Raw genomic sequence first — 56,861 nt, 5'->3', positions numbered from 1 at the left:
GAGTTCCTCCCCGACCACACCAAGAAAGTCCAAAGAAAAGAATCTACGTAGCCGATTAACCTATTTGACCGTTATGTGATTAGCGTATTTTCGGTCAACCTTGGGCCATCCGGCGCGCATAATAGGGAAATGCGCCACCCTGGACCTACGATCGGCTCCATGACCTGCGTTTTGCTGGCCGAAGACGATGTCTCGATCTCCGAGCCTCTCGCGCGTGCGCTACGCCGCGAGGGCTACACGGTGGACGTGACCGTCAACGGCGTTGAGACACTCGACCGCGCCCGCGCCGGAGACATCGACCTCATGGTCCTGGACCTCGGCCTGCCCGAGATGGACGGTCTGGAGGTGGCACGTCGTCTCCGCGCCGAAGGACACGGAACGCCGATCCTCATCCTCACCGCCCGCGCCGACGAGGTCGACACCGTCGTCGGCCTGGACGCCGGCGCCGACGACTACGTCACCAAGCCCTTCCGGCTCGCCGAGCTCCTCGCCCGCGTCCGCGCCCTGCTGCGTCGCGGAGGAGCCGAGGTCCCCGTCGTCCACGGGGTCCGCATCGACAACGACTCTCGTAGAGCCTGGCTCGGCGACCGTGAACTCCAGCTCACCACCAAGGAGTTCGACCTGCTCCGCGTCCTCGTACGCGACGCGGGCAAGGTGGTCACCAGGGAACAGATCATGCGCGAGGTGTGGGACACCAACTGGTGGGGGTCGACCAAGACCCTCGACATGCACATCTCGTGGCTGCGCCGCAAACTCGGCGACGACGCCAACCAGCCGTCCTACATCACGACCGTCAGGGGCGTCGGCTTCCGGTTCGAACGAGACTGACACGACCTTGGGTTCGACGCGTTCCCCGGTCGACCTCGCCCGGGTCGGACGGACGTGAGGTGACATGCGCAGGCGGATGGTTTTCTCCACCCTGGTGGTGACCGTCATCGCCGTCATGCTGCTCGGACTGCCGCTGGGTGCGCTCACCTACAAACTGGTGCACGACGAGAACAGCCGCCAGATCGAGGGCGAGGCGGAGCTGATCGGCTTCGAGATCGACAACATGCTCGAGCGGGACGACGAGGTCGACCTGACCTCGATCGACCGGGAGTACAAGGACCGTTACGTGCGGATCACCACCGCCGACGGTTCCACCGTGCTCACGGCCGGAGACCCGAGGCTCAATCCTCGCGCCGCGGACTCCCCCGGGCTGATCCGGGGCTCGGCGACCACCGAGGCGGGCACCACCGTCGAAGTGTGGACCGACTCCGAATCACTTCGGGAGAGCGTCATCCGGGCCTGGCTCGGCATCGCCTCACTGTCCCTGCTGGCCATCGGCGTCGCCGTCGGTCTGTCCATGGTCCAGGCCCGCAGGCTCACCCTGCCCCTGGTCGACCTGGCGGCCACCGCCGAACGTCTCGGCTCCGGCGTCACCACGCCCTGGGGCCACCGCTACGGCATACCGGAGGCCGACCGCGTCGCCGAGGTCCTGGACCGCAGCGCCGAACGCATCGCAGGCCTCATCGCCACCGAACGCCACTTCGCCACCGACGCCTCCCACCAACTGCGCACCCCGCTGACCGCGCTCACCATGCGGTTGGAGGAGATCATCGCCGAGGCCCGCAACCCCGAGGTCGTACGCGAAGAGGGAGAAGCGGCCCTCGCCCAGGCCGAACGCCTCACCGAGACCGTCGAAAGCCTGCTCGGCCGCGCCCGCAAGAGCCAGAACCCCGAGGTCGAGGCCGTCGCCCTCGACCCCGTCCTCAACCATCTCCAGGCCGAATGGTCCCCCGTCTTCCAGCAGGAACAACGCAGGCTCCTGGTGACCGGCGACCCCGGCCTGACCGCCATGACCGTCCCCGCCGACCTCGCCCAGATCCTGGCGACCCTCGTCGAGAACGCCTACAAACACGGCGCCGGGACCGTCACCATCCGCCGCCTCGACACCGGACAGTCCGTCCGCATAGAGGTCAGCGACGAAGGTGAGGGCGTACCCGAACACCTCTCCGGACGCATCTTCGAACGCGAGGTCAGCGGCGGCGGCGGCACCGGCCTCGGCCTGGCGCTCGCCCGCCACATCGCCGAATCCGAAGGCGCCCGCATCGAACTCGTCCAGACCAGGCCCACCACCTTCGCGCTCTTCCTGCCCGCCGGAGCCGGCGGCCTGTCGAAGATGACGGGGCCTGTCTAGGGGTGTGCCTCCGCCGACCCCAGGTGGTCGAGGTAGGAGGGCGGGTACCGGTCCCACCCCCAGGGGGTGAAGGTGGGAGTCCGCACCCTCCGGTACCCCAGGGGGTCGCTGTACGCGGTCTCCTACCTCGCCACGGGGGGGTGTGGTTCGGGCGCCGGCGGGGTTCTGGAGGTGCCGTAGGTGGGGTCGCGAGGTACGAGTGGCCACACCGTAGGTGCCGAAGGTTCCCGCCTCCCTTGGCGCCCGAACACGGCCCGAAGCGCCAGCGGAGGCGCAAAGCAAACACTTTCGGGCATTAACCCAGGCAGGGTGTAACCCGCACCCGATCTCCCACCCCGACCACAGCAGGGTGTGACCGCCGCACGACCTCCCACCCCGACTCCAGGGGTGGGGGTAGGAGGACGAGGGCGAGGGTCAGCCTCCGGTGGTGGCGTGGGCGGTGGAGGGGGCCTGTTCGGGAAGCCGGCCCTGGACGACCAGGTCGCTCCAGAGGGAACGCACCCGCTCCAGGCCGTAGACCGAGGTCACCTCGGCGCGGGCGCGTTCGCTCTCCTCGGCGAACCGGCCTTCGGAGACCGTCGCGTGGATCGCCTCGGCCATCGCCACCGGATCGTCGTGGATCCAGTGCGGGTCGTAGATGGTGTCCGAACCGGGCCACGGCAGCAGGGCCGGCACTCCCCCGGAGGCCGCGCACTCGGCGGGCGCCAGGTGGAAGGACTCGTCGTCGCTGGTGGAGAGCATGAAACCGACCCGGCGCAGCCAGGTGGCCACGTCGGGGCCGAAGGGGTCGAAGATCACCCCTGAGGCGAGCGACTCGTCGCGCTGGATCCTCCGGTAGACCCGTTCGAAGTAGGTCCGCTCCTCAGGACGGTTCCAGATCCACCAGTACTCCCACGGCTGCTTGGTCTTGACCGACATCGTGTAGCGCGGGTCCAGACGTCGCAGCTCGGCGAGCACGTCCAGGCCTCGGTCCAGGCGTTTGCGGGAGGGCGCGATACCGATCATGCCCAGCGAGTACTCGGCCCCCGCCAGCTTGGGACGGTCCAGTTGGCGATCGTCCACCCAGTTGGGCAGGACCACCACCTTCTCGGCGGGCCAGCCGGTGATCTCGCGGGTCAGGTCCGCGTAGTGGGGGCTCACGCACACCACGGCGTCGACCTTGGACACGTCCAGGCGGCGCGGCCACTCCGCGTACAGCTCGAAACGGTGCAGGCGGACGATCAGGCGCTGCTCGGGCCGCTTCCACTTGGCGTAGAAGAGGGCGTTGGGGCCGCACCACTCACAGATGACCACGTCCGCCCAGGCGGCGAGTTCGCGGGAACGGTACTGGTCGTGGGTGCTCAGTCCCTCCCACTCGTCGATGCGCACGTCCAGGCCGGGCAGCGAGTCGAGGTACTCGGCGAGGCGGGTGAAGAACTTCAGGTCGTGGCCGGCGATGACCACCTTCAACGGCAGCTCGGGGTCGGTGCCCTCGGGGGCGGCCGGCAGGGCCTCGGCCAGGTGGCCGCGCAGTCGTTCGGCGGCCCGCTCCAGGGCGTGGTCGGCGGCGGCCGTCCGGCAGCGTTCCGCCGCGTCGGCGTACACGGCGCGGTCGTTGTAGGCGCGGGCGATCACGGCGGCCACCGAGGCGGTGTCCTCCCCCGCGAAGAGCGGGTAGTCCTCACCGAGCATGGCCTCGTGCATGGGGGTCCGGTTGAGCACCACCGGTAGGCCGAGCGCGCCCAGCTCCAGGACCTTGGTGGACAGCTCCAGGCTCGCGTCCATGTCCGGGTCGCGCCAGGAGAGCCCGAAGTCGCACTCGGCCGACTGGCGCAGCGCCTCGGCGCGGGCCATACCGCCGCGCCAGTCCACGTTGGGCGTGCCCTCCAGGGCCTTGCGCATCCGTTTGGCCCAGTCGGCGGGTTCGGCGTGGATCTTGTCGCCGATCATCACCAGTTCCGAGTCGACTCCCAGACGGGAGAGCTCCTCGGGCAGCCCGGTCATCTCCAGGGTGTTCCAGCGCGGGGCGAACTTGCCCGTGTAGGTCAGGCGGGTGCGGGCGTGCACCTGTCCGTCGGCGGAGACGCCCGGGGGCACCACCACGACCGGGGGGAAGAGCACCGAACGTCCGCACGCGGCGGGGACCGTGGTCTCCAGGAACGCCCGCAGTTCCTCGGTCTGGCAGAGCAGGAAGCGGGAGGCCAGGGCGATCTCGGTGAGTTCGGCGGTGGCCGTGGCGGTCAGTTCGTCGACGCTGTGCGGGAAGTCGGTGAGGTAGGTCCACAGACGTCCGGACAGGGCCTCCTCCTGGGCGGCCAGACCGGCGACCCGACGGCCCCGGACGACCACCAGGTCGAAGGGCTTACGGGCGTGCAGTCGTCCCGCCAGCTCCACGGCCTGCTCGGGGGTGATCCCCCGGGGACCGAGGTCGGAGAGCATACGGTCCTCGTAGGGACGGACCAGTCGGACCCCGGGGACCTCCTCCAAGGGCGCCGTGAGCCGGTCGGTGCGCACCGGCGCCTTCAACAGCAAGGTGACCTCGCAACCTGCCGCGGCCAGGGCCTGGGCCATCGACTGCGCCCAGATCGCCGAACCGTCGATGATGTTGAGGTCCACGTCGCCGTACAAGAGTGCGCGCGGAGGAACTGTGCTCACGTTCTTCCCTTCGGATGCTGGTGGGTGGCCCATGCGGGAGAGTTCGCCGCGCCGGAGCCGTCGCCGCCGGGCGACGGACGGGAGTCACCGCGCCGCGGGCGTCCGTCGAGGGTGGCGGCGGGTGACGAACGGACGGGGGTCAACCCACGGCCCCCGTGGAGGCGTCGACGTGGGTGGAACCCTCGTCGTCGCCGTCGGGCCCCGTCCCGTGGTCCGGTCCCAGGGCCAGGAGCCGGGTGCCGCGCCGGTTCCATTCTCGTGGGTGCCAGGACTTCCGGAGCAGGTCGGTGCGGGCCAGCTCGGGCTCGATCCCGGTGACGAACACGTACTGTCGGACCCCGGTGTTCCGGTCGAAGAAGCCGCGTTCCCCGCCCTCGTCCGGTTCGGTTCCGTGTTCGGCGGTGTCGGGGATCCCGACGGCGTCGGCGCCGGAGCACTCGGCCGCGCAGACGAGGTCGACCAGACGGTGTCCGCCGATCGTTCCGGTCCACAGGTAGGCCCAAGGTCTGGTGGCGCGTTCGGCCAGGGCGGCCCACTGCCCGGGGGCCAGGCCGCCCGGTCCGGTGGTGCCGGCCTCCCGTTCCAGCTCCTCCGGGGTGTCGGGCGCCGAGAGGTGGACCGTGAGGACGGTGACGCCCTCCGCCCGCAGCCGTTGAAGGCCGGGTAGCCGGCCCGCGGTGTCGGGGACGACGACCTCGGCCGGTCGCAGGCGCGAGGAGAGCAGGTCCTCGGCGAGTCGATCGGCCTCCTCCGCGGAGCCCGGGTCGGCCAGGACCGCGACGCCACGCCCGCTGAGCGGGAGTTCGGTGCCGGGGGTCCCCTCGGAGAAGTCGAGGCCCTCCAGGAGCGTGGCCAGGCGGATCGGGGTGGCCTCCTCCAGGAAGACCTGGCGGAGCATGGTCCGTACCTCGCGCGGCGTGGGGCCGAGCGAACGCAGTCGGGGAACGCTGACGGTCAGGTCCTCGCTCTCGGGGGCGGGGACGGCCGGGTGGGAGACCACCCGGGTGCCGCAGGCCCAGGCCCGGCGCCGCAGGGCGGCCTCGCCGGGGGTGGATTCGGGGATCACCGCGACGTTCGCGGCGCGCAGGGCGTCGGCCAGTCCGGGCGAGTCCACGTCGATCACGCCCACGCCGAGTTCGAGGAGCACGTCGGGGACGACGGTGTCCGGGCCGGTGCGGACGTAGACCGCCTCGGGGCCGAGGGCGAGCTCGGCCGCGACCGGGTTGAACAGGTGCAGGGGCACCCCGGCGTCGCCCTTGTACACGCGGTCGAAGCCGAGCCTGCGCAGTGCGGGCGGGGCGGTCCCGTCGTCGAGGAGGACGGTGGGGATGCCTCGGGAGCCGGCGGACTCCAGGACCCAGTGCAGGGCCCGGGTGCGGTCGACGGCGGCCGGGTCGCCCATGTGCGCCCACGAGGAACCGGGGGCGGCGGCCGAGGACGAGACCAGGAGAAGGTCGACGTCGACGGCGTCCATGACGATCTGCGCGTCGTGCGGGCGCAGCACCACCGAGCTCAGATAGGGGTCGATGGCCTTCTGGACCTCGGGTCCCACGACGGTAGCGGCGACCAGACGGTCGGTGCCGCCTCCTCCGAGGCCGGTGAGGAGGCGGGCCTCCTGGCGTTCGGCGTCGAAGGAGCGGACCGGTTCGACCCGGCGGCGTTCGGCGTGGTTGGTGGTACCGCTGCGGCGCCATAGGCGGTAGAGGTCGCGCGGCAGGCGGACCAGGGAGCGGCCCGGTCGTTTGGCCGCCGCGGTGAGAGCCCGCCCCACTTGGAGGGAGGTGGACCCTTCCAGCGCCGCCAGGCGGGCCTGGGCCTCCTGAAGCTGGGCCTCGCGTTCGGCCAGGGCTTGCCGAAGCTGTTCGGTCTGGCTCTGTTCACGCCGTTTCACGGTCTGCCACCTTGTGCTCGGGTCGGACGGCCCTGTCGCCCCTCGGGTGCGCGGCACCCTGGTTCGGCGGGAACGCCGTCCGACGTGTGCCGGGACGGGTGCGAAGGCCCGGGGTCGACCGGACGGCGGACCGTTCGGGACCCCCGGGGTGCGCGTGGGAGGGCTGCATGGCTTCTCTCACCTGGACCACTGCGTGAGGACCGAGGCGATGCGCTCACCGGACCGTCCGTCCCACAGCGGCGGGGTGTCTCCGAGGCGTTCGCCGACGTGGCCGTCGAGGACCTTGTCGAGCGTGGCGAGCAGGTCGGCCTCGGTGACGAGCCGGTTGGTGCCGTGGGTGATGGTGATCGGCCGTTCGGTGTTGGGGCGCAGGGTCAGGCAGGGGACGCCGAGGATCGTGGTCTCCTCCTGGACGCCGCCGGAGTCGGTGACCACGGCCTCGGCGCCCCGGGTGAGGGCGACGAAGTCGAGGTAGCCGAGCGGTTCGAGGAGGCGTACACGCGGGTGGTCGCCGAGACCGGCCCGGTCGAAGGAGGCCTTGCCGCGCGGGTGCACGGGCATGACGACGTCGACGATGTCGGCGATCTCGTGCAGGCGTCCGGTCAGGCGGGCGACGCTGTCGGGGTCGTCGACGTTGGCCGGCCGGTGCAGGGTGGCCGCCACGTAGCGTTCGGGCAGATCGAGTCGTGCGCGCAGCGCGTCGGCGTCGAAGCGGTCGAGGTTGCCCAGAAGGGTGTCGATCATCGGGTTGCCGACGAGGTGCACGCGGCTCGGGTCGATGCCCTCGCCGGCGAGGTGGCCGACGGCCTCCGGGCTGGTCGCGAAGCACAGGTCGCTGAGCCGGTCGGTGACCTTGCGGTTGATCTCCTCCGGCATGGTGTCGTCGAAGGAGCGCAGCCCCGCCTCGACGTGCGCGACCGGGATGCCGAGCTTGGCGGCGACCAGGGCCGCGGCGACGGTCGAGTTGACGTCGCCGTAGACCACCACGGCTCCGGGCGGGTTCTCGACGAACTCGCGTTCCAGACCGACCATGAGCGCGGCGGTCTGGGAGGCGTGCGAGCCCGATCCGACGCCGAGGTCGACGTCGGGGGTGGGCAGGCCCAGGTCCCGGAAGAAGACGGCGGACATGCGGTCGTCGTAGTGCTGTCCGGTGTGCACGACCCGCTGGTGCGCGCCTCGACCGCGCAGGGCGGAGACGACCGGGGCGGCCTTGACGAAGTTGGGACGGGCGCCGACCACGTGCGCGATCGCGGTGTCCTCACTGCCTGGGGGGGCACTCGTTGCCACGGTTGTTTCCTTCTGCTGGTGTTCACGTTGGCTGTGGTGTCGGTGGCTCGGAGGGGGCGACTCCGAGTTGGACATCGGGAACATACGGGACGATCCGTTCGAGTGGCGGGCTTCTTTGCCCCATCTGTCCCGCCCATGTCGCCGTGGTGTCACCACCTGGTCACGTCCACGTGGTTGTGTGACTGACCGTGCAAGACACCCAGACTCCCGAACCCCGACCGTCTCGTCCGCGCACCCTGTGGCCCCGGGCGGTGACCTTCACCGCGTCGCTGGCCTGGAACCACATGCGGTCCGACCCCGCCCGGCTGCCGCTGTTGGCCGCCCGGTTGATGCCGGGTCCGCTGCGTGGTCCGGTTCGCGCCGTGGCCGCCCGCTCGGGTGCCCTGCCACGCGCCTACTCCCTGTGGGACCAGGGTCGACGCGAGGAGGCCCGAGAGGCGCTGCTGGCCGCGGCGCCCCGCCGTTCTCCCCGAGGACTGGGGCGCCTGGTCACCGCGGCCTTGGCCGCCGGCGATTCCGAGACCGCCCGTGAACTCGTGGAACGCATCCCACCGGGTCCGCATCGGAGTACGGCCGAGCATCGGACGGCCCTGGCCACGGGACGTGCCGTCCCCGCGTCCATGTCCGTTTCGCCTGACCGTCACGGGATCACGTTAACCCGCGATGCGCCAACGCGGCCTGACGACACGGTGAACGCTCGGCGACCGGCCCTCGCGGAGGACACCCCCCGGGTCCTGCACCTGGTCACCAACGCCCTGCCGCACACCAACGCCGGGTACACCCAGCGCACGCACAAGATCGCGGTGGCCCAGCGTGAGGCGGGCATGAACGTGCACGTGGTCACCCGGGTCGGCTACCCGCTCACCAAGGGCGTTCCGGATCCGCGGACCCGGGTGGAGATCGACGGTGTGACCTACCACCGACTGCTGTCCTGGACCGCTCCGGCCGATCCCGCCGAGGAGCTGCGGGTCGGGCTGCGGTTGGCCTCACGGCTGGTGGAGGAGGTGCGCCCGGACGTCCTGCACGCGGCGAGCAACCACCACAACGCGCGGCTGGCCCTGGAGCTGGGACGCCGGTACGACCTGCCCGTGGTCTACGAGGTGCGGGGCTTCCTGGAGGAGTCGTGGCTGTCCAGGGATCCCTCCCGGAGCGTGGACGACGCCTTCTACAAGGCCGAACGCGCCAGTGAGACCGAGTGCATGCTCGCCGCCGATCTGGTGGTCACCCTGGGCGAGGCCATGCGCGCCGACATCGAGGACCGCGGGGTCCCCTCGGAGCGACTGCTGGTCGTGCCCAACGCCGTCGACGCCTCCTTCCTGGACCCGTTGCCCTCGGGTTCCGAGGTCCGCGAGGGCCTGGGCATCGGGGCCGAGGAGTTCGTGGTGGGGACCACCACGAGCTGCTTCGGGTACGAGGGGCTGGACGTGCTCTTGGAGGCGGTGGCGCTCCTGCGCGAACAGGGCGGGTCGGCGCACGCCCTGATCGTCGGCGACGGGCCCGAACTGCCGGCCCTGCGCTCCCTGGCCGACCGGCTCGGCCTTGAGGGCGCCGCGCACTTCACCGGGCGGGTCCCGGCCGATCGGGTCCGTCACCATCACGCGGCGCTCGACGTGTTCGTCGTCCCTCGCCGAGATGAACGGGTCTGCCGTCTGGTGACGCCTTTGAAACCCGTGGAGGCCATGGCGGGAGGACTTCCCGTTGTTGCCAGTGATCTTCCTGCTCTTAGAGAGATCGTGGAACCAGGGGTGACAGGAGAGTTAATTCCGGCGGGCGAATCGGCACGTCTAGCTGATGTCATCACAAAACTCGCCTACAGTCGGCAAAAGCGGACGTCCTATGGACGAGCAGGTCAGGACCGTGTAGGCGCGAAGCGCACATGGACTGAAGCCGCATACCGCTACAACCAGGCGTATCGGGTTCTCATTCGAAAAATGTCCGGACCAGGCCAGATCCCGTAACCGTGGACAACAGCTGCCTACACTCGGACGTCCATCACTCCGAATGGCAGTCCTCGAATATGTGCGCCCGTTCACGAAATGAATGCGAGTGTGACCACGAAGTGGATGCCGCAGCCAACAACCCAGCCACTGTCCCCGAGCAGAACAACGGCTCGGCGACCGATCTCGTCGTCCTCGGGCTCGGTTACGTCGGTCTACCCTTGGCCGCCGAGGCCGTGTCCTCGGGGCTGAGAGTGACCGGCTTCGACGTCAGCGACCGTGTGGTCGACGGGCTCAACCAGGCGATCTCGCACGTCGACGACCTGTCCTCGGACGACGTGGCCATGATGCTGGACCAGGGGTTCAGCGCGACCACGGATCCCGCGTGCCTGGCCACGGCGCGCACCATCGTCATCTGTGTACCCACCCCGCTGTCGGCGGAGGGCGGCCCGGACCTGGGCGCGGTCACCTCGGCCGCCAAGGCCATCGCCGCCCACCTGACCCCGGGCACCCTGGTGATCCTGGAGTCCACCACCTACCCGGGCACCACCGACGAGGTCGTCCGCCCGCTGCTGGAGGAATCGGGCCTGGTCGCCGGATCCGACTTCCACCTGGCCTTCTCGCCCGAGCGCATCGACCCGGGCAACCCGACCTTCGGCGTCGCCAACACGCCCAAGGTCGTCGGCGGCCTCACCGAGGCGTGCGGAGAGGCCGCGGCCTCCTTCTACGGACGGTTCGTGGAGACGGTCGTCCGCGCCCGGGGCACCCGCGAGGCCGAGATGGCCAAGCTCCTCGAGAACACCTACCGGCACGTCAACATCGCCCTGGTCAACGAGATGGCCATCTTCTGCCAGGAGCTGGGCGTGGACCTGTGGGACTCCATCGCCGCGGCGGCCACCAAGCCGTTCGGCTTCCAGGCCTTCTACCCGGGCCCGGGCGTGGGCGGTCACTGCATCCCGATCGACCCGAACTACCTCTCCTACAAGGTCAAGACCCTCGGCTACCCGTTCCGGTTCGTCGAGCTGGCCCAGGAGATCAACGGCCGGATGCCGTCCTACGTCATGCAGCGGGCCCAGGAGCTGCTCAACGACTCCGGGCTCGCCCTGTCCCGCTCCAAGGTCCTGCTGCTGGGCGTGACCTACAAGGCCGACATCGCCGACCAGCGCGAGTCGCCCGCGCGTCCGGTCGCCCGCAAGCTGGCCGCCAAGGGCGCCACGCTCACCTATCACGACCCGCACGTGGAGTCCTGGCAGGTGGACGGCGTGGACGTGCCTCGCTCCACCGACCTGGAGCAGGCCCTGGCCGAGGCCGATCTGACCATCCTGCTCACGGACCACAGCGACTACCGCCCCAAGCTGCTGAGCGAGTACGCGCGACTGCTCCTGGACACCCGGGGCGTCCTGCGCCGCTCCGAGCCGGAGGAGACCGCGATCGCCGCCGGGGTGCCGACACAGGAGCGCCGTCGGATCCAGCGCGAAGGTCTTCAGGTGTTGTAGAACAGAGCCGTTCACCGGGGCACGTCGCTCTGAACGCCCATGGCGTTCGACGGCGTGCCTTCGTGTGTTCACCACCCGCCGACCGAAGGTTCACCGGAACCACCCCCGGCGTCCATCCGGGTGTCCTCCGTGCGTTTCCCCAGGTGAATACCGTGTCGTACAGCGAATATCGCCGCTAAACGGCGGATCATCGCTGTAGTCGGTACAAATCGGTGACACACGTAGGTGATCTTCATGCACGCGCTTGTGGCCACGATCGTGCACCACCCGGAGGACGCCAGGATCCTGCACCGCCAGATCCGTGCCCTGGTGGACGCAGGACACACCGTCACCTACGTCGCCCCGTTCCGGGAGTGCGGGGTGACCCCCTGGGACCGGGTCCGCTCCGTCGACGTACCGCGCGCCCAGGGGCGGGACCGACTCTCCTCACTGCGCGCCGCCAGGTCCGCCCTCGCGGCGCTGGCGCCCCAGGCCGACCTGCTGCTCTTCCACGACCCCGAGCTCCTGCTCGCCCTCCCCTCCAAACGCCCCGTGACCGTCTGGGACGTGCACGAGGACACCCCGGCCGCCCTGCTCACCAAGCCCTGGATCCCCGGACCGCTGCGCCGCCCGCTCGGTCGGGTCGTCCGGGGCTTCGAGCGCAGGGCCGAGCGTCGGATGCGTCTGCTCCTGGCCGAGGAGGGCTACCGTCCCCGCTTCCGCGGGAACCACCCGGTGGTCCCCAACACCACCGAGGTCCCCGACGCCCCACTGCGCCCTCCCGGCGACGAGCGCGTCGTCTACCTGGGCCACGTGTCCGAGGCCCGCGGCGCCCTCGAGATGGTGGAGATGGGACGTCGGCTGCGCGAGCACGGCGTGCGTCTGGAGATCATCGGCAACGCAGACGGGTCGATCCGACCGCTTCTGCGCGAGGCCCACCAGGAGAACGCCCTGCACTGGTACGGGTTCGTGCCCAACGACCGCGCGCTGCGGATGACGGCGGGCGCCCTGGCCGGGATCAGCCTGCTCCACGACACCGACAACTACCGGCACTCCCTGCCGACCAAGGTCGTGGAGTACATGGCGCACGGGCTTCCGGTGGTGACCACCCCGAACCCGATGGCCGAGGCCCTGGTGACCCGTCGTCCCGAGGGTCGTTCCGGGACCGTGGTGCCCTTCGGCGACCCGGAGGCCGCGGCGGAGGCGGTGCTGGAGCTGCGCCGGGACGAGCGGGTCCGCCGCGAGTACGCGCGCACCGGCCACCGGATCGCGCAGAGGTCCTTCCACTGGCCGGTCCAGGCCCGACTGTTCGTGAAGCAGTTGGAGGAGTGGGTGGCCGAGGCCGGGGGGCCCAAGGTCTCCGAGGAGCGCCCCGAGCCCACCACTCCGGCCATCGTGCCGGGGCGCGTACCTCGTCAGCGCCGGCGGCATCCGCGCACCGCCCTTAGTGAATGACGTCACATATGGTCGGTTGCAGAAATATCTTCCTAGAAAACTAGGTTGTGCTGCTCGTCGCCCTCGGGCGAGACTTCCCACGTTCAAGAGCACAACGAGGTTTTCGATCATGACCGACACCCTGGCCCTCGACAAGAACGCCCAGGACCTTCTGTTCCGCAGCGCCCGCACCGCCAACTCCTTCACGGACGAGCCGGTGACCGACGAGCAGCTCCGCGCGATCTACGACCTCGTCAAGTTCGGCCCCACGGCCATGAACAACCAGCCGCTGCGCGTCACCGTCGTGCGTTCCCCCGAGGCCCGTGAGCGTCTGGTCCGCCACATGCAGGGCAACAACGGCCCCAAGACCTCCACCGCTCCCCTGGCCCTGGTCCTGTCCGCCGACAGCGACTTCCACGAGCACTTCCCCAAGACCTTCCCGGTCGCCCCGGACGCCCGCGACAACTTCGCCGGCATGCCGGTCGAGGCCCGCGAGTCCATGGCCCTCCAGAACGCCTTCCTCCAGGTCGCCTACCTGATCGTGGGCGTGCGCGCCGCCGGCCTGGCCGCCGGCCCGATGACCGGCTTCGACGCCGAGGGCCTGCGCAAGGAGCTCTTCGGAGAGGACTCCAAGCAGCGTCCGATCGTCGTCATGAACATCGGCAAGCCCGGCCCCGACGCCTGGTTCGACCGTCTCCCCCGCCTCGACTACGACGAGGTCGTCACCGAGATCTGATCTCTCGGAAGAGCACACGAAGGGGGCGGGCGCCGTACGGCGCCCGCCCCCTTCCTCACGCATGGGATGAACCGTCAGGGCCCGAGGGGACCCCTCCGTCCCGAGTGGGCGCCCGGAACGGCCTCCTCGGGAAGGACGGTGCGATGCTCAGATGATCGGCGGCCGGCCGGCCCGGGTCATCCGCCAGGCGGTACGCCAGCCGATCGGCGTGCGAGGGCCGGCGTCCTCGCTCCAGCCCTCGCGGAAGCCGCCGAACCACGCCTTCAACGAGTCCTTGTCACGTTCGCGCAGGACCGTGAGCCCCACCCAGGTGCCCAGGTAGGCGAAGGCCAGCGGCCAGGGCAGGTTACGGCGGGCCAGCCACACCCGGTTGCGGGCGTTGAGCCGGTAGAAGTTCTCGTGTCGGGTCGGCGCCACCGCGGGGTGGTACATCACGGCGTCGGCGTCGTACTCGATGGTGTAGCCGGCGTCCATGATCCGCCAGGCCAGGTCGGTCTCCTCGTGGGCGTAGAAGAACTCGCCGGGGAGGCCGCCGCCCTCCTCGAAGGCGGTGCGACGGATGGCGCACGCCCCGCCCAGGAACGTGGTGACCACGCTCGACCGGCGGGAGTCGCCCACGCGCAGGCGGGGGACGTGTCGACGCTGGTCGGGGCCGCCGTCGGGGTCGGCGATACGGAACGAGAGAGCGCCCAGCCTCGGCTCCTCGGCGAAACGGTCGCGCACGTGCCGGGCCAGGTCCATGGAGCGGTACCAGCCGTCGTCGTCCAGGAACAGGATCACGTCGCCGTGGGCCGCCCGCACCCCGTGGTTGCGTCCCTCCGGGATGCCGAGGTTCTCCGGCAGCCGCACCGTCACGACGTTCTCCGGCAGCTCCGGAAGGTCGGCGCCGTTACCGACGACGATGACCTCGACGTCGGCGCCCTCCTGCTCGAACACGCTCGTGATCGCCCTGCGCAGCTCGGCGGGGCGGGTGCCCATGGTCAGCAGGACACAGGACAGAGTGGGTTTACCGGGCACCTGAGGACCGCTCCGTTCCTGCGCTCGGGGGTCCCGCGCCCTGGACGTACCGGAGTCGGTGGACGAGACGGAGCCCTGCGAGGGCGGAATCACTGGTGTGGCCATGATCGCGAACCGTTCAATGGACGACGTGCGGCTGACAGGTGGACACATGTCAACGTTCGCAGAAACAGACTAACGAAAGGATAAAAGTGGAGTGTACGGAGCCGTGGACCGGGTACCGTCCACGGCCCCGTAACGTCACCGGAGCGTCATCGACGCGTTATTCGAGGCGTCGGGAGGCGAGCACGCTCACGAAGTGGGCGAAGCTCATCAGGACGGCCACCGCCGCGCAGGCCACCACCAGGATCCGGGTGGCGAGCAGATCCCCGAGGAAGAGGTCGGCCACGGCCGCCACCACCACGATCAGGGACAGCTCGACCGCCTGGATGAGGCGGTGCACCTTGAGCGCCGAGGCCAGACGACGGGCCAGACTCAACCCCGAGGACTTGGGCCGCATGGCCTCCTCGGTGATCTTCTCGGGCAGCCCGGCCTTGGCACGGGCCACGACCACGTTGTCGGTCTCGGCCTTGATCAGCACGACGCCGAGCGCGGCCGCCATACCGAGGACGACCCAGCCGCCCGCCTCGAACTCTCCCTGGGCGCGGATGCCCAGACCGACGAGGAGGGCGACCTCGGACACGTAGTGACCGATCCGGTCGAGGTAGATCCCGGCCACGCTGGTGCGCCCCGTGTAACGGGCCACCTCGCCGTCGGAGCAGTCCAACAGCAGGTAGATCTGCACCATCACCGCGGCCAGGATCGCCGACCACAGTCCACCGAAGGCGACGACGACGCCGGCGAGCACCCCGAACACCATCATCAGGTAGGTGATGGGGTTCGGGGGGACCCGCAGCCGCACGAAGAGCGTGGACAGGTACGGGGAGATGTCCCTCATGTAGAGACGACCCGCCCAGTGCTCCTCGTTGACGCGCTCCTTGATCCCCGCGGGCTGACCTCCCGCGCGGACCTCAGCGACCGACGGCTTCGACATAGTCCGCGACACTCCGCCCGATCTCGGCCTCGGAGAGGTTCAGGTGTTCAAGGATGGTGAACCGTCCCGGACGGGTGTCCGGGGCGTGCGCCACCGCCTTCGCGAACGAGGCCTCGTCGAGACCGACGTCGGAGGGGACGATGGGCAGTTCGTGGCGGAGCAGGCAGGAACGGATCTCGTCCAGCCGGGCCTGAGGCCAGTCCAGGTGCCGTACGCGCAGGAACGACGCGTACAGGGAGCCCAGACCCGCGAGCTCGCCGTGGTTGGCCGCCCCCGGGTACAGCTGGGTCACCGCGTGCAGGACCTCGTGGCAGGCGCCACTGGCGGGCCGGCTGGAACCGGCGACCGACATGGCCATCCCGGACAGCACCAGCCCTTCGGCCAGCACCTTGAGGAAACCGTCGGACTCGATGGAGTCGGGGCGGTGCAGGACCGCCTCGGCCGCCACGCGCGCGAAGGTGACCGCCATGCCGTCGACCGGCTCGTCGTTCACCCTCCCGGCGAGTTCCCAGTCCTCGATCGCCGAGATGTTGCTGACCACGTCGCCGATCCCGGAACGGACCAGACGCGAGGGGGCCGCCTGGACGTAGTCGACGTCGATGACCACCGCGATGGGCATGGTCACGCCGATCGACGGCTTGCCGCCCTCGTGCTCCAGGGAGCTGACGGGAGAGGCGATGCCGTCGTGGGCCAGGTTCGTGGCCACCGCCACCATGGGGATGCCCGCCATCGTCGCGGCGAACTTGGTGACGTCGATGGTCTTGCCGCCGCCGATGCCGGCCACGGCCTCGTAGGCGCCCGAGCGCAGCTTCTTGCCGAGCTCGGTCGCCGCGTCGACGGTGCCCTCCTCGACCTGGAAGACCTCGCACTGGGGCAGGTCCAGGTCGGCGGCGATCTGCGCCCCCTGACCCGGGCCCACGGCCACGGCGATACGTCCCTCGGTGGCGATGCGGCGGTCGGCCAGCACCGTTCCCAGCGAGGAGATGGCGCCGCGGCGCACGTCGATCGCCAGGGGCGAGGGGAGCATTCGGGCTAGTAGCGGCACGCGATCTCCCTCGCCTTGGCCAGGTCGTCGTGGTCGTCGACCTCGACCCAGTCCACCTTGCCGATGGGGGCGACGGCGATCTTCTCGCCGCGGCGGACCAGCTCCTGGTAGCCGTCCTCGTAGTAGAGCTGCGGGTCGCGCTCCCAGGTGGCCTTCAGGGCGTCGGCCAGACGGGAGTCGAGCGAGCTCTCGATGAGGGTGGCGCCGATGTACTCGCCGGCGGCGGTGGCCGGGTCCATCAGCTTGGTGATGTTCTGGAGGTGGCCGTCCTCGTCGAGGGTCACCTTCATCTCCTCGTCGGCGAGGTTTTTCACGTTGTCCACCGCGAGGAGGAGTTCCGGTCCCCTGGCGGCGAGTAGCGTTTCCTCGACACTCACGGGGTGAACGGTGTCGCCGTTGACCAGGAGGACGCCCTCGGAGAAGAACTCACGCGCGGTCCACAGGGAGTAGGCGTTGTTCCACTCCTCGGCCTTGTCGTTGTAGCTGAGGGTGATCTTGACGCCGTGGCGCTCCTCCAGGGCCTCCTTGCGCTCCTCGACCGCCTGGGCGCAGTAGCCGACCACGACGACGACGTCGGTGAGCCCGGCCGCCGCCAGGTTGCGCAGCGAGATGTCCATGATGGTCGTCTCGCCGTCGACGGGCACCAGGGCCTTGGGGAGGCTGTCGGTGTAGGGACGCAGACGGCGCCCCGCGCCTGCGGCGAGAACCATTCCGAGCATGAGGGCGAGTTCCTCCTTAGGTCGAGGAGGCGCTCACGCCTCCCCGTTCGTTCCGGAGGCCGATTGGCCCCCGTCTCCGTCGTGGGGGATCGACCGATCCCCCGGGTCCGCCCCGCCGGGGGTGGCGGGTCGGGTCCGCACGTCGGACACCGGTGTCGCGCTCCAGGTGCGCACGCACTCGCGCACCATCAGGACCACCAGGTATCCGGCGAGTATGCCGTAGGCGGCGGTGAGAGCGGAAAACGCGCCCCCGACCGCGATGACGAGCATCCGGCCGTCCCACCCGAGCGCCGCGTGGCGTACCCCGAGGGGTCGATCCACACCGACCGCGGGCCGCGCGACGTCGTCGCGATGGTGACAGACGATCGTCACCAAGAGTACGAACACCATAGGACCGGGTACGCCGGACGCCGAACCCAGCACCGCCAGGTAGCCGTATTCGGTGACACGCAGGACGGGCGGCACGAACAGGTCGAACCGTCCGTCGTGGGGATGGCCCGAGGCCGCACCGGACAGTAGCAGGGCAGCGACCGGTGCGAACAGGGTAATGCCTGTGAGCTGTCCGCGGTCCGCCGCCAACAGGACGGCGACGACGAGGGCTCCGGCCACCGCCGTGAGCAGCGGCGGAGCGATCCCCGGGGCGACCCTCCCCCACAGCCGGGCGATATGACCGTCATCACGCAGGTGACGCAGATCCGGTACGGCGGGCACGAGCCTCTCCCGCGCCCGGGGCACGTCATGGCCGTTCACGCCTTCTCCGGTCCCGAAGCCGTTCACCGGTCTTCCGTTCATCGGCCCTCCCCGCGCGAGGAGGGATCGACGAGTTCTCCGGTGATCGCCACGGCGCAGCCCACGATGAGGCTGACGAAGGCGATCCTGGCGTCCCACAGCGTGGTGGCCACCGCGATGACGAGGAAGCGGGTCGGCTGCCCGAAGGCCATGACCCGACGGACCAGGAGCGGCAGCGGCAGCGAGGGCTCGGGGACCCCGGCGGGGCGGGGCCTGGGCACCCCGGGTGGCCGAACGGCCTCAGAACGTCGCTGGGCGGGCACGAAGAGGGCGGGCGACGCCGAACTCGCGGGCGGGGCCGCGAAGGCCACCAGGAGCGCGTTGCGCAGAGCCAGGGCGATCAGGGCGCCGGCCGCCCATCCCCAGGCGCTGGCGTGGCCGGCCGCGGCGGCTCCGAAGGCCAGTCCGACGTAGACCACGTACTCCCGGAGTTGGGAGGCCATGGACACGGTCCACAGCGTGAGGGCGTCCCGGCGGTCGGAGCGCATCCGGGAGCGGACCGCGTCACAGGCGAGGATCAGCGCGAGGAACAGGGATCCGAGGACGGCCCCGGTGGGGTCGGCCCGGCTGAACCAGACCGCGGCGGCGACCGAGGCGACGAGGCTGACACGGGTCACCCCCGACCGGGTGACGTGCCTTCGCTCGATGATCCTCGCGGTCGCCCGCGCCACGGTTCCCTCGGCCATGTCCGTGCCCTCCCGATGTCAACTGAGAGTCACCGTCACCCACCGTCTGTACACAATCCATCACCGACACGCTCAAGGCCGCCGTTACGCCCTTTTCGCACGTGGAAAGCGGTTTCAGACAGGTCCGAACAGCGAAGAACGCACCTCCGGAACATGCCGTGGTGCGCTCTCGCCGCAGGTCGTGAAGGGTGGATCCGGTCAGGCCGCCCGGCCCCCGTCCTTGCCCTCGCCCTTCTCGTCCTTCTTCTCGGCCTTGTCCTCGGCGTCGGCCTCGACGGCCTTCTGCTCGGACTCGACCTTCTTCGCCTTCTCCTCGGCGCGCTTCTTCTTCGCCTCGTCCTTCTTCTTGCGCTCCTCGATCTCCACCTTGGTGTCCGCGTTGTAGGCGGCCAGGGCCGAGTCGATGTCGGTGTCCAGGGCGAGCTCGCCGCCCTTGATGTACAGACCCCGGTTGCAGAAGCGCTTCAGGTCCCGCTCGTTGTGCGAGACCAGCACCATGGTGCGCTCGTTGGCGAGCATCCGGTCGATGGCCTCGTAGCACTTGCGCTTGAAGGCCTTGTCGCCCACCGCGAGCACCTCGTCGACCAGCATGATCGGGTGCTCCAGCTGTGAGATGAGGGCGAAGCCCAGGCGTACCTTCATCCCGCTGGAGTAGTGCCGGACCGGGGTGTCGATGAACTTCGGCTTGACCTCGGCGAAGTCGACGATCTCGTCGAAGCGCTCGTCGATCTGCTTCTCGCTCATGCCGTGCAGGGAACCGACCAGGTACACGTTCTCGCGTCCGGTCAGATTGTCGTTGAACCCGGCGCGCAGCTCCAGCAGAGGCGCCACCTTGCCCCGGACCTCGACCGTGCCCTCGTCGGGGATGAGCACCCCGGCGATCATCTTGAGCAGGGTGGACTTGCCCGTGCCGTTCTTGCCGACGATGCCGACGCAGTCGCCCTTGGCGATCTCGAAGGACACGTCGCGCAGCGGCCAGAACTCGTTGCCCTCGGCGTTGGGGTCGCGCTTGTTGCCGTGGATGAACATCTCACGCAGGCTGCGCTTGCGGCGACGGTTCACGGCGAACTTCACGCCGAGCCCCTTGGCCTCGATGACCGGACCGCCGGTGACCGCGGCCTCGTAGGTGGACGCCATCACAACTCCTTCAGTACGGACATCTCCAGACGACGGAACGTCCAGTATCCGATGGCGAGCATCAGGATGGAACCGACCACCGCGGAGGTCACGGCGAGCGGACTCGGGGTCAACTCCTCGAACCCGGCGAACCATACGGTGCGGTGCATCTGGAAGATACCCATAAGCGGGTTGAGCTCATAGATCGTCTTCGCCCACCCGGGCACTCCGTCGCTGTGGAGCACCATCGAGGCCGGGAAGAGGATCGCCGAGCCGTAGAACAGGATTCGGGTCAGGATACGTGTCAGTCGTTCCACATCGCGAAGCAACACGTTGACCGAGGCCAGGAACAGGGTGACGCCCAACCCGAAGGCGAAGGTCAGCACGATCGCCAGGGGCAGCCAGACGAGCATGCCCTCCCAGGTGAAACGGCCGCCCAGGGCGAACACGAAGATGAGCAGGACCGGCCAGGTCAGCAGGTACTCGACGAACTTGGTGCCCACGGTGGCCATCGGGAAGATCTCCCGGGGCACCTTCATCGTGGTGATCAACTTCGAATGCGTGATCATGGCCTTCGGCGCTTCGGAGAGGATCGCTCCGAAGGTCGTCCAGGGCAGAATGCCGGCGACGAGGAAGAGGATGTAGCCGCCGTAGGGCTTGGCCTCCTCGGGTATGCCGCGGTCGGCCTGGAGTACGAGACCGAAGACGAAGAAGTACACCAACGTCAGGGCGAGGGGTTCCAACATCGTCCAGGCGTACCCCAGCACGGACTGCTGGTACTTGACCTTCAGGTCGCGCCGGACCAGGAGGCCGACGACCTTCCGGTGCTCCCAGACGGCCAGCGTCCTTGACGCCACCGCCACCTCCAAGGTTTGAGATCGTCCGGTTCACGATGTGCCGGACAGTCGCGTCTACGAACTCACCTGTGCGCACCGGCCGTCGACGCGGTCCTACCCTCACCGGGACCGGAACGGGGGGATCCGGCGGAGTCCGGGGGGCGGTCATGAACCACGCCCGGCTCCAACGTCCGAATCGAAAGGAGGTGGGGACCGGGCACGCCCAACAGGCGTCCATAGGTTACCGCCGCATCGGACAGACCGTGTCAACCACATACCGTCCTCCCCCGATCCGACGCCTCTCCTCCTCCCTCCGTTCGGTTAGGGTCGGCCTTCGCACGCCCGTGTTCCCGGAGAGTCGTCCCCTCCCCCCTCCCGTCGTCTCCGGCCCACGAGAGGCGTGTCCCCGTTCGGTCGCCGCCGGCGACCGACGATCGATACGGAGGCGACGATGTCCACAGGTCCGCGGGTGATCGCGGCGGTTCTGGCCGGAGGGGTCGGTTCCCGGATGGGGGCGCCCAGGCCCAAACAGCTGCTCTCGCTGGAGGGCCGCACCATCATCGAACGTTCGATCGCGGCCTTCGAGTCCGCGCCCGAGGTGGACGAGATCGTGGTGTTGATGGTGGACGAGTACGTGGGCGAGGTCGAGGAGATCGTCGCGCGCGCCGGGTTCGCCAAGGTGAGCCGGGTCCTCCCGGGCGGCGCGACGCGGACGGACACCTCCTACGCGGCCCTGACCGCGGTCGCCTCGGCGGCCGACGACGATCTGGTGCTGCTGCACGACGCCGCCCGCCCCCTGGTGCTCCCCCGGACCATCGCCGCCTGCGTGTCCGCGTTGGGCGAGGCCGGGGCCGTGGGCGTGGCGGTGCCCAGCGCCGACACCGTGGTGCGGGTGACCGAGGGACGCTCCGGCGGCGAGGTCATCGCCCAGACCCCGGACCGTTCGTCCCTGCGCCGGATGCAGACTCCCCAGGGGTTCCGGCTCGGGGTGGCCCGGCGCGCCTACGAGGCGGCCATGGCCGACCCCGATCTGGTGGCCACCGACGACTGCGGGGTGGTGTTGCGCTACCTTCCCGAGGAGGAGGTGCGGATCGTTCCGGGTGAGGAGGACAACATCAAGGTCACCAACCCCGGGGACGTGGAGATCGCCGAGACCCTGCTGCGTCGTCGACGTGCCCACGACGCGTCCGGGAACGCGATCGCGGAGGGGGTCTCGTGAGCGGGGTGTTCGAGGCGACCGAGGTGATCGGCCATCGGGGCGCCGGCCGGGGCGTGGTGGACGGCGCGGTGGAGAACACCGCGGCCTCCTTCGAGGCGGCCGTGCGCTCCGGAGCGGACTGGGTCGAGATCGACGTACGGCGGACCGCCGACGACGCGCTCGTGCTCCATCACAACGCCGCTCTGGACGACGGACGCGCGATCGTGGACCTGGATCTCGCGGAGTGCCGACGGGCCGGACTGATCGGGCTGGAGGAGGGTCTTGAGGTCGTTCCCGACCACATCGGCCTGGACGTGGACGTCAAGACGGTGATGGAGGACGCCGTCGACGCTCCGGCGCGACGGACCGCCGCGCTGCTGATGCCCTTCCTGCGCCGGGAGGCCGACCGCCGGCGCACGTTCGTCTGCTCTTTCGACCCCGGGCTGCTGGTCGCCGTCCACGAGGGCGCCCCCGGGGTCCCGACCGCCTGGATGCCCTTCGTGCGCAACCCGGCGGACTCGGCGATCCCCGGCGCAGTGGGGCTGGGCTGCCCGGTGGTCGCGGTGGACTCCCGTGCGCTGGACACAGGCGAGGAGGGCCCCGTACCCGGGCGCCGCCCGCTGGAGTACACCGTGGAGATCGCGCACCGGGCCGGGCTGGAGATCATCTCCTGGTGCCCGGACCCGGAGGTCTCGGCGCGGTTCGCGGAGGCCGGGATGGACGCGGTCGTGGTGGACGACGTCCCCGGAACGGTGGCCGCCCTCCGCTAGATCCGGTCGAGGAGTTCGGCCTTCTTGGTCCCGAACTCCTCGTCGGTGAGCAGCCCCTTGGCGTGCAGGTCGCCGAGGCGTTCGATCTGCTCGAAGATCCACGCGGTGTCGGCCCCGGTCCCCCGTTCCGGGGCCGGGTCCGTACCCTCTCCCGCCGTGATGGCGGCCTCGTCCCCGTCCTCCTCCACGGTGGCGCCCCGGCCTCCGGAACCGGGGAGATGGAAGGAGATCCGAGGACCGCGCAGGACGTCGACCGCGTTGCGGGCGGTCTCCTTCCACCATTCGGGGTCGTCGAAGCCGGGCTTCGTCTCCTCCTCGGCCTCCGTCCCACCGGAGCCCAGGGCCGGGCGGGGCCGCACGTCGCGGGCCCACTGGTGCGCGGTGACGGTGGCCGCCAGCAGGAAGGCCTGCTGGATCTCGTTGCCCTCCTCGCCCGCGCGCAGCACGTTGAGGTCGTTCTTGGGCTTGGCGTCGGCGACGCGGCCGCGGGTCACCACCCGGACGAAGCCCCAACCCCACTCGTCGACCGGGGCCCACTCCATGTGGGCGATCTCCGAGAGCTCGAACTCACGACGCTGTTTCTTCTTCTTGTAGCCGCTCGCGTAGGTACCGGACCACACCAGGGACAGCCGATCGGCCTCGAAGCGGGCGGTGCCCTCCGAGGTGAGGACGTGCAGAGGCGTCGACGGCACCAGGGAGAGCACGGTGGCCGGGTCGGGAGGGCCGGCCTGCTCGGCTGCGAATCGGAGCTGGTCGACCAGGTACTCGGCCACCAGCTCGGTCTTGGCGGGGCCGGTCAACCGGAAGGGCTGGTACTTCTCGTCGAGCATGGCGCCGACGGCGGCGTAGGGGTCCATACGGTCGTGCAGCCGCAGCTGGAGGACCCACCCCTTCTTACGACCCGCGCCCGGCCGGAAGTCGATCTCCCGGATCGCCCCGACCGGAAGGTCGAGGGTCCCCAGGAGTTTGAACAGGGGGCTCTTGAACCAGCCCTTCGTCTCGAAGCGCACACGAACGATCTCACTGTCGAACGCCCATGACGCCTGGTCCCCGCGCAACTCGTCCATATCGTCCTCTCCGGTCGTCTCCGCTCTCTTGACTAGCAGAAGCGGAGAATCCACGGGAGGGTGAGAACCCTTACGGGTAGGGCCTCGCCGCCCGGTCTCGTCAGGAACCGGCGGCCTGCGCGGTCCGCGAATCGGCGCCCAGGCCGGGCGGGCTGGTGATGAAACCGACGCCCCACGACATGTGCATGGTCGCCAGCGCGGCCGGGACGAGCGGCCAGGACGAGACCGGCAACCCCCGGATCAGCGGAACCGAGGCCACGGTGATCAAGGCCAGGTAGGCCGCCGGCACCAGCCACAGCGGCCAGAACAGGAACCCGCCGAGGAGACCGGCGACGATCCCGGCCACGGCCACCGGTGGTGCCAGGTAGCGCAGGTTGATGGTGCCCTTGTGCTGGCGGGCGACCACACGCCGCCAGCGGCCGTAGTGGAAGTACTGTTTCCCGAGCAGCCGCATGTTGCGTCGGGGACGGTAGGAGACGCGCATCCTCGGCTGGAACCAGACCGTGCCGCCGGTGGTGCGGATGCGGTGGTTCATCTCCCAGTCCTGCGCCCGCAGGAAGGCCTCGTCGTAGCCGCCCACGCGCTCCAAGGCCGAACGCCGGAAGACGCCGAGGTAGACGGTGTCGGCCGGGCCGCCCTCACCACCGGTGTGGAAACGGGCGTTGCCCACGCCCACCTTGGAGGTCATGGCGGCCGCGACGGCCTTCTCCCACGGGGTGGCGCCCTCGGCCGCCATGATGCCGCCGACGTTGTCCGCGCCCGTCTCCTCCAGGGTCTCCACCGCCACCTTGAGGTAGTCGGAGGGCATCATCGCGTGACCGTCGATACGGGCGACGATGTCGTGCGAGGAGGCGCCGATGGCGGCGTTCAGGCCCGCCGGGGTCTTCCCCGTGGGGTTGTCCACCACCTTGACCCGGGGATCGGCCGCGGCCAGACCGTCGGCGACCTCCCTGGTGCGGTCCTCGGAGGGACCGACGCCCAGCACGACCTCCAGCTCGCCCGGGTACTCCTGGGCGAGGACGTGCTCCACCGCCGAGGCGAGGTGGCGCTCTTCGTTCAGTACGGGCATGACGACGGAGACAGGCGGCCAGGACACGGGCACTTCCCAGGGTCAGAACATGGCGGGACGGCGTACGGGGGGATCTACGCGCCGTCAACCGTACTGCACACCGCGCCGCCGCTCATCCGTCCGGCGGGGTGTGGAGCCCTACCCCTCGGGGCAGATGTTCCGAGACGTGCGACCCCCTGGAGAACGTTTTCGCCTTCCGACGCGTCCGACCTTGATGAGGACGCCGGGGAGCACAACACGCCGATGGTCGACATCCCGCGCCCTTCGGCGGATCGGGTGACAACCTTAGGTACCGAGGACACCGTGGAACGGGTGGGACGGGGATGCCGATGAGCGACGACGCCGGACGGCACGGACCAAAGGGCGAGTTCCGACGCGAAAGGTCCACGCCCCTACCCCCGGAGGAGCCGGGACGTTCCGCGCGTTCGGGGCGGATCACCGTACCCGGCGCCGGGGTCCGCCGTCGCCGCAACGGTCTGTTGCTGATGAGCGTACTGTCCGTACTGGTCCTGTTGGCCTCGGGCACCTCCTGGGCGATCACCGGATGGATGTCGGGGTCGATCAACCGCTTCGACGTGTTCGGCGGACTGAGCGACGGCGACCGTCCCGACGAGACCGGTGGGCTCACCTTCCTCGTCATCGGCTCCGACAGCCGCGACGAGATGAGCACCGAGGACCAGAACGCGCTCAGCGTCGGCTCCACCCCGGGGCAGCGCTCCGACTCCATGATGCTGGTGCGCCTCAACCACGAACGCGATCACCTCACCGTGGTGGGCCTCCCCCGCGACCTGTGGGTGGACATCCCCGGTGAGGGCGAGGACAAGATCAACGCCGCGTACGCCTACGGAGGGCCGGGGCTCGCGGTCCAGACCGTGGAATCGGTCACCGACGTGCGCGTCGACCACTACGTCGAGGTGGACTTCAACGGCTTCGTCGACGTGGTGGACGCCTTGGACGGCATCGAGGTGTGCCTGCCCGAGGCGATCCAGGACCCCAAGGCGCAGTTGGACATGGAGGCCGGAACGCACCAGGTCGACGGGGTCGAGGCGCTGGCCTTCGCCCGGACCCGGGCCACCGCCCGCGGCGACCTGGACCGGATCGACCGTCAGCAGCAGGTGCTCTCGGCCATGCTCGACAAGGCGATGAGCTCGCAGACCCTGTCCGATCCCGGGAAGCTCACCGCCTTCCTCGACAGCTCCCTGTCCTCGGTGACCGTGGACGAGGGGCTGACCACCAGCGCCATCAACGACCTCGCCTATCAGATGCGCGACCTGGACCTGAAGGACGTCACCTTCGCCCAGGTGCCGATCTCGGACATGGACCACTGGACCCCGCGCGGCGACGTGGCCCTGCTGTGGGACGAACCCGCCGCCCGGGAGATGTTCGCCGCCATCAACGCCGACCGACCGTTGGAGGCCCCCGAGCCCGAGGCCGAGGACGACGGCGGGAAGGACGACGAGCCGGTCCCGGCCGACGTCGGCCTGCGGGTGTTCAACGGCACCGCCACCCCGGGTCTGGGCGCCCGGCTCGACGACAGCTTCACCACGGCCGGTTTCAACGTGACCGACCCGGCCGAGAACTGGACCGACCGGAGCGTGGAGCGGACCGAGGTCAGGTACGGGCCCGGAGAGGAGGCGCTCGCCGAGTACGTCTCCGGCACGCTCCCCGGTTCGGAGACGGTCGAGGACGGGACCCTGGACGAGGGCCTCCAGGTGGTGATCGGGTTCGACTACACGACCTTCGAGGCGCCCACGGCCCCCACCGCTCAGGCCGGGGCCGAGCCGGAGGCCGCGCCGTCCGCCCCCGACACCACCACCGCTCGGGACAACATCTGCGCATAGCCTGGACAAGGGCCGTGGAAGGCCCTGGAGAGAAAGGGACAGAGTGCTCCGCCACCTGCTCGGCCTGCTCGCCGGCATCGCCTTGGCCCCCGTGTTGTGGGTGGGGCTCGCCTGGTCGTCCGAGACGTTCCCGCGGATCGTCGAGGGTGACGTGGGCTTCGCGACGGTCTCGTCCGTGGTGGTGCTGTGCCTCCTGGGAGGCCTGGGCGCCTATCTGGTGGCCTCGCGACGATCGCCGATGGTCGCGGCCTCCTCCGGGGTGCTGCTGAGCGCCCTGTGCCTGTGGCCGGTCCTCTCCCGGGAGAGCCTGGACTCCGCGCTGAGCTGGCTCAACGACGCCAGTTTCCTCTACCCGAACGGGGCGGGGCTCGTCGTCGCCCTGCCCTTGGGCGTCCTGCTCGCCGGATCGGCCTTCCTGCCCACGCGGTGGCGCGCCGCCGACGACCTCGGCCCCCTGCCCGGCACCAGGGTGGTCGCCTCCGCCAACCGCGACCGGTACCGTTCCGCCCCGATGGAGGAGGCCGACGGGTCCGGCCCGGAGGTCTCCGACGGCGGCCCCTGGAACGACGGAGGCCCGGTCGGCGACACCGTCCCCGACGTCCCGCCGCCCGCCTCGCCCCGGCGCGGCCTCGACGACCCGAACAAGACCACGACCCCGTTCCGGCGTGGAGGGAGCGGGGCCGTGTGGACCCCGCTGGACGATGACTCCGAACACACTCGGATCCTCGACGACGACCGCCGTTGACCCGCCGTCCCCCGGGCTTCACGGCTCCGCGGATCCCCCGTGCGGACGGCCTCCCACCCACCGGTAACCTGTGCGCCTGACTGTTCACGTGTTGTTGGGTCGGGCGCCACGCCCTTGAGCGTAGGGTGATGCACCGTCCCTCTTGGGCACCCCCATCGGCCGTACCATGTCCGTTTTCTGCCCTCGTGCGGGATGTCAGCCGTCATGAGCGGGAAGACTCAGTACGAGGCGCGTGCGGAAGCGAGGAAGGAACACCAGTGGTCGAAGCGGAAAGCAGGCGGGTCACCGTCATCGGGACCGGCTATCTCGGCGCCACCACCGCCGCCTGTCTGGCCGAAATGGGTTTCGAGGTCCTGGGACTGGACGTCGACGAGGCCAAGATCGAAACGCTCCGCTCCGGTCGCGTCCCCTTCTACGAACCCGGTCTCGACGAGCTCCTGACCTCCGGGCTGGAGGCCGGTCGGCTCCGGTTCACCACCAGCTTCGCCGAGGCCGCCGAGTTCGCCGACCTCCACCTGATCTGCGTCGGCACCCCCCAGCGCGACGAGAGCGGCGCCGCCGACCTCAAGTACGTCAACGCGGCCGTGGAGTCCCTCGCCCCGCACCTGACCCGACCGGCCGTGGTCGTGGGCCGCTCCACCGTCCCGGTGGGCACCGCCGCGACCCTGGCCGCGCGCCTGAGCGCCCTCGCCCCGGTCGGCGAGGAGGCCGAGCTGGGCTGGAGCCCCGAGTTCCTCCGTGAGGGCTTCGGGGTGGAGGACACCCTGCGCCCCAACCGCATCGTGATCGGCACGGACTCCCCCCGGGTGGAGAAGGCCGTCCGCGCCCTGTGGCAGCGACAGGTCGACGCCGGAACCCCGTTCCTGGTCACCGACCTCCAGACCGCCGAACTGGTCAAGGTCTCCGCCAACGCGTTCCTGGCCACGAAGATCTCCTTCATCAACGCGATGGCCGAGGTCTCCGAGGTGGCCGGCGCCGACGTGATCCAGCTCGCCGAGGCCCTGTCCTACGACGACCGGATCGGCGGCAAGTTCCTCGGCCCCGGGCTCGGCTTCGGCGGCGGCTGCCTCCCCAAGGACATCCGCGCCTTCATGGCCCGCGCCGACGAGCTGGGCGTGGAGCCCGCCCTGTCGTTCCTGCGCGAGGTGGACGCGATCAACCAGCGTCGCCGGGCCCGCACCATCGACATCGCCCGCCAGCTGATCGGCGGCAACTTCGCCGGCCGCACCGTGACGGTGCTGGGCGCGGCGTTCAAACCCAACTCCGACGACATCCGGGACTCGCCCGCCCTGGACGTGGCCTCGACCATCGCCTCCCTGGGCGCCCGGGTGACCGTGTACGACCCACAGGCCCTGGAGCGGGCCCGGGAGGCGCACCCGGAGCTCAACTACGCCGACTCCATGCTGGAGGCCGCCCGCGACGCGGACGTGGTCCTGCTGCTCACCGAGTGGACCGAGTTCCGCGAGGCCAACCCCGAGGAGCTGGCCGAGGTCGTCGCCCAGAAGCGGATCGTCGACGGCCGCAACGCGCTGGACCCGACGTACTGGCGCGCCTCCGGCTGGACCTACCGGGCCCTGGGCCGCCAGTAGGCACCACCGCCGTTCGAGTCGAAGGAACGGCCGCTCCCGTACGGGGGCGGCCGTTTCCCATGTTCAGAGCCTCGCACCATGGTTGACTTCTCTCTGTAGTTCTCGCGGAACACACCGTGTTCAAGGATCGAACGGAGACCGATGCCGACCTTCCGCGCGGCGGCCCTCACCGCCCTGGCCCTGATCTCGAGCGCCTCCCCCGTCCTGGCCGCGGAGGCCGTCCCCTCCCCGCCCCTCGCACCCGTCACGCCCCTGGTGCCCGAGGCCGGATGCCCCGCTCTGGACCCGCCGCCCACCGAGGAGGACCGGGACCGCTACCTGTGCGGCGACCGACGCCTGGGGCCGAGGGAACTGCCCGCCGACGGGCCGGTCGGCGAACTGGTCGAGGGATACGACCGGCTCGGCGGCCTGACCCCCGTCGAGTTCCTGGACCGCTGGGCCACCGAGGACGGCTGGGACTACCCCGAGCACGACGGCTTCGTGGTGGAGGACGGCAAACCCGTCCAGGAACTGCGGAAACTGCCGGAGGGGTGGATGCTGGACCGCTTCGGCTCCCCGTGGGGGACCTTCCTCGCGCCGGCCGGAGCCTCCTACGCCGAGCGGGCGCTGCCCCCGGACTCGCTCAACACCTGGCCGGACGGACCCGAGCACAACTACAACTGCTACGAGGTCGTCCGCCCCGTCACCGCGCTGGTGGGGCCGATCGCGCCGCACTTCGAGCAGCCCGGCGGCGGAGAACAGCTCCTCGTCCCCGCCGAGCAGGTCCCCGAGGCCGGCGGAGAGGGCTACGTGCCCGTCAACGACCTGCTGGAGTGGCGCTACCTGGAGCAGCGGTCCACCTCGGAGTGCCTCTTCCCCGAGGAGTTCGCCGCCTAGACGGTTCGCGGGGAGGACTCCGGCGCACCGGGGTCCTCACCCCGCGCCGCCCGGTGGATGACACGTTCCTCCGCAGGCGGGCCCGGAGCCGGCCGAGGGGCCGTGCGGGCCTTGTGACGGAATCCCTGACACCGGAGGGCCGGGGGTGGGATCCTTGTCGGAGAGGTCGAGAAGCATCCCCCAGGAGGCACGTCATGGCCGAGCACCCGTCCCTCGTCTTCCACAAGTCCTCGTACAGCACCACCCGGCAGGAGTGCGTCGAGGTCGCCGAGTTCCCCGCGGGCGCCGCCGTCCGCGACAGTGAGCGTCCGGTCGCGGGGCACCTCGTCTTCCCCGCCCACGAGTGGGCCGCCCTTCTGGTCGTCGTCACGCGGTGACGACCGGATCCGGTCACGAAAATCCGTTGCGATGCCCGAGTCCCCCTGCCACTGTCGACCCGCACGCACCACGCTCATCGTCACGCGGTGACGGACGGATCCTCTTCGGACGCCTTCGGGCCCGGACGATCCTCGAAAGGACGGCATGACCCTCCGCTTCGTACAGGTCAATATCAAGGCCCTGGACGCGCCACGACTCGGACGCTTCTGGGCCGAGGCCGTCGGCTGGGAGTTCGACGACAGCAGCCCCGGGGAGATCAACCTCGAACCGGCGGGCTTCGACTACCCGAACCCGAGCGACCTCGTCATCGACCTCGTGCCCGTCGAGGACCCGAAGACGGTCAAGAACCGCGTCCACATCGACCTGACCTCGCGTTCCCCGGAGCACCAGGCGGAGACGGTACGGCGGCTGAAGGCACTCGGCGCCACACCGGTCGACATCGGCCAGGGCGACAGCTCGTGGGTCGTCCTCGCCGACCCCGAGGGCAACGAGTTCTGCGTCCTCGCGCCGGACGCCCCTTACGAGGGCACCGGTCCGATCGGCGCGATCGCGGTGGACTGCCGCGACCCCGAGGCGATGGTCCGGTTCTGGGACGCGGCCACCGACTGGACGGTGCACGAGGTGAACGAGGACTACGCGAGGATGCGTTCCTCCACCGGGATCGGCCCCTACGTCGACTTCTTCCGGGTCCCGGAGGAGAAGACCGTGGTGAACCGCGTCCACCTCGACCTGCGCCCCTACGCGGACGGCGACCGGGAGAAGGAGGCCGACCGGCTCTGCGAGCTGGGCGCGACGCGCGTGAACGTCGGCCAGGAGGACGTGCCGTGGACGGTCATGGCCGACCCCGAGGGCAACGAGTTCTGCGTCCTCACGCCGAAGTAGGCGAGGTACCCGCACGACGACGGCGAGGCGCTCCTTCCGGGGCGCCTCGTCTCGTTCCACGTGAAGGCGTCGCGATGTCTCCGATCGAGGTCGATTCCAGGGGATATGTCGGTGCCAGGGGGGATACTCGGGGCTCGTGTCGCCGAGATGGAAGGCCTCCCCATGACGATCCACGTCGCCTCCCGCCGCCGCTCGCCCGCCTCACTCGCGGCCGCGTTCCCGGAGGCGGAGATCATCGACACGACCTCCAGGGCTCCGGAACCGTGGGTGCGGCTGAGCCCGTTCTTCCCGCACGGCGGGATCCCGATCCCCTTCGAAGAGGACCTGACCGGCGCCTCCGTGGAGGGGATCTGGCAGGGCCTCAAGGTCTTCGAGGGCTCGGACGTCGATCCGTCCAGGTTCGACGTGACGACGATGAGGGGGCTGAAGCGGACGGTGCGCCGGTACGGGCCCGTCCTGGGGCACCGCGCCGGTCCACGTGGAGATCGACTGCTCCCCTACGAGGCGGCGCGGCGCCTGATCTACCTGCCCGTCTACCGGTGGGTCCTCGAACACCGGGTCGCCGACCTGGTGGAGCGGCTGCGCGCGAAGGAGGAGGTCGTGCTCCTGGACCACACCACCAACGGCGACGTCTCCGATCCTTCCAGCCCGCTCTCCCACGCCGCGCTCGTCCGGTCGTACGTCGAGGACGCGTGGCCGGAGGAGCGCGAGCCGACGTCCCCGTGAACTCCCCCTTCGAGGCGGGGAGATCGGGGTCAGGCGTCGATCCGCTCGGGGGCCTCGGTTCCGGCGGGCAGGCGCCACAGGGCGACCAGGACCACGAGGGACAACGCTCCCAGGAGGGCGACACAGGCCAACGCGGCGGTGTTCACCCCGTGGGTGAAGGCGGCGAAGGCTCCTTCCAGGAGACGCTCGGCCTCCGCGGCCGGTAGCCCCGGCGCCGTGTCCACGGCCCCGGTGACGGTCTCCCCCGCCGGCCCGTCGACCCCCGCCATCCCGTTCCGGTAGGCGGTGAGGGAGATCGTGCCGAGGGCGGCGACGCCCAGCGCCGCGCCGAGCTCGGTGCCGGTCTCCGAGATACCGGCGGCGGCCCCGGCGCGTTCCGGCGGCGCGGTGGCCAGCACGAGGGTGTTGGCCAGGGCGCCCACCATTCCAGCGCCGAGGGTGATCAGCGTGTATCCGCCGACGAAGATCGGCAGCGCCGTGTCCGGCCGGACCAGGGCGATCACGGCGAACCCTCCCGCGCCCAGGGCCAGGCCGACCGCCATGATCGGCGCGGGCCGGACCCGTGAGGAGAGCGCTCCGGAGACGGTCGCCCCCAGAACGGTGCCGAGGAAGGTCGGCAGCGCCCACAAGGCCGCGTGCAGCGGGCCGAGCCCGTGCACGCTCTGGAGGAACGTGAAGGTCAGCAGACCCATGCCGGCGGCGGCGAAGGAGACGACCGCGTTGCCCGTGACGGCGGCCCCGAAGGCGGGGCGGGCGAACAGCGACAGGTCGATGAGCGGATGTTCGACACGGCGCTGTCTCCTGACGAACAGGGTCAGGAGGAGCAGCCCGAGTACGAGCGCTCCGATCGCTCGGGGGTCGGCCCCGTACTGGACGAGGCGTTTGACGGCGTGGACCAGGCCGAGGATCGCCATGAGGGACAGCAGCGCCCCGGGCAGGTCGAATCGGGCTCCGGCGGGGTCGCGCGATTCGGGGACGAGGAAGGGGCCGGCCAGGAGCAGCAGGGCCATGAAGGGCAGGTTGATCAGGAAGACCGAGCCCCAGGGAAGGAACTCCAGCAGCGCGCCACCGATGATCGGTCCGGCGACGGCCCCTCCGGTGAAGGCCACGGTCCAGGCTCCGACGGCGGCGGCCCGCTGTCGGGCGTCGGTGAACATCGCCCGGATCAGGGAGAGCGTGGAGGGCGCCAGGGTCGCCCCGGCCAGTCCGAGCAGGGCCCGCCCGATGATGAAGAGCCCGCTGGAGGGGGCGAAGGCGAGCAGGGCCGAGGCGAGCCCGAACAGCAGGGCACCGGTGAGCAGTAGCCGGCGCCGGCCGATCCTGTCCCCGAGGGCGCCCATGGTGACCAGGAGTCCGGCCAGGACGAAGCCGTAGACGTCCATCATCCACAGCCACTGGGCGGCGGTGGGTTCGAGGTCGCGGGCGATGGCGGGGGCCGCGACGAAGAGCACCGACAGGTCCATGGAGACCAGCAGTGCCGGGATGAGCAGAAGGAGCAGCCCGATCCGGGTGCGGACGGGCGCTCGTGGGGATCCGGTGGTCGTGTTCATGGATTTTATCGTACGTACGTCAAAATCCACCGTCAATATGTACGTACGTCAAAATGTTAGGGTGGGCGCATGAGCCAACGTGAGGACCTGCTGGCCGGCGCCAAGAGGTGCCTGGCCGAGAAGGGCTACGGCAAGACCACCGCACGCGACATCGCGGCCGCCTCGGGCGCCCACCTGGCGTCCATCGGCTACCACTTCGGTTCCAAGGACCGACTGATGAACACCGCGGTGCTGGAGGCCACGAGCGAGTGGGGCGACGTGCTCACCCGACTCGTCCGGGAGTCCTCCTCCGCGGCCGCCCCCGAGGAGCGGATCAGGGCCGTGCTCACCTCGCTGTTCGAGGCCGTCCCCGCCCACCGGGACCTCATGGTCTCCAGCGTCCAGGCCTTCGCCCAGGTCCAGTTCGACGACGAGACGCGCGCCGCCCTGGCCGACGGGATCGAAGGGGCCCGCGAAGAGCTCGCCGCCCTGCTCCTGGGGGTCGCACCGGAGGAGCTCGACGCCGACACCGTGGCGGGCCTGGGCTCCATGCTCTACAACATCGTCACCGGCTACGTGCTCCAGTACCTGGTCTCCCCCGAGCACATGCCCACCGTGGACCAGGCGGTGGCCGGGATCCGCGCCCTCCTGCCCCCGACCCCCTGACCCGGGACGGGAGAAGGCCCCGGCGTCCACGAGGGACGCCGGGGCCTTCTCCTGGCCCTCAGAAGCCGAAGCCGGTGGGCTTGTCGCCCTCGGAGACCTCGCGGCGCAGCCGCTCGCCCTTGGCGTGCGCCTGGGACTTGAGCTTCTCCTGGAAGCGGGACATCCTCTCGGCCAGCTCCGGGTCGTGGGCGGCCAGCTGGCGCACCGCGAGCAGGCCGGCGTTGCGGGCCGCGCCCACCGCCACCGTGGCCACCGGGACCCCGGCGGGCATCTGCACGATCGACAGCAGCGAGTCCATCCCGTCCAGGTACTTCAGCGGCACCGGGACGCCGATCACCGGGAGCGTGGTCACCGAGGCGAGCATGCCGGGCAGGTGGGCGGCGCCCCCGGCCCCGGCGATGATCGCCTTCAGGCCCCTACCGGCGGCCTCGGAGCCGTAGGCGATCATCTCGTGCGGCATGCGGTGCGCCGAGACCACGTCCGCCTCGAAGGGCACGTCGAACTCGCGCAGGGCCTCGGCGGCCTCGCGCATCACCGGCCAGTCCGAGTCCGACCCCATCACGATGCCCACCACGGGGCTGTTCTCGGTCACTTGTGGTCTCCTCGCAGATAGTCGGCGGCGTCGCGGGCGCGCTCCAGCAGGTCCTGGTGGTCGTCGCCCATCACGGTGACATGCCCGATCTTGCGGCCGGGACGCACTTCCTTGCCGTAGAAGTGCACCTTGACCTCGGGGTCCTTGGCCATGACGTGCAGGTAGCGGCGGTAGACCTCGGGGTCGTCGCCGCCCAGCAGGTTGGCCATGACGGTGAAGGGGGCGTTGAGGCGGGGGGAGCCCAACGGCAGATCGAGCACGGCGCGCAGGTGCTGCTCGAACTGGGAGGTACGGGCGCCCTCGATACTCCAGTGCCCGGAGTTGTGCGGACGCATGGCCAGTTCGTTGACGACCACCCCGTCGGCGGTCTCGAACAGCTCCACGGCGAGCATCCCGGTGACGCCGAGCGCGTGCGCGATCTCGATGGCCAGCCGCTGGGCGCGGGTGGCCTTCTCCTCGTCCAGGCCGGGGGCCGGCGCGATCACCTCGTGGCAGATCCCGCCGCGCTGCACGGTCTCGACGACCGGATAGACCGCCACCTGGCCGTAGGGGGACCGGGCGACCTGCACGGCGAGTTCGCGGGTGAACTCGACCTTCTCCTCCACCAGCAGCGGCACGTCCTCGGCGGCGGCGCGTTCCACGACCTCGCGGGCCTCGTCGACGTCGGCGACGACCCACACGCCCTTGCCGTCGTAACCGCCGCGCGCGGCCTTGAGCACGACCGGCCAGCCGGCCTCCTCGGCGAAGGCGGTGACGTGTTCGAGGGTGGTCACGGCACGCCAGAGCGGGGAGGGCGCGCCCAGTTCCGCCATACGCGTCCGCATGCGGAGCTTGTCCTGGGCGAAGCGCAGGGCGTCGCGGCCCGGACGCAGCAGCCCACCGGCCTCCTCCACGGCGCGCAGGACGGGTTCGGGCACGTGCTCGTGGTCGAAGGTGACCACGTCGTTGGCCTTGGCGAAGGCCAGGACGTCGTCGAGCCCGCGGTCGTCACCCAGGGTGACGTCACCGCAGACCAGGGCCGCGCTGTCGTTCGGACGGGCCGCCAGGACGGAGAAGTCCACCCCCAGGGCGATGCCCGCCTGGTGGGTCATTCGGGAGAGTTGACCTCCACCGACCATTCCCACGCGGGGGACGATGCGGTTACGCTCGCTCACAGTTCCTCAACTCAATGCTCGTGAACCGCGGATGCGGGACGGTCCCGCCCCTGGCGGAACCTGGCCGTTCCGGCTCGGAACCCGCGGCCGGGGTGTTCCTCGTAGCCCCGGTTAGAGAGTCTAGGACCCTCGGTCGGACCCACCGAGGGCCGCTCCCCGCCCACCCTCACGCTCCCCCAAGGACTGGAGGCGCAGGTCGTGCGCGAGTTCCTCGCCCGGCATCCCCGCATCGCCGCGTTGGCGGCCGAGGTCGGCAAGTTCGGCTCCGTCGGCGCCATCGCCTACGTGGTGCAGGTGGCGATCACCAACCTGGTCTGGAGCGTCACCGACCTGTCGCTCATCGCGGGTCAGGTGATCGGCACCACCTGCGCGATCGCGGTCGCGTTCATCGGGAACAGGTTCTGGACCTTCCGTGACCGTCCCGGAACGGGGCTGGGTCGAGAGACCCTCCTCTTCCTGCTCATGAACGGCGTGGGCATGCTCATCCAGGTGGGCTGTCTGAGCTTCGCCGTGCACGTGCTGGGGCTGGACGGGCCCGTGGCGACCAACATCGCCGGCAACGTCGTGGGCGTGGGGCTGGGAACGCTGTTCCGCTTCTTCGCCTACCGGACGTGGGTGTTCCCCCGACGGGCCGAGGACTCCGACTCGGCCGAGATCCCGGAGAGCCGGGTGCCCTGAGACGGGGCTCAGGCGTGGACGGCGCTCCGGGTCGCGGGTCCGAAGCGGCGCAGGCACCACAGGACGACGGCGACGTACAGACCCACCTGGGCGACGGTGAGGAGCAGTGTCAGCGGGGTGTCGGCCCCCACCGGCAGTCCCGCGCCGATGACCACCCCGGTGCCCACTTCGGACAGGCGTCCCTCCAGCGCACAGCGGGTGAACTGGAAGAGGCTGTTGACCACGTGCAGCCCGATGGCGGCCTCCAGGCCGCCGGTGCGCAGTGTGAGCCAGGACATGGCCGCGCCGAACACCACGAGGGAGGCCGTGGTCCACACGTGTCCCGGGTGGGTGGAGGCGTACAACGCGGCGAACAGGGTGCCACCGGCCAGGATCGCCGGCCATGGGGACCGCATCACCCTGGAGAAGGCGCCCTCGCCGTGTTCGGAGCCCAGCGACCCGACGAGCTGCATCACCAGCCCGCGCATCGTGAGCTCCTCGGCCGCCGATTGGAGCGGTACGAGGAGGACGATCACGGTGAGCGCCGCGAGCAGGACCTGGATCCCGGCTCGGGTGCCGGCCGAGGTGGCCTCGACCGCCGCGTCGTCGGCGGAGTGGAACGGGAGCATCGGCACCAGGGCCGCGCACGTTCCGGCGAGCATGAGGGCGATCAGCAGGCACACGCCCATCCATCGCCAGCGGACACGCCCGTCCACGGAGATCAGGGAGCCGGCGCTGCGCCACTGCACCACGCGGGCTATGAAGAGCGCGAGTGGGATGAGCAGGGCCATCGACGACAGTCCGAAGGCGAGCCCGGCGATCTCACCGACCCGGGCCGAGTCCGGTGCCAGCCCGCCGCCGCCGAGGATCGCGACGATGGTCATCACGACGACGACGCCGATCCACAGGAAGGACAGCAGGACCGCGAAGACGAGGATCGCCAGTGGCGGGATCCACCATCGGAACAGTGGCGTACGGGCCAGCCTGTGATAGGACTCACCCTCGGGGATCTCCGCGCGGGCGAAACGGCTCCGCCGTACCGGCCGGGGAGGTGGCCAGGCCCACACCGACGGTGCGGGGGTCAACGCCGGGTGGCCGCCCGGCGGTGTCCTTCGCTCACCCCCGGGCGGCCAGGCCCAGGTCTGTTCCCGAGGCTGTTCCTCCGCACCACGAGCCCGCCCATCCGGCCCCTCGGGCGCGGTGGGCCAGGACGAACCAGGCGGTGGCGGCACATTTCCCATCGTGCGGCCGAGGCTACTATCCGGGCATGTATCGCCTGCGTTAAGGCCACGCCGTTATCGGCCGGTCACGGTGTGGAGCCGGGTGTGGGGAAAGGCGGCGACCGGGCCGGAATAGCGACGAACCGCCCTTCCGTTGGAAGGGGTGGACCTGGGGTGACACCACAGGCCTCGTACCCCGTCCCGCTGACCTACGATTGAGTACATGTCCTCCACACCAACCACCGAGCAGGTAAACAAAGCCCTGGCCACGGTGCAAGACCCGGAGATCCGCCGCCCCATCACCGACCTCGGCATGGTCAAGAGCGTCGACATCGCCGACGACGGTGCCGTGCACGTGGGTATCTACCTCACGGTCGCGGGCTGCCCGATGAAGGGGCGTATCGAAAAGGACGTGACGGCCGCGGTGACCGAGGTCGCCGGCGTCACCTCCGTCAAGGTCGAACTCGACGTGATGAGCGACGAGCAGCGCAAGGAGCTCCAGACCAAGCTCCGCGGCGGTCAGGCGGAGAAGGAGATCCCCTTCGCCAAGCCGAGCTCGCTCACCAAGGTCTACGCCGTCGCCTCGGGCAAGGGTGGTGTCGGCAAGTCGTCGGTGACCGTCAACCTCGCCGCGGCGCTGGCCGCCCAAGGGCACAAGGTCGGTGTCGTCGACGCCGACATCTACGGTCACTCGGTGCCGCGCATGCTGGGCGCGTCGGACTTCCCGACCAAGGTCGAGGACATGATCCTGCCGCCCACCGCGCACGACATCAAGGTCATCTCGGTGGGGATGTTCACCCAGGGCAACCAGCCGGTGGTGTGGCGCGGCCCGATGCTGCACCGCGCCCTCCAGCAGTTCCTCTCGGACGTCTTCTGGGGCGACCTGGACGTCCTGCTGATGGACCTGCCCCCCGGCACGGGTGACATCGCCATCTCCGTGGCGCAGCTGCTGCCCGGGGCCGAGCTCCTGGTGGTCACCACGCCGCAGCAGGCCGCCGCCGAGGTCGCCGAGCGCGCGGGCGCCATCACCGCCCAGACGCACCAGCGCATCGCCGGTGTCATCGAGAACATGTCGTACTACAAGCCGGACGCGGGCGCCGAGCCCGTCTACCTGTTCGGCCAGGGCGGTGGCCGCCAGGTCGCCGACACCCTGACCAAGACCCTCGGCGCGGAGATCCCGCTGCTGGGCCAGGTGCCGCTGGACACCCGCCTTCGCGAAGGCGGTGACGAGGGCGAGCCCCTGGTCCTGAGCACGCCGGACGCCGAGGCCTCCAAGGTGATCACCGAGATCGCCGAGAAGCTGGTCAGCAAGCCGCGCGGTCTGGCGGGGATGCAGCTCGGCATCTCCCCCGCCGGTCGCTGAGGCCGGCCTCCGGGTCGATCGGAAGACGCGAACGGCCCCGAACCGTCCGGTTCGGGGCCGTCGTCGTGTCCGGGGAGGGTCAGTCCTCGGGGCCCAGCGTCACGGTGACGGTGGTGCGGTCACCGTCGCGCTCGTAGTCCAGCTCGACCTCTTCGCCGGGGTTCTTGTCGCGGACCATCGCCTGGAGCTCGCCGTGGGAGTTGACCCGACGGCCGTCGAAGGAGACGATCACGTCCCCCGGTTCCAGACCGGCCTCGTCGGCGGGGCCGCCGCGTTCGATGGCGTCGTCCTCGTCGGAGATCACCGCTCCCACGACCGGGCTCTCCTGGTCGTAGGTGACGCCGAGGTCGGCGTAGGCGGTCTCTCCGTGGTCGATCATCCGGCCGATGACGCTCTCCGCCTCGGTCGAGGGGATCGCGAAGCCCAGACCGATGCTGCCGGTGGGCTGCTCTCCGAAGGCTCCGCCTCCCATGCTGTAGATCATCGAGTTGACCCCGATGACCCGTCCCTGCATGTCGACCAGCGGCCCACCCGAGTTGCCGGGGTTGATCGCCGCGTCCGTCTGGATCGCGAAGAACTGGGTGTCCCCCTCGTCCGGGCTGACCGGACGGTCCAGGGCGCTGATGATGCCCTGGGTGACGGTCCCGGCCAGACCCAGCGGAGCCCCGATCGCGATGACCTCGTCACCGACGATCGCCTCGTCCGAGTTCCCGAACTCCAGAGGTTCCACGTCACTGGGGTCGTCCAGTTCCAGGACGGCCAGGTCGGAGCTGGGGTCGGAGCCCACCACCTCGGCCCCGGTGCTGCTGCCGTCGCTGTAGTCGATCACGATCCCGTCGTCCTCCAGCACGGAGGAGACGTGGTCGTTGGTCACCACGTAGTCGCCTTCGATGACGAACCCCGAGCCTCCGCCGCCCACACGCGGGTCGGCGCTGCGCAGGGAGACCACGCTGGGGCTGACCCGCTGGGCCACGCCCGCGACGGTGTCCGGTGCCCGTTCGGGGGCTTCGGGCGGGGGCTCGTTCATGACCGGCCCGTCCTGGTCGGAGTCGGTCGCGCCTCCGTCCGCCGAGGAGAGCATCGTTCCGGCGACACCGCCCGCACCACCCGCCAGGACGGCGACCAGGAGCGCGCCGGTGAGCGCCGCCCACACCGGCACCCCGCGTCGGCGGCGTTCGGGGGGCGTGCCGGGGGGTGCGGCGCCGTGTTCCATCGGCGGGACGGCGAAGTGACCGGGGCCGGTGGAGCCTCCGGGGGCTGCCATGGCGGGCGGGGCCGAGCCGCTCGGCCCCGGCCCGGGGGCGCCGGCTCGGTTCTCCGCGGGGGGCGCCGCGGGGTTCGGCGGGCGCTGTGGGGGGTTCCCACCGTTCTGCGGCCAGGCCCCTACGTGACCGGGACGTCCACCCGGTTCGTTCGGGGCGGGCCCCCTCCCCCGGGGGGCCTGTGGCGCCGGTCGTGGCGGGCCGCCCGGGAACGGCTCTCCCCCCGGTGGTCGACGCGGCTCGTTCCACTCGCCCGGCCGTCCCTGAGGACGGTCTCCGGGTGCCCATGCGGGGTCCACGGGCGGCGGCACGGCCGGTCGGGACGGTCCGCCGTTCGGCGGGGGCGGAGGCGGGGTGCCTCGGCCCTCAGAGGGTTCCGAACGGTCGTTCTCCTGACTCAAAGACCTGCTCCGTACGTCGGTTGGCTTTCGGCTCGGCACACGCTCCACCGACCGGGCGGGTCCTACACCAGACCCAGCCGGGACAGACCTCTCCGGACCCTGGGCCAGAACCCGGAGGACTCCTCCGGACCGGGCAACGCCGTCACCGCCGATGAGGCCAGGCCCGCGGGGGCGTCGGCCAGGACCGTGTAGACGAAGCCGTCCGCCTGCCACATGCTCTGGTACTGGCCCACGCCACCGCCGAAGATCGTCTCGTGTCCCCTTGTGACGCCTTCTCCCCCCGTACCGGTTCCGGCGTATCCGTTCCGATCTGTGGAGGGATGTGCCTCCCCCAGCTTGCCACGCTGACTGAAGACGGAGATCTGGGACAGACCATCCGAATAGATCGTGTGGACGACCCGCTCGCCCCCGTGGTCGGTGGATCGGGCGTCCACCAATCGAAGGTTCCAGGTGAGGTACTCGGGCAGCTCCCAGCCCGCGTCACGCAGCCTGTTCCGTTCGCCGTGGTCGAGGTCGTCGCCCCAGGGCGAGCCCCCCTCGGCGTTCTCGGGCCACCCCTCGGTGTCGAAGCGCAGGTCGGTGAGGCGGCTGCTGAAGGCCACCTCCTCCGCCCGGTCGTAGACCACGCGCCCCAGGAGCAGGGCGGTCTCGGAGTCCACCCAGAAGCGTCCGGCGACGGTGGAGTCGGACCGGCGGGCCTCGACCAGACGTGCCCGTCGCCCGCCGATCGCGTCCACGCCCACGTCGGTGACCATGTAGGTCTCCTCCAGCATGGCGAGAAGACGCTCGTCGAGGGTGTCCAGGTCCGAGGAGTCGCGCACGACGAAGGCTCCCTCCTCCGTGCCCGTCGGGGACATCGCCAGTCCCTCCCCCGGCCGGTTGACCACCCGCACGTCGAGCCCGTCCCGCAGTGCGCCCTCCGGGCCTCGGAGTTCGCGGACCGCGGTATAGGCGACCTCCCCTTCGGCGTCGGCGGCGTCGCGCAACACGGGCATGCCGTCGTCCTCGCCCTTGGCGGGGACGGCCGTGGGCGCGGGGTGCGCGCCGGCGGTGAGCAGCAGGACGCACAGCGCCAAGAGGAGGATGACGGTGACGGGACCGGATTCGGAGCCGGAGGAGGTTCCCCAGACCCTCACCGGGTCGTTTCCGTCGACTCCGAGGGGACCTCGGGGTCGAACGAAGGCTGTCGGTCGCCCACCGGCCGGACCGGGTGGGAGGTGGCCGGACCGGGGTCGACCACGGGTATCTGCCGGCTGGTCACCGCGTGTTCGACCGCGTAGTCGGACAGGCGCGGTTCGACCACCGGGGTGTCGTCGGAGCCGTCACCGCCCGCGATGAACGCGCTTCCCAGCAGGGTCGTGGCCACCGCCAGACCCGCGACGGCGTAGCGCCCGCCGGAGAAGGAGGGCAGCAGGCCGGAGAAGCCCTCGCCCTGTCGCGCGGTGCGCGGCGGAACGTGGCGTTCGGGTCGGGTCCGCGGCTGTTCGCGACGTGTCCCCTGTTCTTTCTCGACCACCGTGCCCTTCACCGCCGGGGCGGCCTCCGAGAAGGCCTCGGGTCCCCGGGCGGGACCCGGGCCGTTCGGCATCGGCGGCCCACCCCCCGGGAACCCGCCGAGGGGCCGGGAGGATCCCAGTGGTGGGCTGGAGCCGAAAGGGCCGCCGCCCGGAGGTTCCTGTGGTCCGCGCCCTCCGAGACCGCCGGAGGGGCCTCGGTCCCAGGGACTCTCGCCCCCGGGGCGGGCCATGAGACGGCCCATGAAGTCCATGTCGGGTTCGGGTTCGCCGAGCCCGGTGAGGCGGCGTTTGAGCCGGCGCATCATGTCGGCCTCGAACCGGCACGACTCGCACTTGGCCAGGTGGATGAGGGCGCGTTCGTGTTCGGCGGCGCCCAGTTCCCCGTCGATGAGCGCGGACAGGCGCTCTCCGAGGTGGTCCATGCTCACTCCGCCTCCCCGTTGATCACGTTCGCTCCGTCGCGGGCCCGTTCCTCGGCCGCGAGAGAGCGCCGGTGTTCGAGCGCGCGCCGTAGCTGGGCGCGGCCCCGGTGGATACGACTGCGAACCGTGCCGAGCTTGACGTCGAGCGTCGCGGCGATCTCCTCGTAGGAGAGCCCTTCGATGTCGCACAGCACGACGGGGGCCCGGAACTCGGCGGGGAGGGCGTCCAACGCCCCCTGGATGTCGGCGTCGAAGTGCCGGTCGTCGTAACGCTGGGCGGGCGAGGGCTCACGGCCCTCGAGACGCTCGTCGGCGTTGTCGGCCAGCCCCTCGAACCGGATCCTGGCCTTGCGTCGGGCCATGTCCAGGAAGAGGTTGGTGGTGATGCGGTGCAGCCATCCCTCGAAGGTGCCGGGGGTGTAGTTGGCGAGGGAACGGAACACCCTGATGAAGACCTCCTGGGTGAGGTCCTCCGCGTCGTGCTTGTTGCCGGTGAGCCGATAGGCCAGGCGGTAGACCCGGGGCGAGTGGACCCGGACGACCTCTTCCCAGCTCGGCGGCTCCCACTCCTCGAACGCGACGGCAGGGCCGGTCTCTGGCACCGCTGCTCCCTTCATCCCGCTGAACGACCGATCGAGGGCTGCTCTGGGGGGAGTTGCTTCGTGACGATCAACGTACTTTCATCCCGATTCAACGTCGGGAGACGCCGTTTAAGTTCCCGCCGCCACGCTCGGAGTTTCGGGCCGGATCAGGCTAGGCTTTCGACCAGGGAGACTACCTGGCCGCTACCGCCATTCTACGGTGGGTGACGATCCCCCGGTCAGAACGCACGCCCCCTTCGTGAAACTGGGCATGGGAGGCCGTCATCAGCGCTGAAGAGAGCGTCGCACGCACGACGTGGGTCCGGACCGAGCAGGAGAGGTTCGAGGAGAACGCCATGGGGGACGGCCCTCTGGCCGACGCCTACGACGCCGGGGTCCGCTCGGCCGCGCCCCCGGTGGACGCCGCCACCGGGGCCGCGCTGAGATTCCTGACCGCCGCGATCGGCGCGCGTTCGGTGGTGGAGGTCGGCACCGGCTGCGGCACCTCGGGGATCTGGCTGCTCCGGGGTATGGCGCCGGACGGGATCCTGACCACGGTGGACGTCAACGCCGCCTACCAGGACTACGCGCGTTCGGCCTTCGGCCGCGCGGGTTTCGGCGCCGGACGGGCCCGGTTGATCCGCGGGGTCGCGTTGGAGGTGCTGCCCAGGCTCACCGACGGCGGATACGACATGGTCTCGATCGACGCCGACCCGGTCTCCTACCCCTCCTATCTGGAGGAGGCGCTGCGCCTGCTGCGGCCGGGCGGGGTGGTGGTCTTCAACAACATGCTGGTGACCTCGGGTGAGCCCGACGGCCCCCTGCGCGTGCCGGACCCGGCGGAGATCGCGATCCGCGAGGTGATGCGTCGCATGCGGGAGGACGAGGACTTCATCCCCTTGCTGGTGCCCGTGGGCGAGGGCCTCCTGGCCGCCATCCGCCCCTGAACGCCTCTCTCCCCGCGCACGGGAACGGGGTCCGGACGATGTGATCGTCCGGACCCCGCGAGAGAACGTCCGTCAGCGCTCGGCGAGCCAGCGCAGCAGGGTCCGCGTGGTGAAGGCGGTCCCGCCCTTGCTCAGCAGACCGCTCTCCTTCATGGAACGGCCCGGACCCGCGATGTCCAGGTGGGCCCAGGGCAGCCCGCCGGTGAACTCGCGGAGGAACAGCGCGGCGTCGGTCGCCCCGGCCGGGCCGAGTTCACGACGTGTCCCGATGTTGGCCAGGTCGGCCACCCGGGACTCGGTCGTGGGCACGTACTCCTCGGTGAGCGGCATCCGCCACAGCGGCTCGCCCGCGGCGTCGGCCGCCTTCGTCAGCTCCGCCGCGACCTCGTCGTCGTTGCTGTACAGGGCGCCCATGCCGGTGCCCAGCGCCACCTTGGCCGCGCCGGTCAGGGTGGCCACGTCCACCAGCAGATCCGGCTCCAGCTCGGAGGAGGCGTAGCCCAGGGCGTCGGCCAGGACCAGACGTCCCTCGGCGTCGGAGTTGAGCACCTCGACGGTCTTGCCCGTGTAGGTGGTCAGCACGTCGCCGATACGGGTGGCGTCGCCGGAGATGGAGTTCTCCGCCAGCGCCAGCAGACCGGTGACCTTGGTCCGAACACCCAGGTCCCGTAGGGCCGAGAGGACCGCCAGGACGATCGCCGAGCCGCTCATGTCGGTCTTCATCAGCGACATGTTCTCGTTCGGCTTGAGCGAGAGACCGCCGGTGTCGAAGGTGATGCCCTTGCCCGCCAGGACCACGTGCCCGACGGGGTTCTCCGGGTTGTAGGTCAAGCGCACCAGACGCGAGGCGCGGGACGAACCCTGACCGACGGCGAGGATCGCGCCGAACCCCTCGTCCTGAAGGTCCTTCTCGTCCCAGACCCGGACGGAGAGCTCCGCCTTCTCGGCCACCTCCCGGGCCCGGGAGGCCATCCACTCCGGGTCCTTGGTCAGGGAGGGGGTGTTGATCAGGTCCCGGGCCAGGGCCGTGGCCTCGGCCAGACGAGCGCCCCGGGTCAGGGCCTCGGCGACGGCGTCGGTGGCGCCGACCACCTCGATCCGTTCGGCGGGGCGCCGGTCCTCGGGAACCGGCTCGGACTTCATCGTGAACGTGTAGGAGGCCAGGAGGGCACCCTCGGCGAAGGCCGTCGCGGCCTCAACGTCGGCGCCGGGCCAGGCCAGGGCCACACGTCCGTCGCCCCGAGCGGCCCGGGCGAGGACGGCGCCGGCCTTCCGGAGGTCGGCGGGGCTGCCCGAACCGACTCCGAGAAGGGCCAGACCGACCAGGCCCCCGTCCCGGGACACCGGGAACCGGGAGAGCTCACCGGGTGCTCCGGTGAGCGAATAGTGAGCGAACAGCTCGGTGAGCGGGGCCGGAAGGGCCGATGTCAGTCCGCCGTCGGCGACACCCTCGGCCGCCTCGGGGCCTTCCCCTCCCGTGAGAACGGGGAGGACCAGCAGGTCCGCGGTGGATTCGGCGAGGGTCCCCGGCCGGGGACGGATCTCCGTGGCGAAAGGCACAGCCGCTCACAATCGTTCGCTCGTCATGGGAGGTGTGGAACCTCGGGGGTCATCGGGGCGTTCCGGCCCGGTGGGGGAGATTCGATCGGTCGGAGTTACCCGACGACGCCCTGGAGCGCGTCACGCAGTTCGGTCGCCTCGTCGGGCGTCAGTTCGACGACCAGACGGCCTCCGCCCTCGAGCGGTACCCGCATGATGATGCCGCGACCCTCCTTGGTGACCTCCATCGGCCCGTCACTGGTCCTCGGCTTCATCGCCGCCATGCCATTCCCCTTTCTAGGTGTTCCTCGTGTCAGGGCCGCCCCACGATGTCGGCGCCGATCCACGTGTGTGTCCCGGATCCGCGGCCGTGGGCCGGGTTCGTGTGACTCGTGCCCATGTGACTTAAGGGACGTGAATCACTCTTCGCCCATTATCTCGGAGGTCGGCCCGTGTATGTGCGCCAGGCGACAGTCGGACCGCCACCGATAACGAGGAGGCTTCGATCAGTAAGGTTATATCGATCCCGCCCGACACCCGATCTCGACGAGCGCGTTACGCGCTCCGACGGCCCTGTCCTCAGGGGTTCCGGTGGTGTTCGGACGTCTTCCGGAAGAAGGGATCCGGCCGAGACCGGGGTCCGCCTCGCGCGTTCTCAGTCCAGGGTTCCGGTGGAGACCATGCGCGTCCCCTCGCGGGTGATCGAGGCCCATTCCGCGTTGAGTCCCGGGCCCGAGTCGGGCCACAGGGTCAGTTCGGCCTCGTCCACGCAGCGTTCGTCGGGGTCGGCGATCTCGGTGTAGGTGTACACCAGTCGGTCCCCGTCGCGCGCGGACAGTTCCAGCGTGCCGGAGCAGGAGAAGGTGGTCCAGGAACTGGTGCCGCGTTCGGCCCCGTCCTCGATCCGCACCTCGGCGTCCCACTCCGCCACCGGTCGGCCGTCGGTGTCGACCTGGTTCATCCGCCCCGACCAGGACCCGACGAACTCCTCGGGGTCGGAGGTGACCGTGGCCGGCCCCTCGTCGGAGGGGCCCCACAGGGTCCATGCGGCGGCCGTTCCTCCGGCCGCCAGCACGAGCGCGAAGGTCACCACGGCCAGCCGGGTGAAGCGGCGCCGACGCTTGCCGGAGTGCCGGTTCGAGCGGGGCGGCGGCCATAGGGACATCTGGCGCACCGGGGTGGGGGAGCTCCCCGATCCGTCCTCCTCGCCCGCCCTGAGTTCGGCTGCTGTGTCCATCCTCGCCATCCTCACCGATGGTCCGCCCCGCTCCGGCGGAGCGGGGGTACGCATGTACAGCGAACGAGAATAGAGCACACGGACCACCCCCCTCGGACCGCGAGGGGGGTGAGGGTGTGACGCACGGCATCCCGTTCTCGGCCGCGTCGAGGCGTGTCACGGCTCTTCCGCGCCGCTCACCGGCAGGGTCCGAGCCGACGAACGCGCCGTTCGGGAGACGGTTCAGGGACGCTCTTCGCCCCGGCCACCGCCGACGGTGGCGCCGTCCCCCTCGGGGGCGTACTCGGCCGGGTCCACGGGGGCCTCGACCCGGTCCGTCCTCGGCTCCGTCGCCTCGGCCTCGGCGGCCCGCTCCACGTTCGCGTCCTCGTCCTTCGGCGTGATCTCCTCGACGCCCTCCGGGAAGTCGCCCGGCAGGTGGGCGCCGGGCGCGGGGCCGGTGCCCTGCGGCACGTAGGAGGGGTCGAGGCGGGCCAGACGCCATTCCAGGTCCGCGATGCGTTCCTCACGCTCGCGCAGGGTGGAGGTCAACCTCAGCAGCAGGGCGTCCACCGCCCGCACGTGGTAGCCCCACAGTGACAACGGCAACAGCAGGCCGGACAGGTCACGGGAGCCGACCGGGCGCCCATCGGGCAGGTCCAGTGGGGGGAAGTCGGCCTCGAACCGGGCGAGCCCCCCGCCCTTGCCGAGTACGACGTAGACCACTCCCACGAGGACGGCGAGCGCGGCGACGGCGACCAGGATCATGATGAAGTAGGGCACGGCTCCGATCGTGCCACACACGTCCCCTGTCCCGGGAGTGCCGGAGCGTGGGAGACTCGGCGGGTGCCGAACGAACCCTTCCGAGTCCTGACACCCGAGGACCTCGCGACCGCCGAGGGCTCCTCCGCCGACCCGGTCGTCTCCCGCGCGATCGACGCCGGGCGCCGACCGTCGAGGGCCCGGGTCGAGGAGTTGGCGGCGTCGGGCACCCCGGTCCTGGTCCGCTGCGACCCGGCTCCCGAGACGAGTGCCGCCCCGACCGAGCCGACCACCGTCCCGGCACCCGCCCTGGCGGGCACGGTCCCGGTGGAGGCGGCCGAGGAGGTCGCGCTCGCCTCGGTCTACGCCTGGGCCGGTGCGCGGGTGTTCGTCACCGACCATCCCGAGCGGGTGCGTCGGGCCCTGGACATGGTCGCGTCGATCCGAGGCGAGCGTCCGCCCGCCGCCGTCCGCCGCGGCCTGGTCTGAGCCCGGCCCCGCCCTTCCGTCTTCCGGATCAGCTCGACGGGCCGGGGCGGTCCCGCTCGAACGTGTCCTCCAGGTGGCGGTGGGACCGCTGGATCACGGAGATCACCTCGTCGGGATCGTCGGTCATGTACAGCAGGTCCATGTCCTGGGGCGAGATGAGGTTGTGCTTGAGCAGGCTGGACTCGACCCAGTCGCGCAGACCGCCCCAGAACTCGGTGCCCACGAGCACCACGGGGAAACGCGTCACCTTCTTGGTCTGGACCAGGGTGATGGCCTCGAACAGCTCGTCCAGGGTGCCGAACCCGCCGGGCAGTACCACGAAGGCCTGCGAGTACTTCACGAACATCGTCTTGCGGACGAAGAAGTACCGGAAGGTGACGCCCATGTCGACATAGGGGTTGAGGGACTGCTCGAAGGGCAGCTCGATCCCGAGCCCGACGGACAGACCGCCCGCCTGCTGGGCCCCCTTGTTGGCCGCCTCCATCATGCCGGGGCCACCCCCGGTGATGGTGGCGTAGCCCGCCTCCGCGAGCCGGGCCCCGACCTGCTCGCCCAGCCGGTAGTACTCGCTGTCCGGCCGGATCCGCGCCGAGCCGAAGACGCTCACCGCGGAGGGGAGCTCCGACAGCAGCCCGAAGCCCTCGACGAACTCCGACTGGATGCGCAGTACCCGCCAGGGGTCGGTGTGCACCCAGTCGGTGGGGCCCCTGCGGTCGAGCAGACGCTGGTCGGTGGTGGTGGCGGGGATGGCGCTGCCGCGGTAGGTGAGCGGTCCGGCGCGCCTCACGTTCTCTTCTTCCGTCATGCACGTAAAACTATCCGGACGGAGGCGCCTCACACCTGAATCGCGTGTGACCCGCGGGTGGCCACTGATGGCCGCCGCGGGTCACGCGCTCGGGGGTCAGTCCCGGGCGGTGAGCCAGGCGACCATGCGCTCCTCGGCCTCGCGGATCTGCGAGATCGTCGCGTACTCGTCCCTGGTGTGGGCCAGCATCGGGTCGCCAGGACCGTAGTTGACGGCGGGAACGCCCAGCTCGGAGAAGCGGGAGACGTCGGTCCAGCCGAGCTTGGCGCGCGCCCGGCCGTCCCCCACCGCGGTGACGAACGCGGCGGCCGAGGGGTCGTCCAGTCCGGGGCGGGCCGGGGCGGCGGAGTCGGTGAGGGTCACCTCGAAGCCGGCGAACACCTCGCGCAGGTGCGCCTCGGCCTCGGCCGGAGAACGGTCCGGGGCGTAGCGGTAGTTGACCTTGACCACGCACTCGTCGGGGATGACGTTGCCGGCCACGCCGCCTTCGATGAACACGGCGTTGAGACCCTCGTGGAAGGCCAGACCCTCGACCTCGGGCTGTCGAGGCGTGTAGGCGCGCAGGACGTCCAGGATCGCCCCGGCCTTGTGGACGGCGTTCTCGCCCTTCCAGGAGCGGGCGCTGTGGGCGCGCTTGCCGGTGGCCTTCACGTCCACGCGCATGGTGCCCTGGCAGCCGCCCTCGATCATGCCGTCGGTGGGCTCCATGAGGATCGCGAAGTCGCCGGCCAGCCACTCGGGGTGGTTGCGGCTCAACCGCAGGAGGCCGTTGAGGGAGGCGTCGACCTCCTCATTGTCGTAGAAGACGAAGGTGAGGTCGTGGACCGGCTCGGTGACCAGGGCGGCCAGCTTGAGCTGGACGGCCACACCGGCCTTCATGTCCGAGGTTCCGCACCCGTAGAGCCGGTCGCCGTCCACGTGGGAGGGCACGTTGTCGACGATCGGCACGGTGTCGAGGTGACCGGCGATCACGACACGACGGTCGCGTCCCAGTTCGGTGCGGGCGACGACCGCGTCGCCGTCACGGGTGACCGTGAGGTGGGAGAGGGTCGACAGCGCGTTCTCGACCGCGTCGGCGAGGTTCTTCTCGTCACCGCTCTCGGAACGGATGTCCACGAGGGCGGCGGTCAGGTCCGCCACGTCCGAGGTCAGGTCCAGCATGGTGTCGCCCCGTTTCACTGGGTGTGGGTTCGCGTCCTGTTCGGTGCGTGCGCGCCCCGAGTGCGCGGCAGGCACCTGGAACACCCTAGAACACGCGACGGGGCGCCCTCCCACGTGCGGAAGGACGCCCCGGATCCGAACGCGTCGGACGTCAGGCGTTGACGCCGTGCTCGCGCAGGAGGTCGTTCAGGGCGAGCTTGTCGTGCTCCTGCCCCTCCTCCAGACGCTTGAGCACCAGCAGCACCGGCATGCCGAAGTCGCCGCCGGGGAAGCTCTTGGTCCGGTTGGCGGTGACGCACACCGACCAGGCCGGGGCCTCGCCGCGCGCCAGTTCCTCACCGGTCTCGGCGTCGAAGACGCGCGTGGAGGAGGTGAGGATGGTGCCCGCGCCGAGCTTGGCGCCCTTGCGCACCCGAGCGCCCTCGACGACCATGCTGCGCGAGCCCAGGAAGGCCTCGTCCTCGATGATCACCGGGGAGGCCTGCGGGGGCTCCAGGACGCCGCCGACGCCCACGCCACCGGACAGGTGGACGTTCTCGCCGACCTGCGCGCAGGAACCGACGGTCGCCCAGGTGTCGACCATGGTGCCCGAGCCGACGTAGGCGCCGATGTTGGTGAAGGACGGCATGAGGACCACGCCGGGGGCCAGGTAGGAGCCCCAGCGGGCGATCGCGCCGGCGACGACGCGGACACCGTCGAAGCGGGTCTTCAGCGGCATGCGGTCGTGGTGGTAGAAGTCGCCGACCGTCGACTCCTTCATGTCCAGGACCTTGAAGCCGAGGAGGATGGAACGCTTGGCGCGCTCGTCGACCACCACACCGTCGGTGGCGGGGTCGACGAAGGCCACACGGGCCTTGCCCTCGTCGATCTGGTCGATGGCGCCGGTGATGATCTCACGCGCCTCGGAGTGGTCGGGGGTCAGTTCGGAGCGCCGCTCCCAGAGTTCGTCGATCTGGTCGGGCAGCGGACTGGTGTACGAGCTGGTCATGTGAACCCACGTTAGTCGCTCATCGGGGGTGGGCCGTATCCACCCCGCCCACCTGTGGCGAGGGATCGGTCACCGGGGCGGCCCCGCCTCGGGAAGCCTTCCTATGAGTCTTCGTAGCTCCTACTACAATGCGGCCGAGGCCCGCCGGCCGCCCTCCTCACGGAATCCCTCCGAAGGATCTCCCCGGCGGCCCGGCGCACGGCCTCGGCCCCGCACGCCGCGGGGGCGATACGTGCGTCCCACCCGTCGCCGACCCTTGGTTCGCCCGTGCCCAGTAAACGCAGGAAGTTCTCCGCGTTCGCCAAGATCCTCCTCATCCTGACCTTCGTCTGCTCCCTGTTCGTGGCCGGCGCCTACTACGTGCTGACCACGTTCGAGCCGTTGAACACGGAGGAGGCTCCCGAGCCCGGATGCCGTCTGACGCTGTCGGACGGCACCTACGACCTGGAAGCGGACCAGGCCGTGAACATGACGACCGTCGGCGGTGTCGCGTACAGCCGGGACCTGCCCGAGGAGGCGGTGACCGTCGCCTACGCGACCGTGTGGCAGGAATCGCGCTTCTACAACATCGGGTACGGGGACCGGGACTCGGTGGGTCTGTTCCAGCAGCGCCCGTCCCAGGAATGGGGCGACCCCGAGGAGATCATGGACCCGGTGTTCGCCAGCCGGTCGTTCTACGACGCGCTGATCGAGGTGGACGGCTGGGAGGACATGCCGGTCTACGAGGCCGCGCAGCAGGTGCAGCGCAGCGCCCACGGGTTCGCCTACGACCAGCACGAGGCCCTGTCCAGGAGGATGGCCGAGGCATTCACCGGCGGCGAGGGGACCGACGTGACCTGCTGGTTCGACGCGGAGACGGCGGAGGCGCTGCGCGAGGGCGAGGCCGACACGGCCGGGGCCGAGGAGGAGATCGCCCGGGTGTTCGGCACCGATCCGGCCGTCCTTCCGGTGGACTCCGAGCCGAGGACCGGCGACCTCGGTCGGGCGATGGCCCAGTGGGCCGTGACGCACGCCGAGGAGTACGGTCTGTCCTCCGTGAGCTACGAGAACCTGCGGTGGCGCGCCTCGGACGGCATGGACGGCGCCGAGCAGTGGACCGAGCTGGAGGAGGGCACCGACGGACGCCTCGTGCTCCGCTAGTCGACGCCCCAGGATCCGCCCGCGGAGCGGCTGCTCGCGCTGGGGGCGACCGCCGTGGGCGAGACCGTCACCGACGCCCAGGGGGCGTTCCGGGTCATGCGCGACCCCGAAGGGAACGGAGTTCTGCCTGGTCCGTCCGACCGGACGTCCTTGAGCACCGCCGGACGCCGGGGAGACCCCGACGCCCGGACGGGCCTCACATCACTTCGCCAGGCGCTCGACGGCGGCGTCGACACGCTCGTCGGTGGCGGTGAAGGCCACCCGTACGTGACCTTCGCCCGCCGTGCCGTAGAAGGCGCCCGGGGCGACCAGGACGCCGCGTTCGGCGAGCGCGCCCACCGCCCCCCAGGAATCGTGGTCCGGGTGGCTCGCCCACAGGTACAGGCCGGCCTGGGAATGCTCGATCCGCCAGCCCGCGCCCTCGAAGGCCGCGCGCAGCCGGGCACGGCGGGCGCGGTAACGCTCCTTCTGCTCGGCCGCGTGGGCGTCGTCGTCCAAAGCCGCGCGCATGGCCGCCTGGACCGGGGCGGGAACGATCATCCCGGCGTGCTTGCGCACCGCCAACAGTTCCGCGACCAACTCGGGGTCGCCCGCGACGAAGGCCGCGCGGTACCCCGCGAGGTTGGAACGCTTGGACAGCGAGTGCACGGCCAGCAGGTTCTCGTGCGAACCGCCGCAGACGTCCGGGTGCAGGATCGAGATCGGCTCGGCGTCCTCCTCCCAGCCCAGGTCGAGGTAGCACTCGTCGGAGGCGACGATGGCGCCGTGCTCGCGGGCCCAGGCCACCACCTTGCGCAGGTGGTCCTTGCCCAGGACCCGCCCGGTCGGGTTGGCGGGGGAGTTCACCCACACCAGTCGTACCGGAGCCGGACCGAGCGCGGTGAGGCCGTCGGTGGCCACCGGGGTGGCTCCGGCGATCCGCGCCCCCACGTCATAGGTGGGGTAGGCCAGCTCGGGCAGGACCACCGTGTCGCCCTCGCCCAGGCCGAGCAGGGTCGGCAGCCAGGCCACCAGCTCCTTGGAGCCCACCGTCGGCAGCACCGCGCCCTCGGCCACGCGCACGCCGTGGCGGCGCTCCAGCCAGCCCTGGATGGAGGCGCGCAGCTCGGGCGTCCCCCAGGTCAGCGGATATCCGGGCGAATCCGCGGCGGCGGCCAGCGCCTCGCGCAGGTTCGCCGGGACCGGGTCGACCGGGGTGCCGACGGACAGGTCGACGATGCCGTCGGGGTGGGCCGAGGCCGTCGTCTTGTACGGCGTCAGACGGTCCCAGGGAAAGGTCGGGAGACGATCGGTCACCGGTCGCCGTTCACCCATCGGGGCGTTCTCCATCCTGTTCGGAAGCTGTGGTTCCTTCTCCGCACAACAGCGTCGCGCCGACCCCGCCTCGGGGATCGGCGCGACACATCACGCTCGGGGCAGGCCTCACGCCCACGCGACCTCTGCGCCAAGGGGATGCGTTGGCGTAGCGTCGCTCACTCGGCCTGCGGAGGAAGCTTGGCGACGATCGGGTGGTCGCGGTCGATCTTGCCGACCTTGGAGGCGCCGCCCGGCGAGCCGAGGTCGTCGAAGAAGTCGACGTTGGCCTTGTAGAACTCGGACCACTGCTCGGGCAGGTCGTCCTCGTAGTAGATGGCCTCGACGGGGCACACCGGCTCGCACGCACCACAGTCAACGCACTCGTCCGGGTGGATGTAGAGCATGCGGTCGCCCTCGTAGATACAGTCCACGGGGCACTCGTCGATGCACGCCTTGTCCAGAACATCAACACAGGGTTGCGCGATGACGTAGGTCACGTCGTACTCCTTGTCTCACCCCCGCTCACCCACGGGGGAGGCGGGGACCTTCAGAGTTCCCGGGGCCACGATCGACGTGCGGGCGTCGCCCGTGCTCCCGGCTCTGCAAGCTATTGGCACAGATGTCGTCGTCCTAGTATGGCGCCGGACGACATTCGGCGCACACTCGGGGGCGGGAATCATGCACTTGCGGGGCCGGCTGGTCCACAGAATCACACGGGACGACGTCGGTCGGCGCGTCTCCCTGCGAATCACCCTCCCCGAAGGGGGCTTCACCGATATCGTCGGTGTGGTGGAGTCCTGGTCCGAGGGGATCCTCACCGTGCGACGCAGGGACGAGTCGACGGTCGAGGTCGCCGAGAACGCCATCGTCGCCAGCCGTGTCGTTCCCCCCGTACCCCCACGACGGCGGGGTGAGCGTCCCTAGACCCCACATCACGGCATTCTTCACCCTTTCCCGGGTAGGAGAGGCTGAGCCCTGTCGACGGCGCCCCCCAACCGTGACCTCGGGCCGACAACGAAGCACCGTGCCCGGACGTCCTGTTCCCCGGACGGACGGGCCCTAGGCACGCGGGGAGGTGGTGCCCACCATGAGGGAGGCGGTCGCGTCGGCTCTCGCCGAACTGGCCCGTAGGGACGAGCGGTCGGCGGAGATGGCGGCCATTGCACTGCACACCCTGGCCCCGGAGCAGGATCTCGAACGGCTCCATCAACACGCCGTCCAGCGTCTCTGCTGGTACGAACTCCCCCTCAGGTTCCAGAACTCCCCCGAGGACCGTCGGCTGGCCGTGGGTTCCCTGGGGCGGCTGTTCCAACTCCTCGAACTGTTCCGCTACGCCGGTGTCTGTTCCTCCCCCGAGACCGCCGCCCTGCTGGACCTGTACGAACGCGACCACAACGCCGCCCTGGCCATGTACGAGCGGCTCATGTGGGAATCCGGGGTGGAGCCCCCCGACCTTCCCGAACTGACCTGGGGCACCGCCGTCGGCGACGTGGAACTGACCGTGCGCGGCGAGACCGCCGCGGCCCTGGAGTTGGCGGTCTCCCTCGGTGACATCCGGCCGGGCAAGCGCGGCTGGCGACCCGCGCAGGAGCGTTTCGCCCGCTCCTTCCTCACCCAGCCCGACCGGCACGGCCTGAGCCGGCTGGACCGGATCCGCGAGGAGCGTGTCCGCGCCTGGCTGGGCTCTTCCGCCCACCCGCACCGGCAGCACCTGTGGCCTCTGGTCGGACAGATCATCGCCGGAGCGGACACCCCCAGGGACGCCGAGACCGCCATGGCCCCGCTACGCCGTCTGCTCGATCTGGCGGCGGAGGGCATCTCCCTCACCCAGATCGGCTACATCTCCCCCGGCGTGGTCAGACTCATGTGCGAGGACTTCGGCTGGCGCACCACACCCGACCCGCCGCGCAACGAGACCGACGCCACCCAGCTCATCGCTCTGCACCAGGTGCTGAGGTCCATGCGCGCGGTCCGTCGATCCGGACGCCGACTCGAACTCACCCGCCGCGGCAGGCGGCTGCGCGAGGACCCCGATTCCCTGTGGGTCGCCGCCACCGAGGCCCTGGGACGGGGCGGCGGTCTGGAACAGGCCGCCGCGGAGACCCTTCTGGGGCTGCTGCTGACCCGCTCCCCTCAAGGACTGGGGTCCCACGCCCGGCGGGGCACCTCCGACGCCGAGGCCGCCGAGCGGGTGCTCACCGAGTCCGGGTGGCGTCCGTTCGAACCCCCTGTGGCCTCCGGCCGGCACGCGGCCGCGCACCGCCGCACGGCCGAGAACTCCTCCGATCGGATACGCGCCATGGTGATGGCCGTGGGCTGGTTGTTGGAGGCGCTCGGGCTGGTCGTGGGGGACGAGAGCGTGGGCCGTCGCGAACTGACCCCGGTGGGACGATCGTTCGCCCTGGCCTGTCTGCACAGGTCCGCGGTGTCCCCTCGCGCCGTCGTCTGACCCTGCCCGTACGACCACTCCGCGTGAGGGCACCCGCTGCGCGGAGCTCGAAATCAGGGCCTAACCTGGAGCGCGAACCACCCGCGACCAGCAGGAGCCTCATGCCCACGCCCGAGTCACCCCAGCAGACGGAACCCGAGAACACGACCGTTCCCGACGCCGAGGACCCCGGCAGCGGCGACGAGGCCCGCTCCGCCGATCCGTGGTCCCGGATGCCCGAGGACGCCCTGAACAGATCGGGGGTCGGGGCGGACGAGGACGGCGGTTCCGAGAAGGGACGCGAGGGCGACGCGACCGCCTCCGATGAGTCCGGTGAGACTCCCGAGAGCGCGGAGTCCGACACCCCCTCGCGGGGACCGGCCGACTTCCTGCCCAGCCCCCTCTTCCTGCTCGTCCTGGGCCTGGCCGGGTTCGCGGGCTGGCTGTCCTGGCGCGCCGTGGAACTGGACTGGGCCGCCGACGGCGCGGCGGTCACCCCGTTCATCCCGCCCCTGCTCATCCTGCTCGGCTGGATCGTGTCGGTGGCCGTGCACGAGTTCGCCCACGCCCTGGCCGCCTACCTGGCCGGCGATCGTTCCCTGCGGGGAAGCGCCTACCTGCGGCTGAACCCGTTCGGATACCGGCAGGCCTTCGGTGGCCTCGTGCTGCCCACGGCCTACCTGGGGCTGGGCGGCTTCGGTCTGAACGGGCCCCCCACCTACGTGGAATGGGAGAACATCCCGGGTCGCGGTCGCCGGGTCATGGTGGCCC

The 56,861-nt window shown here is 70.6% G+C and carries 54 protein-coding genes (1 of these 54 only partly in view); 24 read left to right on the top strand and 30 right to left on the bottom strand.

Features of this window, described 5'->3' with window-relative positions:
* The first annotated feature begins 159 nt into the window (after window positions 1–159).
* Both U9J66_RS10940 and U9J66_RS10935 read left to right on the top strand, forming a co-directional pair.
* A complete protein-coding gene (locus U9J66_RS10940) occupies window positions 160–828 on the top strand; it encodes a response regulator transcription factor (protein ID WP_014911258.1) in 669 nt (222 codons plus the stop codon).
* A gap of 64 nt (window positions 829–892) precedes the next feature.
* Entirely contained in the window at window positions 893–2,179 is a 1,287-nt protein-coding gene (locus tag U9J66_RS10935) for a sensor histidine kinase (protein WP_161110588.1), read from the top strand.
* 414 nt (window positions 2,180–2,593) lie between these two features.
* Here U9J66_RS10935 and U9J66_RS10930 read toward each other — a convergent pair whose 3' ends face one another.
* From U9J66_RS10930 to wecB, 3 genes are all read right to left on the bottom strand, one after another.
* Window positions 2,594–4,786, bottom strand: coding sequence for a glycosyltransferase (locus tag U9J66_RS10930; RefSeq protein WP_326337708.1), 2,193 nt, complete (start codon window positions 4,784–4,786; stop codon window positions 2,594–2,596).
* Between the two features lie 166 nt (window positions 4,787–4,952).
* The gene (locus tag U9J66_RS10925) at window positions 4,953–6,704 is read right to left on the bottom strand and encodes a hypothetical protein (protein WP_326337623.1); all 1,752 of its coding nucleotides are present in this window, start codon (window positions 6,702–6,704) and stop codon (window positions 4,953–4,955) included.
* 177 nt (window positions 6,705–6,881) lie between these two features.
* Complete coding sequence (wecB, locus tag U9J66_RS10920) at window positions 6,882–7,991, bottom strand: non-hydrolyzing UDP-N-acetylglucosamine 2-epimerase (protein WP_014912035.1); 1,110 nt, start codon at window positions 7,989–7,991, stop codon at window positions 6,882–6,884.
* 284 nt (window positions 7,992–8,275) lie between these two features.
* Between wecB and U9J66_RS10915 the strand changes: the two genes are divergently transcribed.
* The 4 genes from U9J66_RS10915 (at window position 8,276) to U9J66_RS10900 (ending at window position 13,573) form a co-directional block, all read left to right on the top strand.
* The gene (locus U9J66_RS10915) at window positions 8,276–9,949 is read left to right on the top strand and encodes a glycosyltransferase family 4 protein (protein ID WP_326337707.1); all 1,674 of its coding nucleotides are present in this window, start codon (window positions 8,276–8,278) and stop codon (window positions 9,947–9,949) included.
* Between the two features lie 101 nt (window positions 9,950–10,050).
* Entirely contained in the window at window positions 10,051–11,424 is a 1,374-nt protein-coding gene (locus U9J66_RS10910; protein ID WP_042283121.1) for a nucleotide sugar dehydrogenase, read from the top strand.
* Between the two features lie 234 nt (window positions 11,425–11,658).
* Window positions 11,659–12,858 carry a glycosyltransferase gene (locus U9J66_RS10905; protein ID WP_161110591.1) on the top strand — a complete coding sequence of 400 codons (1,200 nt, stop codon included), beginning with the start codon at window positions 11,659–11,661 and terminating at the stop codon, window positions 12,856–12,858.
* Between the two features lie 109 nt (window positions 12,859–12,967).
* Complete coding sequence (locus tag U9J66_RS10900; protein ID WP_042283123.1) at window positions 12,968–13,573, top strand: malonic semialdehyde reductase; 606 nt, start codon at window positions 12,968–12,970, stop codon at window positions 13,571–13,573.
* 147 nt (window positions 13,574–13,720) lie between these two features.
* Here the strand turns inward: U9J66_RS10900 and U9J66_RS10895 are convergent, their stop codons facing one another.
* The 8 genes from U9J66_RS10895 to U9J66_RS10860 form a co-directional block, all read right to left on the bottom strand.
* Window positions 13,721–14,551 (bottom strand): glycosyltransferase family 2 protein, encoded by an 831-nt coding sequence (locus U9J66_RS10895; protein WP_202422638.1) that lies wholly within the window; start codon window positions 14,549–14,551, stop codon window positions 13,721–13,723.
* 301 nt (window positions 14,552–14,852) lie between these two features.
* Entirely contained in the window at window positions 14,853–15,623 is a 771-nt protein-coding gene (locus U9J66_RS10890; protein WP_014912685.1) for a CDP-alcohol phosphatidyltransferase family protein, read from the bottom strand.
* A complete protein-coding gene (locus tag U9J66_RS10885) occupies window positions 15,601–16,650 on the bottom strand; it encodes an iron-containing alcohol dehydrogenase family protein (protein WP_014909142.1) in 1,050 nt (349 codons plus the stop codon). Before U9J66_RS10885 ends, U9J66_RS10890 begins: the two co-directional genes overlap by 23 nt.
* Before the next feature lie 5 nt (window positions 16,651–16,655).
* Window positions 16,656–17,387, bottom strand: coding sequence for a phosphocholine cytidylyltransferase family protein (locus tag U9J66_RS10880; protein WP_014908159.1), 732 nt, complete (start codon window positions 17,385–17,387; stop codon window positions 16,656–16,658).
* A 33-nt stretch (window positions 17,388–17,420) separates the two neighbouring features.
* Window positions 17,421–18,179: a DUF5941 domain-containing protein gene (locus U9J66_RS10875; protein WP_234305829.1), complete on the bottom strand. Its 759-nt coding sequence runs from the start codon at window positions 18,177–18,179 to the stop codon at window positions 17,421–17,423.
* A complete protein-coding gene (locus U9J66_RS10870; protein WP_014913134.1) occupies window positions 18,176–18,862 on the bottom strand; it encodes a hypothetical protein in 687 nt (228 codons plus the stop codon). The genes U9J66_RS10875 and U9J66_RS10870 overlap by 4 nt, the downstream gene beginning before the upstream one ends.
* Before the next feature lie 198 nt (window positions 18,863–19,060).
* Window positions 19,061–19,999: an ABC transporter ATP-binding protein gene (locus U9J66_RS10865; RefSeq protein WP_014909394.1), complete on the bottom strand. Its 939-nt coding sequence runs from the start codon at window positions 19,997–19,999 to the stop codon at window positions 19,061–19,063.
* The gene (locus tag U9J66_RS10860; RefSeq protein ID WP_017533449.1) at window positions 19,999–20,847 is read right to left on the bottom strand and encodes an ABC transporter permease; all 849 of its coding nucleotides are present in this window, start codon (window positions 20,845–20,847) and stop codon (window positions 19,999–20,001) included. The genes U9J66_RS10865 and U9J66_RS10860 overlap by 1 nt, the downstream gene beginning before the upstream one ends.
* A 418-nt stretch (window positions 20,848–21,265) precedes the next feature.
* Here U9J66_RS10860 and U9J66_RS10855 point away from each other — a divergent pair, with 418 nt between their 5' ends.
* On the top strand, window positions 21,266–22,033 hold the full coding sequence (locus U9J66_RS10855) for an IspD/TarI family cytidylyltransferase (RefSeq protein WP_161110592.1): 768 nt from the start codon (window positions 21,266–21,268) through the stop codon (window positions 22,031–22,033).
* The gene (locus tag U9J66_RS10850; RefSeq protein ID WP_161110593.1) at window positions 22,030–22,782 is read left to right on the top strand and encodes a glycerophosphodiester phosphodiesterase; all 753 of its coding nucleotides are present in this window, start codon (window positions 22,030–22,032) and stop codon (window positions 22,780–22,782) included. Before U9J66_RS10855 ends, U9J66_RS10850 begins: the two co-directional genes overlap by 4 nt.
* On the opposite strand, the gene U9J66_RS10845 is transcribed toward U9J66_RS10850, so the two are convergent.
* Together U9J66_RS10845 and U9J66_RS10840 are read right to left on the bottom strand one after the other, a co-directional pair.
* A complete protein-coding gene (locus tag U9J66_RS10845) occupies window positions 22,779–23,849 on the bottom strand; it encodes a DUF4429 domain-containing protein (protein WP_042283129.1) in 1,071 nt (356 codons plus the stop codon). The two genes, U9J66_RS10850 and U9J66_RS10845, sit on opposite strands and share 4 nt — an antisense overlap.
* Window positions 23,850–23,949: 100 nt before the next feature.
* Window positions 23,950–24,945 (bottom strand): glycosyltransferase family 2 protein, encoded by a 996-nt coding sequence (locus U9J66_RS10840; RefSeq protein WP_326337621.1) that lies wholly within the window; start codon window positions 24,943–24,945, stop codon window positions 23,950–23,952.
* 302 nt (window positions 24,946–25,247) lie between these two features.
* Here U9J66_RS10840 and U9J66_RS10835 point away from each other — a divergent pair, with 302 nt between their 5' ends.
* The 7 genes from U9J66_RS10835 (at window position 25,248) to U9J66_RS10805 (ending at window position 31,955) form a co-directional block, all read left to right on the top strand.
* The gene (locus tag U9J66_RS10835) at window positions 25,248–26,759 is read left to right on the top strand and encodes an LCP family protein (RefSeq protein ID WP_026124795.1); all 1,512 of its coding nucleotides are present in this window, start codon (window positions 25,248–25,250) and stop codon (window positions 26,757–26,759) included.
* 43 nt (window positions 26,760–26,802) lie between these two features.
* Complete coding sequence (locus U9J66_RS10830; RefSeq protein ID WP_326337620.1) at window positions 26,803–27,504, top strand: YIP1 family protein; 702 nt, start codon at window positions 26,803–26,805, stop codon at window positions 27,502–27,504.
* A 257-nt stretch (window positions 27,505–27,761) separates the two neighbouring features.
* Window positions 27,762–29,093 (top strand): UDP-glucose dehydrogenase family protein, encoded by a 1,332-nt coding sequence (locus tag U9J66_RS10825; protein ID WP_014913087.1) that lies wholly within the window; start codon window positions 27,762–27,764, stop codon window positions 29,091–29,093.
* Between the two features lie 141 nt (window positions 29,094–29,234).
* Window positions 29,235–29,969: a TNT domain-containing protein gene (locus tag U9J66_RS10820; protein ID WP_014912149.1), complete on the top strand. Its 735-nt coding sequence runs from the start codon at window positions 29,235–29,237 to the stop codon at window positions 29,967–29,969.
* 194 nt (window positions 29,970–30,163) lie between these two features.
* The gene (locus U9J66_RS10815) at window positions 30,164–30,346 is read left to right on the top strand and encodes a DUF397 domain-containing protein (protein WP_017533445.1); all 183 of its coding nucleotides are present in this window, start codon (window positions 30,164–30,166) and stop codon (window positions 30,344–30,346) included.
* Between the two features lie 145 nt (window positions 30,347–30,491).
* Window positions 30,492–31,229 (top strand): VOC family protein, encoded by a 738-nt coding sequence (locus U9J66_RS10810; RefSeq protein WP_161110597.1) that lies wholly within the window; start codon window positions 30,492–30,494, stop codon window positions 31,227–31,229.
* A gap of 162 nt (window positions 31,230–31,391) precedes the next feature.
* The gene (locus tag U9J66_RS10805; RefSeq protein ID WP_326337619.1) at window positions 31,392–31,955 is read left to right on the top strand and encodes a DUF6939 family protein; all 564 of its coding nucleotides are present in this window, start codon (window positions 31,392–31,394) and stop codon (window positions 31,953–31,955) included.
* A gap of 29 nt (window positions 31,956–31,984) precedes the next feature.
* Here the strand turns inward: U9J66_RS10805 and U9J66_RS10800 are convergent, their stop codons facing one another.
* Entirely contained in the window at window positions 31,985–33,505 is a 1,521-nt protein-coding gene (locus tag U9J66_RS10800; protein WP_326337618.1) for an MFS transporter, read from the bottom strand.
* Between the two features lie 69 nt (window positions 33,506–33,574).
* Here U9J66_RS10800 and U9J66_RS10795 point away from each other — a divergent pair, with 69 nt between their 5' ends.
* Window positions 33,575–34,150: a TetR/AcrR family transcriptional regulator gene (locus U9J66_RS10795; RefSeq protein WP_042283142.1), complete on the top strand. Its 576-nt coding sequence runs from the start codon at window positions 33,575–33,577 to the stop codon at window positions 34,148–34,150.
* Between the two features lie 58 nt (window positions 34,151–34,208).
* Here the strand turns inward: U9J66_RS10795 and purE are convergent, their stop codons facing one another.
* Together purE and U9J66_RS10785 are read right to left on the bottom strand one after the other, a co-directional pair.
* On the bottom strand, window positions 34,209–34,742 hold the full coding sequence (gene purE / locus U9J66_RS10790; RefSeq protein WP_014911560.1) for a 5-(carboxyamino)imidazole ribonucleotide mutase: 534 nt from the start codon (window positions 34,740–34,742) through the stop codon (window positions 34,209–34,211).
* Entirely contained in the window at window positions 34,739–35,896 is a 1,158-nt protein-coding gene (locus U9J66_RS10785) for a 5-(carboxyamino)imidazole ribonucleotide synthase (RefSeq protein ID WP_042283145.1), read from the bottom strand. Before U9J66_RS10785 ends, purE begins: the two co-directional genes overlap by 4 nt.
* 198 nt (window positions 35,897–36,094) lie before the next feature.
* Here U9J66_RS10785 and U9J66_RS10780 point away from each other — a divergent pair, with 198 nt between their 5' ends.
* A complete protein-coding gene (locus tag U9J66_RS10780) occupies window positions 36,095–36,574 on the top strand; it encodes a GtrA family protein (protein WP_326337617.1) in 480 nt (159 codons plus the stop codon).
* 8 nt (window positions 36,575–36,582) lie between these two features.
* Here U9J66_RS10780 and U9J66_RS10775 read toward each other — a convergent pair whose 3' ends face one another.
* Window positions 36,583–37,638 carry a CPBP family intramembrane glutamic endopeptidase gene (locus U9J66_RS10775; RefSeq protein WP_202421450.1) on the bottom strand — a complete coding sequence of 352 codons (1,056 nt, stop codon included), beginning with the start codon at window positions 37,636–37,638 and terminating at the stop codon, window positions 36,583–36,585.
* A 358-nt stretch (window positions 37,639–37,996) separates the two neighbouring features.
* Between U9J66_RS10775 and U9J66_RS10770 the strand changes: the two genes are divergently transcribed.
* Window positions 37,997–39,136, top strand: a complete 1,140-nt coding sequence (locus U9J66_RS10770; protein WP_014908528.1) for an Mrp/NBP35 family ATP-binding protein — start codon at window positions 37,997–37,999, stop codon at window positions 39,134–39,136.
* Between the two features lie 79 nt (window positions 39,137–39,215).
* On the opposite strand, the gene U9J66_RS10765 is transcribed toward U9J66_RS10770, so the two are convergent.
* The 4 genes from U9J66_RS10765 to sigE all read right to left on the bottom strand — a co-directional run bounded on the left by U9J66_RS10765 (window position 39,216) and on the right by sigE (window position 43,355).
* Entirely contained in the window at window positions 39,216–40,349 is a 1,134-nt protein-coding gene (locus tag U9J66_RS10765; RefSeq protein WP_326337706.1) for a S1C family serine protease, read from the bottom strand.
* A 512-nt stretch (window positions 40,350–40,861) separates the two neighbouring features.
* Window positions 40,862–41,935, bottom strand: coding sequence for a sigma-E factor regulatory protein RseB domain-containing protein (locus U9J66_RS10760; RefSeq protein WP_042283150.1), 1,074 nt, complete (start codon window positions 41,933–41,935; stop codon window positions 40,862–40,864).
* Complete coding sequence (locus U9J66_RS10755; RefSeq protein WP_326337616.1) at window positions 41,932–42,738, bottom strand: anti-sigma factor family protein; 807 nt, start codon at window positions 42,736–42,738, stop codon at window positions 41,932–41,934. Before U9J66_RS10755 ends, U9J66_RS10760 begins: the two co-directional genes overlap by 4 nt.
* 2 nt (window positions 42,739–42,740) lie before the next feature.
* Window positions 42,741–43,355 carry an RNA polymerase sigma factor SigE gene (sigE, locus tag U9J66_RS10750; protein WP_042283155.1) on the bottom strand — a complete coding sequence of 205 codons (615 nt, stop codon included), beginning with the start codon at window positions 43,353–43,355 and terminating at the stop codon, window positions 42,741–42,743.
* 320 nt (window positions 43,356–43,675) lie between these two features.
* On the opposite strand from sigE, the gene U9J66_RS10745 reads away from it, so the two are divergent.
* Complete coding sequence (locus U9J66_RS10745; protein WP_014909692.1) at window positions 43,676–44,266, top strand: O-methyltransferase; 591 nt, start codon at window positions 43,676–43,678, stop codon at window positions 44,264–44,266.
* Between the two features lie 72 nt (window positions 44,267–44,338).
* On the opposite strand, the gene U9J66_RS10740 is transcribed toward U9J66_RS10745, so the two are convergent.
* The 4 genes from U9J66_RS10740 to U9J66_RS10725 all read right to left on the bottom strand — a co-directional run bounded on the left by U9J66_RS10740 (window position 44,339) and on the right by U9J66_RS10725 (window position 47,804).
* Window positions 44,339–45,826, bottom strand: a complete 1,488-nt coding sequence (locus tag U9J66_RS10740) for a leucyl aminopeptidase (RefSeq protein ID WP_326337614.1) — start codon at window positions 45,824–45,826, stop codon at window positions 44,339–44,341.
* A 95-nt stretch (window positions 45,827–45,921) separates the two neighbouring features.
* Entirely contained in the window at window positions 45,922–46,089 is a 168-nt protein-coding gene (locus tag U9J66_RS10735) for a DUF3117 domain-containing protein (protein ID WP_014909697.1), read from the bottom strand.
* Window positions 46,090–46,460: 371 nt separating this feature from the next.
* Window positions 46,461–47,042, bottom strand: coding sequence for a hypothetical protein (locus tag U9J66_RS10730; RefSeq protein ID WP_042283158.1), 582 nt, complete (start codon window positions 47,040–47,042; stop codon window positions 46,461–46,463).
* Between the two features lie 222 nt (window positions 47,043–47,264).
* On the bottom strand, window positions 47,265–47,804 hold the full coding sequence (locus U9J66_RS10725) for a hypothetical protein (protein ID WP_187294527.1): 540 nt from the start codon (window positions 47,802–47,804) through the stop codon (window positions 47,265–47,267).
* 63 nt (window positions 47,805–47,867) lie between these two features.
* Here U9J66_RS10725 and U9J66_RS10720 point away from each other — a divergent pair, with 63 nt between their 5' ends.
* A complete protein-coding gene (locus U9J66_RS10720) occupies window positions 47,868–48,272 on the top strand; it encodes a hypothetical protein (protein ID WP_326337613.1) in 405 nt (134 codons plus the stop codon).
* 28 nt (window positions 48,273–48,300) lie between these two features.
* On the opposite strand, the gene U9J66_RS10715 is transcribed toward U9J66_RS10720, so the two are convergent.
* The 3 genes from U9J66_RS10715 to U9J66_RS10705 form a co-directional block, all read right to left on the bottom strand.
* Window positions 48,301–49,077, bottom strand: a complete 777-nt coding sequence (locus tag U9J66_RS10715; protein ID WP_187294528.1) for a TIGR00730 family Rossman fold protein — start codon at window positions 49,075–49,077, stop codon at window positions 48,301–48,303.
* Window positions 49,078–49,173: 96 nt separating this feature from the next.
* Entirely contained in the window at window positions 49,174–50,238 is a 1,065-nt protein-coding gene (gene dapE / locus U9J66_RS10710) for a succinyl-diaminopimelate desuccinylase (RefSeq protein ID WP_014912867.1), read from the bottom strand.
* A 151-nt stretch (window positions 50,239–50,389) separates the two neighbouring features.
* Window positions 50,390–51,226: a 2,3,4,5-tetrahydropyridine-2,6-dicarboxylate N-succinyltransferase gene (locus U9J66_RS10705; RefSeq protein WP_014912853.1), complete on the bottom strand. Its 837-nt coding sequence runs from the start codon at window positions 51,224–51,226 to the stop codon at window positions 50,390–50,392.
* Between the two features lie 267 nt (window positions 51,227–51,493).
* Here U9J66_RS10705 and U9J66_RS10700 point away from each other — a divergent pair, with 267 nt between their 5' ends.
* Window positions 51,494–52,366, top strand: coding sequence for a hypothetical protein (locus tag U9J66_RS10700; protein ID WP_017533433.1), 873 nt, complete (start codon window positions 51,494–51,496; stop codon window positions 52,364–52,366).
* A 201-nt stretch (window positions 52,367–52,567) separates the two neighbouring features.
* Here U9J66_RS10700 and dapC read toward each other — a convergent pair whose 3' ends face one another.
* Both dapC and fdxA read right to left on the bottom strand, forming a co-directional pair.
* A complete protein-coding gene (gene dapC, locus U9J66_RS10695) occupies window positions 52,568–53,680 on the bottom strand; it encodes a succinyldiaminopimelate transaminase (protein WP_026124793.1) in 1,113 nt (370 codons plus the stop codon).
* A 158-nt stretch (window positions 53,681–53,838) separates the two neighbouring features.
* On the bottom strand, window positions 53,839–54,159 hold the full coding sequence (fdxA, locus tag U9J66_RS10690; RefSeq protein WP_014908468.1) for a ferredoxin: 321 nt from the start codon (window positions 54,157–54,159) through the stop codon (window positions 53,839–53,841).
* Between the two features lie 181 nt (window positions 54,160–54,340).
* Between fdxA and U9J66_RS10685 the strand changes: the two genes are divergently transcribed.
* The 3 genes from U9J66_RS10685 to U9J66_RS10675 all read left to right on the top strand — a co-directional run.
* Window positions 54,341–54,586: a putative acetyltransferase gene (locus tag U9J66_RS10685; protein ID WP_041561707.1), complete on the top strand. Its 246-nt coding sequence runs from the start codon at window positions 54,341–54,343 to the stop codon at window positions 54,584–54,586.
* Between the two features lie 163 nt (window positions 54,587–54,749).
* On the top strand, window positions 54,750–56,111 hold the full coding sequence (locus U9J66_RS10680) for a hypothetical protein (RefSeq protein WP_014909873.1): 1,362 nt from the start codon (window positions 54,750–54,752) through the stop codon (window positions 56,109–56,111).
* 101 nt (window positions 56,112–56,212) lie between these two features.
* Window positions 56,213–56,861 carry the 5' portion of a site-2 protease family protein gene (locus U9J66_RS10675; RefSeq protein WP_326337611.1) on the top strand. 395 nt of this gene lie beyond the right edge of the window, so 649 of the gene's 1,044 nt are visible here — the first part of the coding sequence; it begins with the start codon at window positions 56,213–56,215; its stop codon lies beyond the right edge, outside the window.

It is taken from the genome of Nocardiopsis sp. LDBS1602, from assembly GCF_035818715.1.
Classification (GTDB): domain Bacteria; phylum Actinomycetota; class Actinomycetes; order Streptosporangiales; family Streptosporangiaceae; genus Nocardiopsis; species Nocardiopsis alba.
Note: the sequence above shows the minus strand (reverse complement) of the source record. Positions and strands in the feature narration are given on the sequence as shown.

Coding starts and splice junctions, on each gene's coding strand:
- U9J66_RS10940 (WP_014911258.1), top strand. CDS start 160: ATGACCTGCGTTTTGCTGGCCGAAGACGATGTCTCGATCTCCGAGCCT.
- U9J66_RS10935 (WP_161110588.1), top strand. CDS start 893: ATGCGCAGGCGGATGGTTTTCTCCACCCTGGTGGTGACCGTCATCGCC.
- U9J66_RS10915 (WP_326337707.1), top strand. CDS start 8,276: ATGCGGTCCGACCCCGCCCGGCTGCCGCTGTTGGCCGCCCGGTTGATG.
- U9J66_RS10905 (WP_161110591.1), top strand. CDS start 11,659: ATGCACGCGCTTGTGGCCACGATCGTGCACCACCCGGAGGACGCCAGG.
- U9J66_RS10900 (WP_042283123.1), top strand. CDS start 12,968: ATGACCGACACCCTGGCCCTCGACAAGAACGCCCAGGACCTTCTGTTC.
- U9J66_RS10895 (WP_202422638.1), bottom strand. CDS start 14,551: ATGGGCACCCGCCCCGCCGAGCTGCGCAGGGCGATCACGAGCGTGTTC.
- U9J66_RS10890 (WP_014912685.1), bottom strand. CDS start 15,623: ATGTCGAAGCCGTCGGTCGCTGAGGTCCGCGCGGGAGGTCAGCCCGCG.
- U9J66_RS10885 (WP_014909142.1), bottom strand. CDS start 16,650: ATGCTCCCCTCGCCCCTGGCGATCGACGTGCGCCGCGGCGCCATCTCC.
- U9J66_RS10880 (WP_014908159.1), bottom strand. CDS start 17,387: ATGCTCGGAATGGTTCTCGCCGCAGGCGCGGGGCGCCGTCTGCGTCCC.
- U9J66_RS10875 (WP_234305829.1), bottom strand. CDS start 18,179: ATGAACGGAAGACCGGTGAACGGCTTCGGGACCGGAGAAGGCGTGAAC.
- U9J66_RS10870 (WP_014913134.1), bottom strand. CDS start 18,862: ATGGCCGAGGGAACCGTGGCGCGGGCGACCGCGAGGATCATCGAGCGA.
- U9J66_RS10865 (WP_014909394.1), bottom strand. CDS start 19,999: ATGGCGTCCACCTACGAGGCCGCGGTCACCGGCGGTCCGGTCATCGAG.
- U9J66_RS10855 (WP_161110592.1), top strand. CDS start 21,266: ATGTCCACAGGTCCGCGGGTGATCGCGGCGGTTCTGGCCGGAGGGGTC.
- U9J66_RS10845 (WP_042283129.1), bottom strand. CDS start 23,849: ATGGACGAGTTGCGCGGGGACCAGGCGTCATGGGCGTTCGACAGTGAG.
- U9J66_RS10835 (WP_026124795.1), top strand. CDS start 25,248: ATGAGCGACGACGCCGGACGGCACGGACCAAAGGGCGAGTTCCGACGC.
- U9J66_RS10820 (WP_014912149.1), top strand. CDS start 29,235: ATGCCGACCTTCCGCGCGGCGGCCCTCACCGCCCTGGCCCTGATCTCG.
- U9J66_RS10815 (WP_017533445.1), top strand. CDS start 30,164: ATGGCCGAGCACCCGTCCCTCGTCTTCCACAAGTCCTCGTACAGCACC.
- U9J66_RS10810 (WP_161110597.1), top strand. CDS start 30,492: ATGACCCTCCGCTTCGTACAGGTCAATATCAAGGCCCTGGACGCGCCA.
- U9J66_RS10805 (WP_326337619.1), top strand. CDS start 31,392: ATGACGATCCACGTCGCCTCCCGCCGCCGCTCGCCCGCCTCACTCGCG.
- U9J66_RS10800 (WP_326337618.1), bottom strand. CDS start 33,505: ATGAACACGACCACCGGATCCCCACGAGCGCCCGTCCGCACCCGGATC.
- U9J66_RS10795 (WP_042283142.1), top strand. CDS start 33,575: ATGAGCCAACGTGAGGACCTGCTGGCCGGCGCCAAGAGGTGCCTGGCC.
- U9J66_RS10770 (WP_014908528.1), top strand. CDS start 37,997: ATGTCCTCCACACCAACCACCGAGCAGGTAAACAAAGCCCTGGCCACG.
- U9J66_RS10765 (WP_326337706.1), bottom strand. CDS start 40,349: ATGGAACACGGCGCCGCACCCCCCGGCACGCCCCCCGAACGCCGCCGA.
- U9J66_RS10755 (WP_326337616.1), bottom strand. CDS start 42,738: ATGGACCACCTCGGAGAGCGCCTGTCCGCGCTCATCGACGGGGAACTG.
- sigE (WP_042283155.1), bottom strand. CDS start 43,355: ATGAAGGGAGCAGCGGTGCCAGAGACCGGCCCTGCCGTCGCGTTCGAG.
- U9J66_RS10745 (WP_014909692.1), top strand. CDS start 43,676: ATGGGGGACGGCCCTCTGGCCGACGCCTACGACGCCGGGGTCCGCTCG.
- U9J66_RS10735 (WP_014909697.1), bottom strand. CDS start 46,089: ATGGCGGCGATGAAGCCGAGGACCAGTGACGGGCCGATGGAGGTCACC.
- U9J66_RS10730 (WP_042283158.1), bottom strand. CDS start 47,042: ATGGACACAGCAGCCGAACTCAGGGCGGGCGAGGAGGACGGATCGGGG.
- U9J66_RS10715 (WP_187294528.1), bottom strand. CDS start 49,077: ATGACGGAAGAAGAGAACGTGAGGCGCGCCGGACCGCTCACCTACCGC.
- dapE (WP_014912867.1), bottom strand. CDS start 50,238: ATGCTGGACCTGACCTCGGACGTGGCGGACCTGACCGCCGCCCTCGTG.
- U9J66_RS10705 (WP_014912853.1), bottom strand. CDS start 51,226: ATGACCAGCTCGTACACCAGTCCGCTGCCCGACCAGATCGACGAACTC.
- dapC (WP_026124793.1), bottom strand. CDS start 53,680: ATGGGTGAACGGCGACCGGTGACCGATCGTCTCCCGACCTTTCCCTGG.
- U9J66_RS10685 (WP_041561707.1), top strand. CDS start 54,341: ATGCACTTGCGGGGCCGGCTGGTCCACAGAATCACACGGGACGACGTC.
- U9J66_RS10680 (WP_014909873.1), top strand. CDS start 54,750: ATGAGGGAGGCGGTCGCGTCGGCTCTCGCCGAACTGGCCCGTAGGGAC.